General features: G+C 64.8%; 48 protein-coding genes and 7 pseudogenes (2 of these 55 only partly in view). 41 read left to right on the forward strand and 14 right to left on the reverse strand.

The window, feature by feature from the left end:
* Positions 1-1,151, forward strand: partial view of an ABC transporter substrate-binding protein gene (locus AB8Z38_RS30850; RefSeq protein ID WP_369721388.1) — the 3' portion only. The gene continues 433 nt to the left of window position 1, outside the view; only the last 1,151 of its 1,584 coding nucleotides appear in the window; its start codon lies beyond the left edge, outside the window; it ends in the stop codon at positions 1,149-1,151.
* A complete protein-coding gene (locus tag AB8Z38_RS30855; protein WP_369721389.1) occupies positions 1,148-2,521 on the forward strand; it encodes an amidohydrolase family protein in 1,374 nt (457 codons plus the stop codon). Before AB8Z38_RS30850 ends, AB8Z38_RS30855 begins: the two co-directional genes overlap by 4 nt.
* Before the next feature lie 196 nt (positions 2,522-2,717).
* Here AB8Z38_RS30855 and AB8Z38_RS30860 read toward each other — a convergent pair whose 3' ends face one another.
* Positions 2,718-3,617 carry a LysR substrate-binding domain-containing protein gene (locus tag AB8Z38_RS30860; RefSeq protein ID WP_369721390.1) on the reverse strand — a complete coding sequence of 300 codons (900 nt, stop codon included), beginning with the start codon at positions 3,615-3,617 and terminating at the stop codon, positions 2,718-2,720.
* 135 nt (positions 3,618-3,752) lie between these two features.
* On the opposite strand from AB8Z38_RS30860, the gene AB8Z38_RS30865 reads away from it, so the two are divergent.
* The 9 genes and pseudogenes from AB8Z38_RS30865 (at position 3,753) to AB8Z38_RS30905 (ending at position 11,887) form a co-directional block, all read left to right on the forward strand.
* Complete coding sequence (locus AB8Z38_RS30865; RefSeq protein ID WP_369721391.1) at positions 3,753-4,787, forward strand: ABC transporter substrate-binding protein; 1,035 nt, start codon at positions 3,753-3,755, stop codon at positions 4,785-4,787.
* 23 nt (positions 4,788-4,810) lie between these two features.
* Positions 4,811-5,844, forward strand: a pseudogene (locus AB8Z38_RS30870) (ABC transporter ATP-binding protein).
* Complete coding sequence (locus tag AB8Z38_RS30875) at positions 5,841-6,716, forward strand: ABC transporter permease (RefSeq protein WP_369721392.1); 876 nt, start codon at positions 5,841-5,843, stop codon at positions 6,714-6,716. The pseudogene AB8Z38_RS30870 and the gene AB8Z38_RS30875 overlap by 4 nt, the downstream one beginning before the upstream one ends.
* The gene (locus AB8Z38_RS30880; protein ID WP_369721393.1) at positions 6,713-7,519 is read left to right on the forward strand and encodes an ABC transporter permease; all 807 of its coding nucleotides are present in this window, start codon (positions 6,713-6,715) and stop codon (positions 7,517-7,519) included. The genes AB8Z38_RS30875 and AB8Z38_RS30880 overlap by 4 nt, the downstream gene beginning before the upstream one ends.
* Positions 7,520-7,527: 8 nt before the next feature.
* Positions 7,528-8,664 carry an NAD(P)/FAD-dependent oxidoreductase gene (locus AB8Z38_RS30885; RefSeq protein WP_369721394.1) on the forward strand — a complete coding sequence of 379 codons (1,137 nt, stop codon included), beginning with the start codon at positions 7,528-7,530 and terminating at the stop codon, positions 8,662-8,664.
* A 30-nt stretch (positions 8,665-8,694) separates the two neighbouring features.
* Positions 8,695-8,991, forward strand: coding sequence for a (2Fe-2S)-binding protein (locus AB8Z38_RS30890; protein ID WP_369721395.1), 297 nt, complete (start codon positions 8,695-8,697; stop codon positions 8,989-8,991).
* A complete protein-coding gene (locus tag AB8Z38_RS30895) occupies positions 8,988-10,406 on the forward strand; it encodes an NAD(P)/FAD-dependent oxidoreductase (RefSeq protein WP_369721396.1) in 1,419 nt (472 codons plus the stop codon). Before AB8Z38_RS30890 ends, AB8Z38_RS30895 begins: the two co-directional genes overlap by 4 nt.
* Complete coding sequence (locus AB8Z38_RS30900) at positions 10,403-11,524, forward strand: NAD(P)/FAD-dependent oxidoreductase (RefSeq protein WP_369721397.1); 1,122 nt, start codon at positions 10,403-10,405, stop codon at positions 11,522-11,524. Before AB8Z38_RS30895 ends, AB8Z38_RS30900 begins: the two co-directional genes overlap by 4 nt.
* Before the next feature lie 15 nt (positions 11,525-11,539).
* Entirely contained in the window at positions 11,540-11,887 is a 348-nt protein-coding gene (locus AB8Z38_RS30905; RefSeq protein WP_369721398.1) for a RidA family protein, read from the forward strand.
* Positions 11,888-11,891: 4 nt separating this feature from the next.
* Here the strand turns inward: AB8Z38_RS30905 and AB8Z38_RS30910 are convergent.
* A pseudogene (locus tag AB8Z38_RS30910) lies at positions 11,892-12,817 on the reverse strand (LysR family transcriptional regulator).
* Between the two features lie 118 nt (positions 12,818-12,935).
* On the opposite strand from AB8Z38_RS30910, the gene AB8Z38_RS30915 reads away from it, so the two are divergent.
* Genes AB8Z38_RS30915 through AB8Z38_RS30925 form a run of 3 tightly spaced genes read left to right on the forward strand, consistent with a single transcriptional unit; the run spans position 12,936 to position 16,054 of the window.
* Entirely contained in the window at positions 12,936-14,294 is a 1,359-nt protein-coding gene (locus AB8Z38_RS30915; protein WP_369721399.1) for an MFS transporter, read from the forward strand.
* Positions 14,291-14,788: a GAF domain-containing protein gene (locus AB8Z38_RS30920; RefSeq protein ID WP_369721400.1), complete on the forward strand. Its 498-nt coding sequence runs from the start codon at positions 14,291-14,293 to the stop codon at positions 14,786-14,788. The genes AB8Z38_RS30915 and AB8Z38_RS30920 overlap by 4 nt, the downstream gene beginning before the upstream one ends.
* Before the next feature lie 18 nt (positions 14,789-14,806).
* Positions 14,807-16,054: an amidohydrolase family protein gene (locus AB8Z38_RS30925; protein ID WP_369721401.1), complete on the forward strand. Its 1,248-nt coding sequence runs from the start codon at positions 14,807-14,809 to the stop codon at positions 16,052-16,054.
* 239 nt (positions 16,055-16,293) lie between these two features.
* Here the strand turns inward: AB8Z38_RS30925 and AB8Z38_RS30930 are convergent, their stop codons facing one another.
* Positions 16,294-17,628, reverse strand: coding sequence for a dicarboxylate/amino acid:cation symporter (locus AB8Z38_RS30930; RefSeq protein WP_369721402.1), 1,335 nt, complete (start codon positions 17,626-17,628; stop codon positions 16,294-16,296).
* Between the two features lie 124 nt (positions 17,629-17,752).
* On the opposite strand from AB8Z38_RS30930, the gene AB8Z38_RS30935 reads away from it, so the two are divergent.
* The 3 genes and pseudogenes from AB8Z38_RS30935 to AB8Z38_RS30945 all read left to right on the forward strand — a co-directional run bounded on the left by AB8Z38_RS30935 (position 17,753) and on the right by AB8Z38_RS30945 (position 20,842).
* A complete protein-coding gene (locus AB8Z38_RS30935) occupies positions 17,753-19,072 on the forward strand; it encodes a solute carrier family 23 protein (protein ID WP_369721403.1) in 1,320 nt (439 codons plus the stop codon).
* 73 nt (positions 19,073-19,145) lie between these two features.
* A pseudogene (locus AB8Z38_RS30940) lies at positions 19,146-19,981 on the forward strand (SDR family oxidoreductase).
* 54 nt (positions 19,982-20,035) lie between these two features.
* Entirely contained in the window at positions 20,036-20,842 is an 807-nt protein-coding gene (locus AB8Z38_RS30945; RefSeq protein ID WP_369721404.1) for an NAD-dependent protein deacetylase, read from the forward strand.
* A gap of 48 nt (positions 20,843-20,890) precedes the next feature.
* On the opposite strand, the gene AB8Z38_RS30950 is transcribed toward AB8Z38_RS30945, so the two are convergent.
* A complete protein-coding gene (locus tag AB8Z38_RS30950) occupies positions 20,891-21,526 on the reverse strand; it encodes a TetR/AcrR family transcriptional regulator (RefSeq protein ID WP_369721405.1) in 636 nt (211 codons plus the stop codon).
* A 122-nt stretch (positions 21,527-21,648) separates the two neighbouring features.
* On the opposite strand from AB8Z38_RS30950, the gene AB8Z38_RS30955 reads away from it, so the two are divergent.
* Positions 21,649-22,566: an NAD(P)H-binding protein gene (locus AB8Z38_RS30955; protein ID WP_369721406.1), complete on the forward strand. Its 918-nt coding sequence runs from the start codon at positions 21,649-21,651 to the stop codon at positions 22,564-22,566.
* On the opposite strand, the gene AB8Z38_RS30960 is transcribed toward AB8Z38_RS30955, so the two are convergent.
* Positions 22,563-22,712, reverse strand: coding sequence for a hypothetical protein (locus AB8Z38_RS30960; protein ID WP_369721407.1), 150 nt, complete (start codon positions 22,710-22,712; stop codon positions 22,563-22,565). The genes AB8Z38_RS30955 and AB8Z38_RS30960 overlap by 4 nt on opposite strands.
* A 13-nt stretch (positions 22,713-22,725) precedes the next feature.
* Between AB8Z38_RS30960 and AB8Z38_RS30965 the strand changes: the two genes are divergently transcribed.
* Complete coding sequence (locus tag AB8Z38_RS30965; RefSeq protein WP_369721408.1) at positions 22,726-24,810, forward strand: hydantoinase/oxoprolinase family protein; 2,085 nt, start codon at positions 22,726-22,728, stop codon at positions 24,808-24,810.
* Between the two features lie 2 nt (positions 24,811-24,812).
* Positions 24,813-26,471: a hydantoinase B/oxoprolinase family protein gene (locus AB8Z38_RS30970; protein WP_369721409.1), complete on the forward strand. Its 1,659-nt coding sequence runs from the start codon at positions 24,813-24,815 to the stop codon at positions 26,469-26,471.
* A gap of 53 nt (positions 26,472-26,524) precedes the next feature.
* Here the strand turns inward: AB8Z38_RS30970 and AB8Z38_RS30975 are convergent, their stop codons facing one another.
* Positions 26,525-27,169 (reverse strand): glutathione binding-like protein, encoded by a 645-nt coding sequence (locus tag AB8Z38_RS30975; protein ID WP_369721410.1) that lies wholly within the window; start codon positions 27,167-27,169, stop codon positions 26,525-26,527.
* Between the two features lie 111 nt (positions 27,170-27,280).
* Here AB8Z38_RS30975 and AB8Z38_RS30980 point away from each other — a divergent pair, with 111 nt between their 5' ends.
* Entirely contained in the window at positions 27,281-27,979 is a 699-nt protein-coding gene (locus AB8Z38_RS30980) for a TetR/AcrR family transcriptional regulator (RefSeq protein WP_369721411.1), read from the forward strand.
* A 120-nt stretch (positions 27,980-28,099) separates the two neighbouring features.
* Here AB8Z38_RS30980 and AB8Z38_RS30985 read toward each other — a convergent pair whose 3' ends face one another.
* On the reverse strand, positions 28,100-30,067 hold the full coding sequence (locus tag AB8Z38_RS30985; protein WP_369721412.1) for a cache domain-containing protein: 1,968 nt from the start codon (positions 30,065-30,067) through the stop codon (positions 28,100-28,102).
* A gap of 271 nt (positions 30,068-30,338) precedes the next feature.
* Positions 30,339-31,305 (reverse strand): annotated as a pseudogene (locus tag AB8Z38_RS30990) (2-hydroxyacid dehydrogenase).
* 142 nt (positions 31,306-31,447) lie between these two features.
* Here AB8Z38_RS30990 and AB8Z38_RS30995 point away from each other — a divergent pair.
* The 4 genes from AB8Z38_RS30995 (at position 31,448) to AB8Z38_RS31010 (ending at position 34,200) form a co-directional block, all read left to right on the forward strand.
* Positions 31,448-31,816 (forward strand): YciI family protein, encoded by a 369-nt coding sequence (locus tag AB8Z38_RS30995; RefSeq protein ID WP_369721413.1) that lies wholly within the window; start codon positions 31,448-31,450, stop codon positions 31,814-31,816.
* A complete protein-coding gene (locus AB8Z38_RS31000) occupies positions 31,813-33,114 on the forward strand; it encodes an RNA polymerase sigma factor (protein ID WP_369721414.1) in 1,302 nt (433 codons plus the stop codon). Before AB8Z38_RS30995 ends, AB8Z38_RS31000 begins: the two co-directional genes overlap by 4 nt.
* 109 nt (positions 33,115-33,223) lie before the next feature.
* The gene (locus AB8Z38_RS31005) at positions 33,224-33,760 is read left to right on the forward strand and encodes an SRPBCC family protein (protein WP_369721415.1); all 537 of its coding nucleotides are present in this window, start codon (positions 33,224-33,226) and stop codon (positions 33,758-33,760) included.
* Between the two features lie 26 nt (positions 33,761-33,786).
* A complete protein-coding gene (locus AB8Z38_RS31010) occupies positions 33,787-34,200 on the forward strand; it encodes a VOC family protein (RefSeq protein WP_369721416.1) in 414 nt (137 codons plus the stop codon).
* A 397-nt stretch (positions 34,201-34,597) separates the two neighbouring features.
* Here AB8Z38_RS31010 and AB8Z38_RS31015 read toward each other — a convergent pair whose 3' ends face one another.
* Both AB8Z38_RS31015 and AB8Z38_RS31020 read right to left on the reverse strand, forming a co-directional pair.
* Positions 34,598-35,011 carry a hypothetical protein gene (locus AB8Z38_RS31015; protein WP_369726649.1) on the reverse strand — a complete coding sequence of 138 codons (414 nt, stop codon included), beginning with the start codon at positions 35,009-35,011 and terminating at the stop codon, positions 34,598-34,600.
* A gap of 33 nt (positions 35,012-35,044) precedes the next feature.
* Positions 35,045-35,833 (reverse strand): SDR family NAD(P)-dependent oxidoreductase, encoded by a 789-nt coding sequence (locus AB8Z38_RS31020; RefSeq protein WP_369721417.1) that lies wholly within the window; start codon positions 35,831-35,833, stop codon positions 35,045-35,047.
* Positions 35,834-36,067: 234 nt separating this feature from the next.
* Between AB8Z38_RS31020 and AB8Z38_RS31025 the strand changes: the two genes are divergently transcribed.
* From AB8Z38_RS31025 to AB8Z38_RS31040, 4 genes are all read left to right on the forward strand, one after another.
* On the forward strand, positions 36,068-36,475 hold the full coding sequence (locus tag AB8Z38_RS31025) for a YciI family protein (protein WP_369721418.1): 408 nt from the start codon (positions 36,068-36,070) through the stop codon (positions 36,473-36,475).
* A 57-nt stretch (positions 36,476-36,532) separates the two neighbouring features.
* Positions 36,533-36,895 carry a hypothetical protein gene (locus tag AB8Z38_RS31030; protein WP_369721419.1) on the forward strand — a complete coding sequence of 121 codons (363 nt, stop codon included), beginning with the start codon at positions 36,533-36,535 and terminating at the stop codon, positions 36,893-36,895.
* A gap of 98 nt (positions 36,896-36,993) precedes the next feature.
* Complete coding sequence (locus AB8Z38_RS31035) at positions 36,994-37,734, forward strand: TetR/AcrR family transcriptional regulator (RefSeq protein ID WP_369721420.1); 741 nt, start codon at positions 36,994-36,996, stop codon at positions 37,732-37,734.
* 120 nt (positions 37,735-37,854) lie between these two features.
* Complete coding sequence (locus AB8Z38_RS31040; RefSeq protein ID WP_369726650.1) at positions 37,855-38,340, forward strand: DUF2852 domain-containing protein; 486 nt, start codon at positions 37,855-37,857, stop codon at positions 38,338-38,340.
* 145 nt (positions 38,341-38,485) lie between these two features.
* Here the strand turns inward: AB8Z38_RS31040 and AB8Z38_RS31045 are convergent, their stop codons facing one another.
* Positions 38,486-39,649 carry an acyl-CoA desaturase gene (locus tag AB8Z38_RS31045; RefSeq protein ID WP_369721421.1) on the reverse strand — a complete coding sequence of 388 codons (1,164 nt, stop codon included), beginning with the start codon at positions 39,647-39,649 and terminating at the stop codon, positions 38,486-38,488.
* Between the two features lie 452 nt (positions 39,650-40,101).
* Between AB8Z38_RS31045 and AB8Z38_RS31050 the strand changes: the two are divergent.
* Positions 40,102-40,811: pseudogene (locus AB8Z38_RS31050) on the forward strand (SDR family NAD(P)-dependent oxidoreductase).
* 37 nt (positions 40,812-40,848) lie between these two features.
* Here AB8Z38_RS31050 and AB8Z38_RS31055 read toward each other — a convergent pair.
* Positions 40,849-41,367, reverse strand: coding sequence for a DUF2231 domain-containing protein (locus tag AB8Z38_RS31055; protein ID WP_369721422.1), 519 nt, complete (start codon positions 41,365-41,367; stop codon positions 40,849-40,851).
* 407 nt (positions 41,368-41,774) lie between these two features.
* Between AB8Z38_RS31055 and tolQ the strand changes: the two genes are divergently transcribed.
* The 11 genes and pseudogenes from tolQ (at position 41,775) to AB8Z38_RS31110 (ending at position 54,707) form a co-directional block, all read left to right on the forward strand.
* The gene (tolQ, locus tag AB8Z38_RS31060; RefSeq protein WP_369721423.1) at positions 41,775-42,491 is read left to right on the forward strand and encodes a protein TolQ; all 717 of its coding nucleotides are present in this window, start codon (positions 41,775-41,777) and stop codon (positions 42,489-42,491) included.
* 55 nt (positions 42,492-42,546) lie between these two features.
* A complete protein-coding gene (tolR, locus tag AB8Z38_RS31065; RefSeq protein WP_369721424.1) occupies positions 42,547-42,999 on the forward strand; it encodes a protein TolR in 453 nt (150 codons plus the stop codon).
* Positions 43,000-43,003: 4 nt separating this feature from the next.
* Positions 43,004-43,963, forward strand: coding sequence for a protein TolA (locus tag AB8Z38_RS31070; RefSeq protein ID WP_369721425.1), 960 nt, complete (start codon positions 43,004-43,006; stop codon positions 43,961-43,963).
* 41 nt (positions 43,964-44,004) lie between these two features.
* Complete coding sequence (gene tolB / locus AB8Z38_RS31075; protein WP_369726651.1) at positions 44,005-45,354, forward strand: Tol-Pal system beta propeller repeat protein TolB; 1,350 nt, start codon at positions 44,005-44,007, stop codon at positions 45,352-45,354.
* A gap of 241 nt (positions 45,355-45,595) precedes the next feature.
* Entirely contained in the window at positions 45,596-47,932 is a 2,337-nt protein-coding gene (locus AB8Z38_RS31080) for a putative bifunctional diguanylate cyclase/phosphodiesterase (protein WP_369721426.1), read from the forward strand.
* Between the two features lie 153 nt (positions 47,933-48,085).
* Complete coding sequence (locus AB8Z38_RS31085) at positions 48,086-48,847, forward strand: hypothetical protein (RefSeq protein WP_369721427.1); 762 nt, start codon at positions 48,086-48,088, stop codon at positions 48,845-48,847.
* Between the two features lie 239 nt (positions 48,848-49,086).
* On the forward strand, positions 49,087-49,575 hold the full coding sequence (gene pal / locus AB8Z38_RS31090) for a peptidoglycan-associated lipoprotein Pal (RefSeq protein ID WP_369721428.1): 489 nt from the start codon (positions 49,087-49,089) through the stop codon (positions 49,573-49,575).
* 178 nt (positions 49,576-49,753) lie between these two features.
* Positions 49,754-50,773 carry a tol-pal system protein YbgF gene (gene ybgF / locus AB8Z38_RS31095; RefSeq protein WP_369721429.1) on the forward strand — a complete coding sequence of 340 codons (1,020 nt, stop codon included), beginning with the start codon at positions 49,754-49,756 and terminating at the stop codon, positions 50,771-50,773.
* Positions 50,774-50,858: 85 nt separating this feature from the next.
* A pseudogene (gene tilS, locus AB8Z38_RS31100) lies at positions 50,859-51,919 on the forward strand (tRNA lysidine(34) synthetase TilS).
* A 255-nt stretch (positions 51,920-52,174) separates the two neighbouring features.
* Positions 52,175-54,097: an ATP-dependent zinc metalloprotease FtsH gene (gene ftsH, locus AB8Z38_RS31105; protein ID WP_369721430.1), complete on the forward strand. Its 1,923-nt coding sequence runs from the start codon at positions 52,175-52,177 to the stop codon at positions 54,095-54,097.
* 409 nt (positions 54,098-54,506) lie between these two features.
* On the forward strand, positions 54,507-54,707 hold the full coding sequence (locus tag AB8Z38_RS31110) for a hypothetical protein (protein ID WP_369721431.1): 201 nt from the start codon (positions 54,507-54,509) through the stop codon (positions 54,705-54,707).
* 43 nt (positions 54,708-54,750) lie between these two features.
* On the opposite strand, the gene AB8Z38_RS31115 is transcribed toward AB8Z38_RS31110, so the two are convergent.
* Together AB8Z38_RS31115 and AB8Z38_RS31120 are read right to left on the reverse strand one after the other, a co-directional pair.
* Positions 54,751-56,232, reverse strand: a complete 1,482-nt coding sequence (locus AB8Z38_RS31115; RefSeq protein ID WP_369721432.1) for a hypothetical protein — start codon at positions 56,230-56,232, stop codon at positions 54,751-54,753.
* Positions 56,229-56,900, reverse strand: a pseudogene (locus AB8Z38_RS31120) (hypothetical protein) (it continues 817 nt past the right edge of the window). Before AB8Z38_RS31120 ends, AB8Z38_RS31115 begins: the two are co-directional and overlap by 4 nt.

Consider the following 56,900-nt stretch of genomic DNA (forward strand, 5'->3'; position numbering starts at 1 on the left):
TCCGTCTCAAGCGTCAGTTTCCACTGCTGCCGCAAGCGCTCGGCAAGGCCGCGATCAATGCCTGCTTCATGATGCCGGAGCGGCTGGCGAGCCAGGATCCGTTCAAGCCGCTGACCGAAGTGATCGGCAGCGGCCCCTTCCGCTATCTCGCCGACGAGCGCGTGCAGGGCGCGCGCAACGCCTATGCCCGCTTCGAGCGCTATCAGCCGCGCAGCAATGGCAAGCCGGATTGGACGGCGGGACCGAAGATCGTGCACTACGATCGCGTGGTCTGGACCACCACGCCCGATGCGGGCACCGGCGTCGCCGCGCTTCAGACCGGCGAGCAGGATTGGCAGGAGACCACGCCGCATGATCTGTTGCCCGTGATCAAGGCCGCCGGCGATATCGACACGCGCGTGCTCGATCCCAGAGGTTACGCCTGCATGCTGCGCCTCAACCACCTCCAGCCGCCATTCGACAATCCCGCGATTCGCCGCGCGCTGTTGGGCGCGATCGACCAGTCCCTGTTCATGATGGCAGTCGCCGGCACCGATCCGGCCTACCAAGTGTCGCCGATCGGCTACTTCGCGCCGGGAACGCCAATGGCGAGCGAGGTCGGCCTCGACGTGTTCCGCGGCCCGCGCGACTACGCCAGGGTGAAAGCCGATCTGAAAGCCGCCGGCTACAATGGCGAGAAGATCGTGCTGCTCGTGCCCACCAACTCGCTCGCGCAAAAGCCACTCGGCGAGATCGCCGTCGACTCACTGCGCAAGGCCGGCATGAACGTCGAATATGCCGGGCTCGATTTTGCCGTGGTACTGCAGCGTCAGCTCAAGAAAGATCCGCTTCCGCAGGGCGGCTGGAGTGCAGCGGTCGGCAACTGGCAGGGCATCGACTGGCTCAATCCGGCTGGCAACACCAATCTGCGTGGCGAGGCCAAGGTTGCCGGCTGGTACGCGAGCGAGAGGATGGGGCCGTTGCGCCGCCAATGGCTGGCGGCGTCCGAGCTTGCTGAGCAGCAGCGCATCTGCCGCGAGATTCAGGCGGTCGCGTTTGAGGAAATCCCCTATATCCCGATCGGCCTGTACAAGCAGCCGACCGCCTATCGCAAGGCCATCACCGGCATTCTCGACGGCACCGCCGTCTTCTGGAACGTACGCCCCGCATGAGCGCAATCGCAATTTTTGGCAGCTATGTGCTGTCCCGCAAGGACGGCGCGCAGGACGTATTGCGCGACCATTGGGTCCTCGTTGAAGGCAAGAAGATCGCCGCGGTCACACGCGATAAGCCGCACGCGGAGCAGGTCTATGATCGTCCCGGCCGCTTCGTGCTGCCGGGCCTGTTGAACCTGCACAATCACTGCTTTAGCGAGGCGGTGGCGCGCAGCCATACCGAGGACGGCAACGGCCGCAAGCATAACCAGAGCATCATCTACACTGTGCTGCTGCCGCTGACCAAACGCGGCGCCGACATCCTGGCGCCGGAAGAGCGCCTCGCGGTGGCGCGGCTCGGCATCCTTCAGCTCCTCAAGGGCGGTGCCACCACGGTGATGGAGCCGTTCCGCAATTCGATCCCGGAGATGTTCGATGCGGCCCAGGAGATGGGCATCCGCTTCTACGGCGCGCCGTATCTGTTCTCGACCTCCGACGCTAAGGCCGGCGCCGATGGCGTGGTCCACTATGCCGGCGACGACGGCACCGCCGATATGGCGACCTGGGACGCGCTCTATCAGCGCTGGAACAATCGCGGCGACGGACGTATCAGCCTCGCGATGAGCCCGCATGCCACCGACACCTGCGGTCCCGATCTGCTGAAGGCCTGCGCCGCGCGGGCGCGCGAGCTTGGTGTTCCCATCACCACGCATATGGCGCAGAGCCGCGCCGAGGTCGAGACCATCGGCAAGCGCTATGGCGGCCGCACGCCGGCGCAATATCTCGATTGGCTCGGCCTGCTCGCGCCGGACCTGATGGCGGCGCACTGCATGTTCAGCAGCGACGACGATCTGAAATTGATGGCCGCGCGCGGCATGACCGTGCTGAACTGCCCGCGCGTGTTCGCGCGCGCCGGCGTCACCGCGGCGTTCAGCCGGTTTGTGGAGCACGGCGTTCGCACCGTGGTCGGCACCGACGGCTACAACATGGACCTGCTCGGCGAACTCAACGCCGCCTCGCTGATCTCGAAGATCACCTCAGCGCGCCCCGATGTCGCGAACTCGCCCGAGCTGATCGAGGCGAACACGGCGATTGCCGCCGACGTCATCAAGCGGCCGGATCTCGGCCGGATCGAGCCGGGCGCGACCGCCGATCTCACCGTGGTCGATCTCACCCATCCGCATCTTCAGCCGCTGTTCGACCCACGCCGCGCACTAATCGCACTCGCCAACCGCGCCAATATCGATCAGGTCATGGTCGACGGCCACGTGCTGGTCGATGAGGGCCGCTATCTCGGCGCCGATGAAGCGGCGATCATTGCTGCCGGCACTGCTGCGATCGGCAAGATCTGGGATTTGCCGGAAGCGCAGGCGGCGTTCAAGGGGTGAGTGTTCTCCTGGGAGTCACGAAGGTGGTGCGCTCCCTCTCCCGCTTGCGGGAGAGGGCTGGGGAGAGGGCTCTCTCCACAAAGAGACACTCCCCGCGTAGAGAGAGCCCTCACCCGGCGCTGCGCGCCGACCTCTCCCGCAGGCGGGAGAGGTTGCAGCGAGCCTGTGGCCAAATCGATTCAGTCCAAAGGCAAATCTAATCCTCGAACTCCACCAGCGACTTGCGCATGGCCTCGACCAGATCCAGCGCCACCGGCGAGGGGCTGCGCTGGGCCGGAAAGACTGCGGAGAATTCGAAGTCGATGCGCGGCAGGAAGCGGCGCACGACGACGCCGCGGGTGGAAAATTCCTGCGCGGTGAAGGGATCGCAGATCGCGACGCCAAGCCCGGACGATACCATGCCGCACATGATCTCGGACAGCGCAGTCTCAACCCGCAGCACGCGGCGGACATCGTGACGGTGAAAGACCTGGTCGACCAGATGGCGGCTCGACGATCCCGCCGACAGCGAGATGAAGGTCTCGCCCTCGAAATCGTGCGGCTCCAAGACCTCCTTTTCCGCGAGGCGATGGCCTGTCGGAAGCACCGCGACGCGCGCCGGTGCCGGCAGCCTCAAGCTCGGCAGGCCGGAATGCGCGATCGGCACCTCGGCAAAGCCGACGTCGCATTGATTGTTCAGCACCCAGTCGACCACGATCGGCGAGATCACGCCGAAGAAGGCAAGGTTGAGGTTCGGCCGCTCCTTCAGGAAGTGACCGGTGAGCCGCGGCAGATAGCCGTTCGACAGCGCCGGAAGCGCTGCGATGCGCAGCGAGCCGGTGCGGCGGCCGCGGATTTCTTCCGCCGCCGCGGTGATGCGTTCGAGGCCGACAAAGGAGCGCTCCACTTCAGTATAGAGCGCCATCGCCGCCGCGGTCGGGACCAGGCCAGTGCCGCGCCGCTCGAACAGCTCCATCTTCAGCAGCGCCTGGAGGTCGCGCAGCAGGCGGCTGACCGCCGGCTGCGTCACCGCCATCAGCGCCGCCGCCTCGGTCACGCTGCCGGTGAGCATTGTCGCGCGGAAAGCCTCCACCTGCCGCGAATTGATCCGCGCCATATGCCAAATTCCATTCATAACATTTCGGCATGTAGAGGGTGCCATTATTCATTGGACGATGGAAGCCCGGGTTTGCGATCTTTTTCATCAGAGCTGGAGACAGCCCGCTTTTTCGGCAGATGGAGATCGGTCCACATGAAGACTCTCAGCCTTCTGACCGCGGTCAGCATCGCGGCACTCCTTGCGATCCCGTCGGTCGCTTCCGCCCAGCAGAAAACGCTTTATGTCGCCGGCTATGGCGGCTCGTTCGAGAAGACCATCCGCGACGAGGTGATCCCCAATTTTGAGAAGGAGAACGGCGTCAAGGTCGAATACGTCGCCGGCAACTCCACTGACACGCTGGCCAAGCTCCAGGCCCAGAAGGGCAACCAGCAGATCGACGTCGCCATCGTCGATGACGGCCCGATGTACCAGGCCATCCAGCTCGGCTTTTGCGGCAAGCTCGAGGGACTGCCCGCCGACCTTTACGACACCGCCCGCTTCAAGGATGATCGCGCGGTCGCGATCGGCATCGTCGCGACCGGGTTGATGTACAACACCAAGGTGTTTGCCGAGAAAGGCTGGGCGCCGCCGACGTCGTGGAACGACCTGAAGGACACGAAATACGCCAAGCAGCTCGTGATCCCGCCGATCAACAACACCTACGGTCTGGAAGCGCTGGTGATGCTGTCGAAGATGAATGGCGGCGGCGAGTCCAACGTCGATTCCGGCTTCAAGATCTTCAAGGAAGAGATCAATCCGAACGTGCTCGCCTATGAGCCGTCGCCGGGCAAGATGACCGAGCTGTTCCAGTCCGGCCAGGCCGTGATCGCGGTGTGGGGCACCGGCCGCGTGCAGAGCTTTGCCAATACCGGTTTTCCCGTCGACTTCGTCTATCCGAAGGAGGGCGCGGCGACGCTGCTGACGACGGCCTGTCCGATCGCCAAGCCGAACGCCTCGCCACTGGCGTCCAGCTTCGTCAAGATGCTGCTCGATCCAAAAATCCAGCTCGTGATGCTGAAGGATTACGGCTACGGCCCGGTGCTGAAATCGCTGGTGGTGCCGCCCGAGCTCGGCAAGATGGCGCCGATCGGCGAGCGTGCGGCGAAGCTCTATAATCCGGACTGGACCGTCATCAACGAGAAGCGCGAGGAATGGACCAAGCGCTGGAACCGCGAGGTCGAACGCTGATCGTTCGCAGCGGAGTCGGAGCCATGTCCTATCTCGAGCTCGATCGGGTCGCCAAACAGTTCGGCGCGCAGACTGTGGTCGACGACTTCAGTCTTGCGGTGAGGAAGGGGAGTTCATCTCCTTTCTTGGCCCGTCCGGCTGCGGCAAGACCACGACGTTGCAGATGATCGCGGGCTTCCTCGATCCCACGCGCGGCGCGATCCGCCTGGAGGGCAAGGACCTCGCGGCAATCCATCCGGCTCAGCGTGGACTCGGCATCGTGTTTCAGAGCTACGCGCTGTTTCCGCATATGACCGCGGCGGAGAATGTCGCCTTCGGTCTGGAGATGCGCAAGGTGCCGCGCGGCGAGCGTGCTGAGCGCGTCCGTGCCGCGCTCGCGATGGTCGGGCTCGCCGGCTATGAGGACCGTCATCCACGTCGCATGTCCGGCGGCCAGCAGCAGCGCGTGGCGCTGGCGCGCGCGCTGGTGATCAAGCCGAGCGTGCTGCTGCTCGACGAGCCATTGTCGAATCTCGACGCCAAGCTGCGTGAGGAGATGCAGATCGAGCTGCGCCAGATCCAGCGCACCATCGGCACCACCACGATCCTGGTCACGCACGACCAGAACGAGGCGATGTCTCTATCTGATCGCATCGTGGTGATGAGCCAGGGCAGGATCGAGCAGATCGGCACGCCGCAGGACACCTATGAGCGTCCGGCCTCGTCCTTCGTCTCGCAATTCCTCGGCAAGACCAACGATTTTGCCGCAACAATCGATCGGACCGTGACGCCGGCGCGGCTTGTTGCGGGATCCTGGAGCGCGCCGGCGCCGGCCGGCCTCAACGGTGCTGTGACCGTCAGCATTCGCCCCGAGCGGATCGAGTTTTGCGACGCGGGCCTCAATGCGAAAATCGTCACCCGCATCTTCCAGGGCAATCACTGGCTGTTCCAATGCGACAGCGAATGCGGCCCGGCGATCGTGATCCGCCAGAACGACGGCGCGAGGCAGCCGGCCGAAGGCGAGGCGGTTCGTCTCACCTGGCGGCTTGAAGACATGAGCGTGAGGGGCGTCGCATGAGCGCGGTCGCCGAGCAGCGAAGCGCACGCGCGCCATGGCTGCTGACCGCGCCAGCTTTGATGCTGTTCGTCGGCGTGCTGCTGATTCCGCTGGCGATGACCGTGATGCTGTCGTTCCACGACTGGGGCCAGTACAAGGGCATCGAGGCGGTCTTCATCCTGAAAAACTGGCGCGAGATCGCGACTGATCCCTATTACGCAGAAATGTTCTGGCGAACGTTTCGCATCGCGATCCTGACCACACTGCTCACCGCCGTGCTTGGCGCGCCCGAGGCGTACATCCTCAATCGCATGACCGGCCGCTGGAAGAGCCTCTTCTTGCTGGTCATCCTCGGGCCACTGCTGATCTCCGTGGTGGCGCGCACGCTGGGCTGGGCGCTCTTGTTTGGCGGCAACAACGGTCTCGTCAACAAGCTCTTGATGTCGGCTGGGGTGATCCATTTCCCGATTCCCTTCATGTTCACCGAAACCGGCATGGTGGTTGCCCTCGCGCATGTGATGATGCCGTTCATGGTGCTCTCGGTGTGGGCGGCGCTGCAGCGGCTCGATCCGCAGATCGAGAATGCCGCACTCTCGCTTGGCGCGGGCCCGACCACCATCATCCGCCGCATCATCCTGCCGCAGATCATGCCGGGCGTGCTGTCGGGCGCGATCATCGTGTTCTCGCTCTCGGCCAGCGCCTTTGCGACGCCCGCGATCATCGGCGGCCGCCGCCTCAAGGTCGCGGCGACGCTGGCCTATGACGAGTTCCTCAACACGCTGAACTGGCCGCTTGGCGCCGCGGTCGCGACGCTGTTGCTGGTGGCGCTGGTCCTGATCGTCGTCGGCAGCAACGCGCTGATCGAACGCCGCTATGCCGAGGTGTTCCGATGAGACGGAACGGCCCGCTGGCGCTGATCTTCCACACCATCTTCGTCATTGTGATGGTGGCGCCGATCCTGGTGGTCTGCCTCGTCGCCTTCACGCCTGAGGGCTTTCTCTCGCTGCCGACCAACGGTTTCTCACTGCGCTGGTTCAGGGCGATCGCCAGCTATCCGGAATTCATTCACGCCTTCTGGATCAGTCTCGGTCTCGGCGCGCTGTCCTCCTTCGTGGCGCTGTTGTTCGCGGTCCCGGCGGCGCTGGCGATCGCGCGCCATCGTTTCCGCGGCCGCGACGCGCTGGCGGCGCTGTTCCTGTCGCCGCTGATGATCCCGCATGTCGTGCTCGGCATCGCCTTCCTGCGCTTCTTTACCTCGGCGGGCCTCGGCGGCAGTTTTGCGGCGCTGATCATCGCACATGTCATCATCGTGTTTCCGTTCGCGCTGCGGCTGACGCTCGCGGCTGCGACCGGCATGGACCTATCGGTCGAGATGGCGGCGGTTTCGCTTGGCGCCGGCGGCTGGACCTTGTTTCGCCGCGTGACGCTGCCGCTGATCCTGCCCGGCGTCATCAGCGGCTGGGCACTCGCTTTCATCCAGTCCTTCGACGATCTGACCATGACCGTCTTTCTTGCGGCGCCGGGCACCGAGACGCTGCCGGTGCGCATGTTTCTCTACATCCAGGACAACATCGACCCGCTGGTGACGTCGGTCTCGGCCTGCGTGATCGCGATCACCATGACCGCCCTGATTTTGCTCGACCGCTTCTACGGGCTCGACCGTGTGCTCGCCGGCAAGGGCGATATGGGGCGATAGGAGAAACCATGCGAACAGATTACGACGTCGCTGTCGTCGGCGGCGGATTGCTTGGCTCCGCCATCGCCTGGGGCCTCGGCCGGCTTGGCAGACGCGTCGCCGTGCTCGATGAGGGCGATATCACCAAGCGCGCCTCCCGCGCGAATTTTGCGCTGGTCTGGGTCCAGAGCAAAGGGCTCGGCATGCCCGCCTACACGGTCTGGACCGTGCAGGCCTCACAAGCGTGGGGCCGGCTCGCGTCGGAGCTGAAGCAACAGACCGGGCTCGACGTTTCGCTTCAGCAGAATGGCGGCTTTCATCTCACGCTGGGCGAAGACGAATTCGGCCAGCGCACTGAGCTGGTCAAGCGCATGCACAACCAGACCGGCGCCGCCGACTACAGGATGGAGATGCTGCCGGCGTCCGAGGTGAAGAAGTCGCTGCCGCTGATCGGGCCGGAAGTGTCGGGCGGCAGTTTTTGTCCGCTCGATGGCCATGTCAATTCGCTGCGCACGTTTCGTGCTTTCCACACGGGATTCAAGGCATTCGGCATCGACTATTTGCCGGAGCGTCCGGTTTCGGCGATCACAAAGAGCGGCGGCGAATTCCGCCTGGCGACGCCGCAGGGCGAACTCCGTGCCGCAAAAATCGTGCTCGCCGCCGGCAACGCCAACCAGACGCTGGCGCCGATGGTCGGCCTCTCTGCGCCGATGGGCCCGACCCGCGGCCAGATCGTGGTGACCGAGCGCACCATGCCGTTCCTGCCGCATCCGCTGACCACGATCCGCCAGACCGACGAAGGCACGGTGATGATCGGCGACAGCAAGGAGGACGAGCTCGATGATCGCGCGCTGAAGCATTCGGTCAGCGCCGTCATGGCCGATCGTGCGCAGAAGATGTTCCCGCATCTGTCGCGGCTCAACGTGGTCAGAAGCTGGGCCGGTATCCGCGTCATGCCGCAGGACGGCTTTCCGATCTACGACCAGTCGGAAACGCATCCCGGCGCCTTCGTCGCCTGCTGCCATTCCGGCGTGACGCTCGCCTCCAACCACGCCTTCGAGATCGCGCGCATGGTCGCCCAGGGCGCGCTGGAACCGGAGCTGGTCGGGGCGTTCTCCGCGAGCCGGTTTGGCGGCGCGGGTGCGGCGAACAGCAGCGGCTATTAGAGATTTAGGAAGGGGCCAAAAGGCATTCCCATGTTTAGACGATCCGAACAGGACAAACGTCCACAAGTGCAAATCTTAGTCGACGGCGTGGCCGTCACGGCGCGCCAGGGCGACACCGTCTCGGCCGCGCTGCTGGCCTCCAGCCGCGACGTGCGCCGCGCCACCGCGGTGAGCGGCGCCCCGCGTCTGCCCTACTGCATGATGGGCGTGTGCTTCGACTGCCTCGTCACCATCGACGGTGTTGGCAACCGCCAGGGCTGCCTCGTGCCGGTCGCGGAGGGCATGCAGATCGAAATCCAGAAGGGCAAGCGGGAGATCGGAAAATGACCATGGCTCCCAAGCGTGACGCCTACGATGTCGTGGTGGTCGGGGCCGGGCCCGCTGGCCTTGCCGCGGCTGCGACATCCGCCGAAGCCGGTTTGTCGACGCTGCTGCTCGACGAGAACGTTGGTCCCGGCGGCCAAGTCTATCGCGCGATCTCTTCGACGCCCGTGACGGAGCGCAATCAGCTCGGCGCCGATTATTGGGGCGGTGCCGATCTCGTGCAGGCGCTAGGCGCGAGCAGCGCGGAAGTTATTCACCGTGCGACGGTCTGGAGCCTCGACCGCAATCTCGAGATCGCCGTCTCCGTCGGCGGCGCCTCGGCTTTCGTCAAGGCGAAGCGCGTAATCCTTGCGACCGGTGCCCTGGAGCGGCCGTTCCCGATTCCCGGCTGGACGCTACCGGGCGTGATGACCGCGGGTGCCGCGCAGACGTTGCTGAAATCATCGGCCTTGGTGCCCGATGGACGGACGGTGATCGCCGGGCAGGGACCGCTGCTCTGGTTGCTCGCCGCGCAGATCCTGCGCCTCGGCGGCCGCATTGACCGCATCCTCGACACGACGGAGCGCGGCAATTATCTCGCCGCGCTGCCTCACGCCTTCGCGTTCCTGACCTCGCCCTATTTCGCAAAAGGCCTCTCGATGATGCGTGAGGTGAGGGCGAAGGTGCAGGTCGTCTCCGGTGTCGCTGAGCTCTCTGCGTCCGGTGACGGCCAGCTTGCGAATGTCGGCTATGTCGCTGGCGGCAAGCGCGAGACCATTCCCGCCGATCTTCTGCTGCTGCACCAGGGCGTCGTGCCCAACGTCAATCTGGCGATGGCGGCCGGAATCGAGCATCGTTGGGACGATCTGCAATTGTCCTGGTCGCCCGTGCTCGATGCGAATGGCAATTCGTCGGTTGCCGGCATCGCCATCGCCGGCGATGGCGCCGGCATCGGCGGTGCGAGCGCGGCCGTGGTGCGCGGCCGTATCGCGGGGTGCACGTCGGTGGAGGCACTGGCGCCTGCGGCGGCGGCGAAGCTACCCGCGATAGCCACACTGCGCTCCGATCTCGCCAAGGCCGAGCGGGGACGCATCTTCCTCGACACGCTGTTCCGGCCTGCGCCGCAGTTCCGCATTCCGGCTGGCGATACCATCGTCTGCCGCTGCGAAGAGGTCACGGCACAGGACATCCTCGATTCCGTCGCGATTGGCGCCACCGGGCCAAATCAACTCAAGGCCTATCGCCGCACCGGCATGGGTCCGTGCCAAGGCCGTCTCTGCGGCCTCACCGTCACCGAGCTGATGGCGCAGGCGCGCGGCAAGACCCCGCAGGACATCGGCTATTACCGGCTGCGCGCGCCGGTGAAGCCGATCACGCTTGCCGAGCTCGCTGCCGTCCCGAAGAGCGAGGACGACATCAAGGCGGTGGTGCGCGGATGATCATAAACGTGGATGCGATCGTCGTCGGTGGCGGCATCCACGGATGCTCCACTGCGCTGCATCTGTGCCTCGCCGGCCTGAAACCGGTGCTGATCGAAAAGGACTATGCCGGCCGCCACGCCTCCGGCGTCAATGCCGGCGGTGTGCGCCAGCTGGCGCGGCACATTCCCGAGATCCCGCTGTCGATCCGATCGATGGGAATCTGGGAAAAAATTTCAGAGCTCGTCGACGACGATTGCAGCTTTGAGAGCCACGGCCAGGTGCTCGCCGCGGAGAACGAGGAAGAGCTCGCGGTCTGCCGCGCCCGCGTCGCCGAGCTGAACGGGCTCGGCTTCACCCATGAGGAGCTGATCGACGCGACTGAACTCCGGCGTCTCGTGCCCGCGGTCGCCGACAGCTGTCCCGGCGGCGTGGTCTCGCGCCGCGACGGCGCGGCCAATCCGGCGCAGACGACGACGGCCTTGCGCCGCAAGGCGGAGCAACTCGGCGCCACCGTGCGCGAGGGCATGGCGGCCAGCAACATTCGCTACAGCGACGGGCTCTGGCACGTCGATGCCGGCACTGAGAGCTACGCCGCGCCGGTGCTGGTCAACGCCGCCGGCGCCTGGGCCGGCAAGATCGCGGCTGCACTCGGCGAGCCGGTCCCGGTCGAAACCGTGGCGCCGATGTTGATGATCACCTCGCGCGTGCCGCACTTCATTGATCCCGTCGTGATCCTGCGTGGCCGGAAACTCTCCTTCAAGCAGTTCAAGAACGGCACAGTGCTGATCGGCGGCGGCCATCTGGCAAAGCCGTATCAGGAGCGCAACGAGACGGTGCTGGACTGGAAGGGCCTCGCGACCAGCGCCCGCACTGTGTTTGAATTGTTTCCGGTCATGCGCGATGCGACCATCATGCGCGCCTGGGCCGGCATCGAAGCGAAGATGAAGGACGATCTCCCGGTGTTCGGGCCGAGCGCCCGCCACAAAGGCCTTTATCACCAGTTCGGCTTCTCGCTGCACGGCTTCCAGCTCGGCCCGGGCGCCGGCGCCGTGATGGCGGAGCTCATCGTCAGCGGCGGGACGCAAACCCGGATCGGCGGTCTCGGCATCGACCGCTTCCATTCCACCACGCCCTAGCAACACGAGGACATCATGAGCATCACCCGCAGCATCCGCACGCCCATCATGCACCGCGCTGTCGAGGCCAACGGCTTCCTCTTCCTCGGCGGCACCATCGCCGACGATACCTCGGTCTCGATGGGCGATCAGACCCGCAACATCCTCGGCAAGATCGCCGGCTATCTGAAGGAGGCCGGCACTGACAAGTCGCGAATCGTCAGCGCCTCGATCTTCGTCACGGATTTGTCCAAGAAAAAGGAGATGGACGCGGCCTGGACAGAATTCTTCGGCGACAATCTGCCGACCCGCGCCACCGTCGGCGTCGCCGACCTCGGCGGCAGCGCGCCGATCGAGGTGGTGGTCACCGCGCTCAAGGGCTGACCGGTCAGTCCGATCTGGCGAACATCCCGACCAGGGTCTCGCGCAGCCAGCGCTGCGCCGGGACTGTGTCGTTGCGCTGGTGCCAGAACAGGCTGACGATGCGCGGCGGCGCTTGAAGCGGAAGCGGCATCGTGTGCAGGAACGGCGCATGGCGGGACTGCGAGCGAAGATCGCGCGGCAGCACGGCGATGAGATCGGACTGCCGCACGATCTCGTAGGCGGCGCTGTAATGATTGACGGTCGCAACCAGGTTGCGCGACAGCCCGCGCGAGGCAAGGAAAAGGTCGTAGGACGGCAGGGTCTTTCCGGCCAGGCTCACATCGACATGCCCGGCGTTGAGGAACCGCGCGTGCCAAGCCGTTTCCCGGCGGCGAGCGGATGATCGCGTCGCATGAAGCAGGCATAATCGACGGTCCACAGCGAGCGTGAGCGAATCGCGGCCGGCTGCTGCGCCTCGTTGACATAGACGCTCAACACGCAATCGACCCTGTTGTCCTCAAGCTGATCTGCGATTTCGACCACGGTATTGGGAACGGTATGGACACGTGTCTTCGGCGCGATCTCGCCAAGATGGTTCACGAGCTTCGGCACGACCAGCGACGCCACGTAATCCGACATTGACAGGCTGAACTCGATCTGCGCACGGCCGGGATCGAACACCTGCTCGTCGAGTGCGCCGCGCATGCGTTCGAGCGCCTCGCCGATCGGCTCCCACAGCGCCACCGCGCGCTGGGTTGGACTGATCCCGGTGCCTGACCGCACGAACAGGGGATCGCCGAGCGCCTCGCGCAGCCGCGCGAGCGCGTTGCTGACGGCCGGCTGCGTCATCGTCAACGCGTTGGCGGCGCGGGTGACGCTGCCCTCGGTCATCAAGGCCTCGAACACTTTCAGGAGGTTGAGGTCGAGCGCGCGGAACGACACAGCAGGCATTCACCATGGTGATATGTTAGATCATGATTATAAATTATGACGATAATGCCGCTTTGTCTATTGTTCCCTCCCGACGACAGGCGGCGCGCCGGGGCCGTGACAATCGAGGGGGACTTCCATGTCGATGATATCGGCGCGCATCGAGCGCCTTCCATTCGCGCGCTTCCACACGCATCTCTTGCTGATGGGCGGGCTCGGCTACACGTTCGACGCGATGGATGCGGCGGTGCTCGCCTTCATCCTGCCGGTGCTGCGCACCGCCTGGAATCTGTCGAGTGTCCAGATCGGCGTGCTCGGCAGCAGCACCTATATCGGTTTCCTGTTCGGGGCCTTGCTGGCCGGAACGCTTGGCGATCTGATCGGCCGTCGCACGGTGATGATGTCGGCGCTGGCGCTCTATTGCGCCGCGTCGATCGTCAGCGCCACGGTGGACACCTGGCCGGCCTTCTTCGCCGCCCGTGTCGTCGCCGGCATGGGTACCGGCGCGGAGAGCGCGATCATCGCGCCCTATCTGGCTGAATTCGTCGCGCGGCGCTACCGCGGCAGCTTTACCGGCGCTCTCGCCGGGTTCTTCTCTTTCGGCTTCGTCGCCGCCGCGTTGCTCGGCTACTTCATCGTTCCCGCCTATGACAATGGCTGGCGGATCGTTCTGGTCATCACGGCTGTGCCGGTCGTCATGCTGTTGTGGTGGCGCCGGGCCTTGCCGGAATCGCCGCGCTGGCTCGAAAGCCGGGGACGGGCGAAGGAAGCCGAAGCCACCCTCGACGGCATCGAGGCGGGCTTTGCGCGCGCGGGTCATGTCCTGCCGCAGCCGATCCTCGAAGCCGCAGCACCCGTCGGGACTGCCGGAACGCTGCTCGCAAATTTCGCGGCGCTGCTGGCGGGCCGGCAGGCGCGCATCACCATCATGACCTGGATCATGTGGCTTGCGATCACGTTCAGCTATTATTCCTTCTTTGTCTGGATACCCGGCCTTCTGGTCCAGAACGGCATGAGCATCACCAAGAGCTTCGCCTACTCGATCGCGATCTATTGCGCGCAGATCCCCGGCTATTTCAGCGCCGCCTGGTTCAACGAACGCATCGGACGGCAGGCGACGATTGCGACTTACATGGTGCTCGGTGGCATCAGCGCGCTCGGGCTCGCCTTTGCGCAGACCGACCAGCACATCATGTTGGCGGGAATCTTGCTGTCGTTCTTCATGAACGGCACCTATGCCGGCGTCTATGCCTATACGGCGGAGGTGTTTCCGACGGCGGTCCGAACCACCGGCGCCGGGCTTGCCTCCGCGATCGGCCGCATCGGTGCGATCGTCTCGCCCATCCTTGTCGGCTATCTCTATCCCAATTTCGGCTTCGCCGGCGTGTTCGGCCTAACCACCAGCGTGCTGCTGTTGGGCGCGCTCACCGTGGTGCTGATGGGGGTGCCGACGCGCGGCCGTTCGCTGGAGGAAATTGCGGCTGGTGAAGCGGCATGATCCGGACGCAACACCGTGCCGATCCCGTTCTCTGCGCGGTCGCGGCCGCGCAGGGCAGGCCGGATCAGCCGGATGCGCTGTTCGCGGCGCTCGACGAAGCCCTGAAGTCGGCGATTGGGCACAAGCTGTTCACGATCCTGACCTACGACGACGACAGCGGCGAAGCGGCGCGGGTTTATTCCAATCTCCCCGGACCCTATCCCGCGGGCGGACGCAAGCGCCTCGCGCCGGGGCCGTGGACCGAGGCCGTTCTCGACCGCGGCGAAGCCTATATCGGCCGCACGCAACACGATTTGCGCAATGTCTTTTCCGACCACGAGCTGATCGCCTCGCTCGGCTGCGCCAGCGTGCTCAACATGCCGGTGCGCTGGCGCGGGCGCACCGTCGGCTCGCTCAACCTGCTCCATGAAGCGGATTGGTACGGCGAGGACGATGTCGCCGTGTGTCTCCCGTTCGCCCAGCTCGCCTTGCCCGCGCTGCTCGCACCGTCCTGATCAGACAGGAAAACCGCTATGTCCAGGATCCTCCTCAAGAACGCCGCTCTGCTCGATCCGCTCAAGCCGGATTTGCTGGAGGGATATCACGTCCTGGTCGAGGATCATCTGATCAAGGAGGTCTCGGACCGGCCGTTGCAAGCGTCCGCCGATCGCACCATCGATCTGAACGGCAAGACATTGATGCCCGGCCTGATCGATCTGCACGTGCATGCGATCGCGGTCGAGCTCAATCTGGCGCAGCAGGTCCACATGCCGAACGTGCTGGTGACGCTGCGCTCGACGCTGCTGTTGCGCGGCATGCTGCGGCGAGGTTTCACGACCGTGCGCGACGCCGGCGGCGCCGGCCATGCGTTGAAGCAGGCGATCGAAACCGGCCTGACCGATGGTCCACGGCTGTTCGTCTCCGGCCGCGCGCTCAGCCAGACCGGCGGTCACGGCGACATGCGGGCGCGCTCGGATTACCTTGCCAGCGACGCGCCCTGTCCCTGCTGCGTCCGCGTCGGCGCGCTGGCGCGGGTCGCCGACGGCGTCGATGGCGTGCGCAAGGCCGCGCGCGAGGAGCTCCAGATGGGCGCCGACCAGATCAAGATCATGGCGTCGGGCGGCGTCGCGTCCCCGACCGATCCGGTCGGTGCCTTCGGCTACTCCGAGGACGAGATCCGCGCCATTGTCGAGGAGGCGCGGGGCCGCCAGACCTATGTGCTCGCCCATGCCTACACGGCCGCCGCCATCACGCGCGCGGTCCGCTGTGGCGTGCGTACCATCGAGCACGGCAATCTCGTCGACGAACCGACCGCGCGCTTCATGGCCGAGCAGGGCGCCTATGTGGTGCCGACGCTCGTCACCTATGAGGCGCTGGCAAAAGAGGGCGCGCAGTATGGCCTGCCGCCCGAAAGCGTCGCCAAGATCGCCGACGTGCGCGACGCCGGCCTGCGCTCGCTCGAGATCTATTGCAAGGCCGGGGTGAAGATGGGTTTTGGCAGCGATCTGCTTGGACCGTCGCAGCGGCTCCAGAGCGACGAGTTCCGCATCCGCGCCGAGATTCTCGGCGCGCGCGACGTCATCGCCAGCGCGACGGTGATCGGTGCCGAGGTGCTCGGCATGGAAGGCAAGCTCGGCCGGATCGTGCCCGAAGCGGTGGCTGACATGCTGGTGGTCGACGGCAACCCGTTGCTCGACGTCGCGTGCCTGCTCGGCCAAGGCGAGCGCATTCCGCTGGTGATGAAGGCGGGCCAGATCCAGTTCGACAGGCTGGCCGCTTAGTTGTTTTGCGCGGTTATCTTTCGCCCAAAACGAGACAAATCCTCCGTGTCAGCCGCAGCCACTGGCCCGGAAGAAAGCAATATCCAAAAACCCGACGCTCTGCCCCCAGTGCGCCGGGTGGAATGAATGAGTATCAATCGGTGATCCCAACCCCGTTGTTGTGACGCGCATTGCACCGACTTTCCATTCCGGGAAACTACCGCAACGGAACCGGGCCGCAGCTGCCGTCGATTTGCGGCCTATGTCGACGCGCCGCCACCCGGCTCCAGCGCCTCGCCCATCTCCAGCGGATGCGCCATGGTCTCGTGCAGCGCGTCGCGGTCGAGCTCGCCCTCGGAGATGCTGATGACGACGCAGGCGACGCCGTTGCCGATCAGGTTGGTCAGCGCCCGACACTCGCTCATGAACTTGTCGATGCCGACCAGGATCGCGATCGACTGGATCGGAATGTCAGGAACGATCGAGAGCGTGGCGGCGAGCGTGATGAAGCCGGCGCCGGTCACGCCGGAGGCGCCCTTTGAGGTGATCATGGCGATGCCGAGAATACCGAGCTCCTGCCAGATCGTCAGATGGGTGTTGGTCGCCTGCGCCAGAAACAGCGTCGCCAACGTCATGTAGATGTTGGTGCCGTCGAGGTTGAAGCTGTAGCCGGTCGGAATCACGAGGCCGACCACCGAGCGTGAGGCGCCGAGATGTTCCATCTTCTGGATCATCTGCGGCAGCACCGTCTCCGACGAGGAGGTGCCGAGCACGATCAGCAGCTCGTCCTTGATGTAGGCGATGAAGCGCAGGATCGAGAAGCCGGCGAGCCGCGCGATCGAGCCGAGCACGAGCAGTACGAACAGGATGCTGGTCAGGTAGAACGTGCCGATCAGCGCCAGGAGGTTGAGCAGCGAGCCGAGGCCGTAGGCACCGACGGTGAACGCCATCGCGCCGAAGGCCCCGATCGGAGCCACGCGCACGATGATGCGGATGATGCCGAAGAACATCTTTGCGGCCTTGTCGACCGCATCCGCAATCGGTTCGCCGGCTTTGCCGAGTAAAGCAATGGCGAAGCCCGAGAGAATCGAGATCAAGAGCACCTGGAGCAGGTCGCCGCGCGCGATCGCGCCCAAATAGCTGTCGGGGATGATCCCCATCAGATGGGCGACGATGCCGTCCTCCTTGGCCTTGGTGACGTAGGTCGCGACCGACTTCGGATCGATCGTCGCGGGATCGATGTTGAAGCCGTTGCCGGGCCGGAGCACTTCGCCGACCAGCAGGCCCATCGCGAGCGCAGCGGTCGAGACCGTCTCGAAATAGATCAGCGACTTCAGCCCGACCCTTCCGACGCGCTTGAGGTCGCCCATCGACGAGATGCCGTGCACGACGGTGCAGAAGATCACCGGCGCGATCATCATCTTGATGAGCGCGATGAAGCCATCGCCGAGCGGCTTCAGTTCCTTGCCGAGATCGGGATAAAAATAGCCGATGAGCACACCGAGTGCGATCGCGATCAGGACCTGGATATAGAGGATCCTGTACCAGGGCTGATGCCGGCGGTGGATGGCTGGCTGGATCGCGACTTGTGTCATAGTGTGTGGCCCGAAACGCATTGATCTTGCGCGAGTTACATCATGTGATGGGCGCAGCAGAAGCGACAATCACATTTTGGTCTGTTCGCACGAAGATGCATCGCTGCACCGCAATGGGGGAAACATGTCGACAGCAACGGGGTCCGAAGGGCAAGAGCAAGGCTATTTTCCAAATTGGAGGCTGAAGACCTCCGGCGTGATCATGCCCGAGGAGCGGCTGCCATGGGGCCAGACGGTCGTCTCCGCTCTGCAGCATTGCGTCGCAATGTCAGGTTCGACGATCATCGCACCGCTGCTGATGGGCTTCGATCCCAATGTTGCGGTGCTGTTTTCCGGCATCGGCACGCTGATCTTCTTCGTGATCGTCGCAGGGCGCGTGCCGAGCTATCTCGGTTCGAGCTTCGCGTTCATCGCCGTGGTTATCGCTGCCACCGGTTATGCCGGGCACGGCCCGAATCCGAATCTGTCGGTTGCGCTCGGCGGCATCGTCGGGGCCGGCGTGCTCTACGGCGTAATTGCGCTGATCGTGATGTGGTCGGGGGTGGGCTGGGTCGAGAAACTGCTGCCGCCGGCCGTCACCGGCGCCGTGGTCGCCGCGATCGGCCTCAACCTCGCGCCTGTGGCAGTCAAGGCGGTGAGCGCCGGCGCGTTCGACAGCTGGATCGGGCTCGCGACCGTTCTGATCATCGGCGTGGTGGCCGTTGCCGCGCCTGGCCTGTGGCGACGCTTGCCGATCATCCTCGGCGCGATCGGCGGATATCTCCTGTACCTGCTGTTCGCCAACGGCCTGGGATTCGGCAAGCCGATCGAGTTCTCCCAGCTTGCGGCTGCGCCGTGGATCGGGCTGCCGAGCTTCACCACGCCGACCTTCCAAGCCGATGCGATTGTCCTGATCGCGCCGGTTGCGATCATTCTCGTCGCCGAGAATCTCGGTCACATCAAGGCTGTCGGCGCCATGACGGGCCGCAGCCTCGATGACTATCTCGGCCGCGCCCTGTTCGCCGACAGTCTGGCGACGATCGTGGCGGCCTGCGGCGGCGGCACCGGCGTCACCACCTATGCCGAGAATATCGGCGTGATGGCGGCAACGAAGGTCTATTCCACGCTGCTGTTCGCGTTCGCGGCCCTTGTGTCGATCCTGCTCGGCTTCTCGCCGAAATTCGGCGCGCTGATCCTGTCGATCCCGGGGCCTGTCATCGGCGGTCTCTCGATCGTATTGTTCGGATTGATCGCCGCCATGGCGGGCCGGATCTGGGTGGAGAACAAGGTCGACTTCGCCAATCCTGCCAACCTGATCACCGTCGCCGTGGCCTTGACGGCGGGCGCCGGCGATCTCACGCTCAAATTCGGCGCATTCACGATCGGCGGGATCGGCACCGCGACTTTCGGCGCCATCATCCTCTATCAGATCCTGACTTCGCCGCTCGCACGTCGTACGGAGTGAGTCCCAGGGATGCGCTGAGAGGATGGAACAAAACGCGCCTTCCGCCGATGATGAGGCACTCCGGAGAAAACCAATGCCGCAAACTGATCTTCCAACCCAGTTTCCCTCGCGCCTCCGCGGTCGATATGCGTTGGTGACCGGCGCGTCTCAGGGCATCGGGCGCGCCGTCGCCATTCGGCTCGCCCAGGAAGGCGCGACCGTCGCCATCAACTATCTTGATCATCCCCAAAGAGCGGAGGAGACGCTCGCGCTTGCGCGGACGGCCTCGAGCGATCGCGGCCATGGCAAGCTCGATCATGTCATTGTGAAGGCCGACGTCAGCAATGAGCAGGACGTCGTCGCGATGTTCGAGACTATCCTGGGGCGCTGGAAGCGTCTCGACTGCCTCGTCAACAACGCCGGCTTCCAAAGGAGTCGCCGAGCGAGGCGCTCGACATCGAAACCTATCGCCGCATCATCGACGTCAATCTCGACGGCGCGGTGCTTTGCGCGCAGAAGGCGCTGGCGCATTTCGTCGCGCGCGGCGGAGGCGGCAGCATCATCAACTGCTCCAGCGTTCACCAGATCATCCCGAAGCCCGGCTATCTCGCCTATTCGATCAGCAAGGGCGGCATGGCCAATCTGACGCGCACGCTGGCGCTCGAATTCGCCGGCCGCGGCATCCGGGTCAACGCGGTCGGACCGGGCGCGATCGATACGCCGATCAACGCGGCCTGGACCGGCGACGCCGAAAAGCGCGCCAACGTCGCAAGCCACATTCCGCTTGGGCGCGTCGGCACACCGGAAGAGATCGCCGCCGTGTTCGCCTTCCTCGCCTCGGATGACGCGAGCTACATCACCGGGCAGACGATCTATGCCTGCGGCGGCCTGACGCTGTTTCCCGAGTTTCGCGACAACTGGGCAAGTTAGCCCGCTGCACGGGCGCATCTGGTAAAGGCGGGCCAAGGCGACTACATCTGCGCCATGGCCAATCATCCGCTCCAGGATTTCGTCGAACGGCACGAAAATCTGTTCGTGCTGACCGGGGCCGGCTGCAGCACCAATTCGGGCATTCCCGATTATCGCGACAGCCAGGGCAACTGGAAGCGGACCCAGCCGGTCAATTTCCAGGCTTTCATGTCGGAAGAGCGTACGAGGCAACGCTATTGGGCGCGCAGCCTGATCGGATGGCGGCGGTTCGGCCAGGCCCGCCCGAACGACGCGCACCATGCGCTGGCTCGGCTCGAGGCCGGCGGGCGGTGCGGGATGCTGCTGACCCAGAACGTCGACCGCCTGCATCAATCCGCCGGCCACCGGCAGGTGATCGATCTGCACGGCCGGCTCGACCTCGTCCGCTGCATGGGATGCGGCAGCAAGACGCCGCGTCACGAATTCCAGGATGCACTCAGCCGCGCCAATGCGGAGTGGCTGGGGCTCGATGCCGCGGACGCGCCGGACGGCGATGCCGATCTGGAGCACGTGGATTTCTCGTACTTCACGGTGCCGGCCTGCGAATCCTGCGGCGGCATTCTCAAGCCCGACGTCGTCTTCTTCGGCGAGAACGTGCCGCGCGACGTGGTCGCGACCGCGCAGGATCATCTGGCGCAGGCGGATGCGATGCTGATCGTCGGCTCGTCGCTGATGGTCTATTCCAGCTTCCGCTTCGTGCGGGCCGCCGCGCAGCGGCAGATCCCGATCGCCGCAGTCAATCTCGGACGCACCCGCGCCGACGATCTGCTGACGCTCAAGCTCGAGGAGCGCTGCGAAGCAGCCCTTGCATTCCTGCTCTGAGGCCGCGCCGAACCGCCGGCTTGGCACGGGATGCGGCTCGCATCCCGGTCAGCTGGGCTCCGGATAAAGCCGCAGGAATGCCGACGACGTATCGCTCGCCCGCCGCGCGATCTCGCCGGCACTGGGGCGACTGGTCGCCTGAAGCAGCAGACCCGTCAACAGATCGCCCCACAGCAGCCCCCAGAATTGCTGAACCATTGCGTCGGCATCTCCAGCAACAAGTCCTGCTGACTTGGCGTTTTGCATGATCAGGCGCAGTGAATCACGAATGGGTTTGCGAGCCATCGAATCCAGCGCCTGCGCAACCTTTGGCGCCTGCACTGCTTCGGATATTGCCAGTCGGAACATGGCGACGACGACCGGATCGGTCGCCTCTGTCAGGAGAGTTGTTCCCACCGCGGTCAGCACCTTGGCGAGGCTTTCCCGGTCGCGCAGTGCCGGTAGATCGAGCGGTGCCTGGAGTCGCTGGGCGCGTTCGGTGATGCATGCGACCAGCATCGCTTCCTTGTTGCCGAAGAGCGCGTAGAGTTCTCTCTTCGAAACCCGTGCGCGCGTTGCAATCTCCAGCGTGCTGGTCTGCGCATAGCCGCCCTCCATGAACGCGGAAAAGGCCGCGCCCAGGATCCTGTTCCGGATCCCGGCGCCTTCAGCGTCGTTCTCGGGCGGCTTCTTTCTCGGACTCATCGGCGCATTCTTTTCGCTTGACTCGGTACTGGTTAGTACCATATCGCTGACAGCGTGGTACTTGATCGTACCAGGATCGACTCTGGCAGTAAAGGATCGTTGTGATGACGAAGACAGTCCTCGTGACCTCGGCGGCGGGTGGCATCCAGGGCAGCACCGGTCGGCATGTTTCCGAGATGCTGCTGGCACGCGGTGTGCGGGTCCGTGCGTTCGTGCGCCAAATCGACCAGCGGTCCGATCGCCTGAAATCACTTGGCGCTGAATTCTTCGTCGGCGATTTCCTCGATGCCCGGTCTGTCGAACAGGCCGCAAAGGATGTTTCGTCGATCTACTTTGCCTATCCGGTCCAGGACGGACTGGCAGACGCCGCCGCAGGCATGGCGTTCGCCGCGCGCAGGCATGGTGTGTCCCGGCTCGTCAATCTCGTGATGTATCGGTCGTCGATCGATGCGCCGACACCGCGCATGAGGCAGAACTACCTGGCGGAACAGGTGTTCGAGTGGGCAGGTGTCGGCCCGCTGCATCTCCGGGCGGCCGTCTTCTACGAGACCGTGGCGCGTCTGATTGGCGCGAGCTTGCCGGTCCGTGGCGCGATCCGACTGCCGCTCGGGAATGAAAGCACCATTCTGCCGATGATCTCGGCCGAAGACGTCGCGCGGATCGCTGTGGGCCTGCTCACCGGCCCCGAGAGGGCCGCAGGAACCGCATATCCCGTTCTTGGAAGCGTCAACTCCGTCGCGGACATCGTCGGCGCCTTCGCCCGGGTCTTCAACAGGGACATCCATTATGAGGAAGTCACCGACGAGGAGTGGCGGAGCGAGGTTCTCGCGCGAGGCTGGAATTCGCATGCGGTCGAGCATCTCTCCTCGTTATGGAAGGCGCTCCGGGCCGCGGCGCTTTCGCGCGGGACCACCCGGTTCGCCGTGACCGAGGCCATCGAAGAAATTGGCGGCGCCAAACCCAAGACCTTTGAGCAATTCGTTCGCGAACGTCAGTCAGAGCTGGCCGTGACGGCACTTGGCGCCAACGCGAAAGGCTAGCGCGCCGCCGCCAAGCGGCGCTTGCATTCCTGCTGTGAGTGCACCAACGGCACTCGCGCCGCCGCATAGGTGCCACGCGCTTCACCATCGGCGCCGTCGCTGGTATGAGAATTGCTGCGGTTTTCGCGCAATTTGACGATCAGCACGGAGAGCTTTGGAATGCTTGAGGGAGCCGAGGTGCGGCTTGCGGTCGATATCGGCGGCACATTCACGGATATCGTGCTGGATGTGGGTGAGGTGCGCAAGACCCGCAAGCTGCTGACGACGCCGACCCGGCCGGAGGAAGCGGTGCTGGACGGAATGCGTCTCATTCTGGGCGATGCACGTGCGCATTTCAGCGACATCGACGTCTTCATCCACGGCACCACGCTCGCCACCAACGCAATCATCGAGCGGCGCGGCGCGAAGACAGCGCTGATCGCGACGGACGGCTTCCGCGACGTGCTCGATATCGGCACCGAGAGCCGCTACGACCAGTACGATCTCAGCATCGACAAGCCGAAGCCGCTGGCGCCGCGCAATCTGCGCTTCACCGTGCCCGAGCGCATCGACGCGCACGGTGCGGTCCGTCTCCCGCTCGACGAGGCCGCTGTGCGTGCGCTGGCGCCGAAATTGCGTGCGCTGAACATCGAGAGCGTTGCGATCGCGTTCCTGCATTCCTACGCCAATCCCGAGCACGAGCGGCGTACGGCCGCAATCCTGGCCGAGGAGATGCCCGGCATCTCGCTGACCGTGTCCTCGGCCGTGTGTCCGGAAATCCGTGAATATGAGCGTACCTCGACCGCCGTGGCCAACGCCTATGTGCAGCCGCTGATCGACGGCTATCTCGCCCGCATGTCCGATGCCTTGCAGATCGAGCAGTACCGCGGCGCCATCTATCTCGTCACCTCCGGCGGCGGCGTCACCTCGCTCGAGACGGCGCGGCGGTTTCCGGTGCGGCTGGTCGAATCCGGCCCGGCCGGCGGCGCCATTTTCGCGGCGCAGATCGCGGCGCGGCTCGGTGAGCGCAAGGTGCTGTCGTTCGACATGGGCGGCACCACCGCAAAGATCTGCCTGATCGAAAAATACCAGCCCGAGACCTCGCGCGTGTTCGAGGTCGATCGTGCCGCGCGCTTCCTCAAAGGCTCCGGCCTGCCGGTCCGGATTCCCGTGATCGAGATGGTCGAGATCGGCGCCGGCGGCGGCTCGATCGCGCATGTCGACGCCATGAAGCGCGTCACCGTCGGTCCGGAGAGCGCCTCGTCCGAACCGGGCCCGGCCTGCTACGGCCGCGGCGGCCAGCGCCCGGCCGTGACGGATGCCGACGTAGCCCTCGGCATGATCGATCCCGACGATTTTGCGGGTGGCACGATGAAGCTCGACCCGGAGCTATCGAAACGGGCGCTGTTGAGCAGCGTCGGTGAGCCGCTGGGCCTGTCGGCGGAAACGGCAGCCTATGCCGTGCACGAGGTCGTCTGCGAGAACATGGCGAGCGCGGCGCGCGTGCATGCGGTCGAGCGCGGTGCCGTGGTCGGCGAGCACACGCTGATCGCGTTCGGTGGCGCCGCACCACTGCATGCGGCGCGCGTCGCCGAGAAGATCGGCGTCTCACGGGTGATCGTGCCCTCGAATGCCGGCGTCGGCTCGGCCGTCGGATTTCTTGCAGCTCCGATTGCCTATGAGCTGGTGCGCAGCCGTCACGTCCGGCTCGACGATTTCGACACCGATGCGGTGTCGGATCTGCTTCGGGAGATGGCGACCGAGGCGCGTGTGCTGGTCGAACCCGGTGCCGCCGGCGCGCCGGTGCGCGAACGCCGCGCAGCCTTCATGCGCTATGTGGGCCAGGGTCACGAGATCGCGATCGAGCTGCCGAACCGGCGGTTGACGCCGGCTGATCTCGCGGGCCTGCGCGAGACGTTCGAGGCCGACTATGCGGCGATGTTCGAACGATCGATCCCGGGCGCCGCGATCGAGGTGTTGAGCTGGTCGGTCCTCGCCACCACCGAGGCGCGCAATCCAGCGCGCGTCGCCGATGTGGCACGCATGCCCGCCGGCAACGCCTCCGGCAGCCGAAAATTCTTCGACGGCCGGGCAGGGGAGGTGATCGAGATCCCGCTCTATCGGCGCGAGGACATGGCGCCGGGCGCGACCATCGCCGGCCCTGCGGTGATCGCGGAGGACGAAACTTCGACTTTCGTCTCTACCAGTTTTGACGCCCATATCGACGGTGCCGGCAGCATCGTCATGGAACGGAAGGCGGCGTGACCATGAGTAAGCCAAGCGGCGCGAGCCTGATCGATCTCCAGATCATGTGGCACCGGCTGATCGCCGTGGTCGAAGAGCAGGCGCAAGTGCTGCTGCGCACCGCCTTCAGCCCGATCGTGCGCGAATGCGGCGATCTCTCCGCCGGCGTGTTCGACCTCAAGGGCCGGATGCTGGCGCAGGCGGTGACGGGCACGCCCGGTCACGTCAACTCGATGGCGGAATCGGTCAAGCACTTCATCGCCCACTTCCCGCTTCAGACGATGAGGGAAGGCGATGCCTACATCACCAACGATCCCTGGATGGGCACCGGTCATCTCAACGATTTCGTGGTCACCACGCCCTGCTTCAAGGACGGCAAGTTGGTGGCGCTGTTCTCGTGCACCAGCCATCTCATGGACATCGGCGGTATCGGCTTCGGGCCCGACGCCACCGACGTCTTCATGGAGGGGCTCTACATCCCCATGCTGAAGCTGATCGACCAGGGCATCGTCAACGAGACGCTGGTGGCGATGATCCGCACCAACACGCGGCTGCCGATCGATACCGAGGGCGACACCTATTCGCTCGCCGGCTGCAACGATGTCGGTTGCGAGCGGCTGGTCGAGATGATGACCGAGTTCGGCATCGACACGCTCGACGAACTCGGCGACTACATCTGCGACCGCTCGCGCGAGGCGGTGCTGGCCGAGATCGCAAAATTGCCGAAGGGCAGCTGGCGCAACAGCATGGTGGTTGACGGCTACGACGCCCCGGTCACGCTGGCGGCGACGCTGACGATCTCGGATGCCGGCATTCACGTCGATTTCGACGGCACTTCGGCCGCCTCGAGGTACGGCATCAACGTGCCGCTCTCCTACACCACGGCCTATACCGTGTTCGGTCTCGGCTGCGTCGTCGCCTCGCAGATCCCGAACAACGCCGGCTCGCTCTCGCCGTTGACGGTGTCCGCGCCTGCGGGTGCAATCCTGAATGCGCCGAAGCCGGCGCCGGTCGCCTCGCGCCACATCATCGGCCAGATGCTGCCCGACGTCGTGTTCGGCTGCCTGCGACAGATCATCCCCGAGCGCGTCCCGGCGGAAGGCACCTCCTGCCTGTGGAATCTCAACGTTCGCGGACAGACGCGAAGCGGCGCCGGCGGCAACTACGGATTCTCCATGGCGGTCACCAGCAACGGCGGCACCGGTGCGCGCTTTGCGAAGGACGGCCTGTCGGCGACCGCCTATCCCAGCGGCGTGCGCGGCACCCCGGTCGAGATCGCGGAGACGCAGACGCCGTTGATCTTCTGGCGCAAGGAGCTGCGTCCGGATTCCGGCGGGGCAGGGCGCAGCCGCGGCGGCCTCGGCCAGATCATCGAGGTCGGCAGCGGCGTCGATGCGCCGTTCGACATTCTCGCTGCATTCGACCGCATCGATCATCCGCCGCGCGGCCGCGACGGAGGCAAGAACGGCGAGGCCGGCTATATAGGCCTGAAGTCCGGAAAGAAGCTGCGCGGCAAGGGTTTTCAGCAGGTACCGGCAGACGACCGTCTGGTGGTGCTGACGCCCGGCGGTGCCGGCATCGGTGCACCGACCGAGCGCGATCGCGCGGCGGTCAAGGACGACGTCGAGAGTGGCCTCGTGTCGGTCGACAATGCGGCTGCGGTTTACGGATACGCGCGGTAACGCGCCAACGTCCCGCCCCTGGCGGCCGGGACGTTGCCATTGATGGGCTGGCCTTACGCCGCCGCCTTCTTCCGCGCCTGCTCCGCCTTATACAGTTCGAACTCTTCCGCGATGGCCTTTGCGATCGACGGCCGCTGGCGATGGTGCTCGTAGTAAGCCTTCACGTTCGGCCATTTTGCCAGCTCGATCGGCGGGGTCGCCATGGTCCAATTGATGACCGTGACGAGATAAGCATCCGCAACGCTGAAATGATCGAGCAGGAAGACGCGGCCCTTGAGGTAGTTGTCGACATAGTCGAGCCGTGACAGGTTCTTCTCCAGCACGTAGGCCTTGGCTTCCTGCGGCGCCTTGCGGTCGAGCACCGGCACGAACAGGCCCTTGTGCAGTTCGGTGCCGATGAAGCAGAGCCATTGATGCAACCGCGTGCGCTCGATCCCGGGTCGCGTGCCGATGCCGGACTGCGGGAACAGGTCCGCGACATATTGCAGGATCGCGGCGTTCTCGGTCAGCACCACGCCATCGTCGGTGCGCAGCGTCGGCACCAGGCCGATCGGGTTGACGGCGCGAAAATCGGAACCGTCGTTCAGCACTGTCTTGGTCGGCGGATCGACTTCGAGATAATTCGCTTCGGCGCCGGCTTCGTACAACGCGATGCGGGTCGCCATCGAACAGGCGAGCGGCGAAAAATAGACGTCCATCTGTGGCCTCCTTGGGCAAATCCCTGGGGTGTTTCTTCAGAGTTCAACCTGGCCAGATTGATTTTTGTACTATCTTGCATATTATATCGAGGGTCAAGGATTAATTGCGAGATGGTACAAAAATCAAAGGGACCGCCTGCAGCGGCATCCGAGCAGCCGAAGCGCCGCGGCCGCCCGCGTGCCTACGAACCCGACGTCGCGCTCCGCAAGGCGCTCGATCTGTTCCGCACCCAGGGTTTTGCCGCCACCTCGCTCGACGATCTCAGCGAAGCGACCGGCATGAACCGGCCGAGCCTCTACGGCGCCTTTGGCGATAAGCGCGAGCTCTACATCAAGAGCTACCAGCGCTACCGCGATGACGCGCGCGCCTCGATGCGCGAGATCTTTCGCGAGGAGATGCCGCTGCGCCAGCGCCTGGAACGCATTTTCGCGTCCGCGCTGAACATCTATCTTTCCGGCGAAACCGGACCGCGCGGCTGCTTCACGGTGGTCACCGCGGCCTCTGAAGCCGTGGGTGATCCCGATATCCGCGCCATGGTGCTGGACGGCCTGTCCGAACTCGACAAGGCTTTCGCCAGTTGCTTCCGCCGCGCCAAGGAAAAGGGCGAATTGCCGGATAGCGCCGACCCCGCCGTGCTGGCGCAACTCGCTTCGGCAACAGTGCACTCGATCGCCGTCCGTTCCCGCGTCCGAGTGCCGCGGAAGGAACTGGAGGCAATCGTGACCGGGGCGATTGATCTGATGGTGGGAGCTGGCGCTAACGGTCGAGTCGTCCCGGCGAAGGCCGGGACCCATAACCACAGGGAGTAGTTTGGCCAAGAGTCTCAGTTGAGGGTTCAAGCTCCTCGTACCGAAGACCATCGCGGCATCAGCGGTATGGGTCCCGGCCTTCGCCGGGACGACATACGTTAGCAGCGCGATCACGTACCGTTATGCCGCGCGGATATGTGCGAGGAAGCGGTCCACCTCGTCGCGCAGCCGTTGCGACTGCCTGGACAGCTCGACCGCGGAACCCAGCACTTCCTCGGCCGCCGTGCCCGTGGCGGCGATGCCGTCGGTGACACCGGCGATGTTCTGCGAGACTTCGCCGGTGCGGGCCGCGGCCTGCTGGACGTTCTGCGCGATCTCCTGGGTCGCCGTGCCTTGCTGGCCGACCGCGGCCGCGATCGCCGCCGAGATTTCGTCGACCTGCTGGATCGTCGCGCAGATCGACTGGATGCCTTCCACGGCGCCACTGGTCTCGCCCTGCACGGCCGTCACCTGCGCGCCGATCTCCTCGGTGGCCTTTGCGGTCTGGGTTGCCAGCGCCTTGACCTCGGAGGCGACGATCGCGAAGCCGCGGCCGGCCTCGCCCGCGCGCGCCGCTTCGATGGTGGCATTGAGCGCCAGCAAATTGGTTTGCCCCGCGATGCCGCTGATGAAGGAGACCACGTCGCCGATCTTCTGGGCTGCCTCGGCCAGGCTCTGCACGCGCGCATTCGACTGGCGTCCGTCGCTCGCGGCCTTGCCGACCACTTCGGTCGCATGGGCAAGCCGCCGGCTGATCTCGGTCATCGACGAGGACAGCTCTTCGGCAGCGGCCGCCACCGTCTGCACGTTCTCCGAGGCGAGTGCCGAGGCCGACGACACCGTGCGGGTCTGCTGCCGTGACTGCTCGACGATGGCCGACATCGAGCGCGCGGTGTGCTCCATCTCGACCGCGGCTGCCGACACGGTGGTGACGACGTCGCGGATGCTGGCCTCGAAATTGTCGGCGAGCGCGGCAAACGCACGGCGCTTCTCCGATCTGGACTGCGCCTTGGCGTCGGCCTGTTCGGCCTGAAGCTTGCTGAAGTTCAGCGCGTTGTCGCGGAACACCGCAACCGCCTTCGCCATCGCGCCGACCTCGTCATCCGCCTTGCTGGCGGGGATCACGACCTCGAGCCGTCCGTTCGCAAGCTCGCGCATGGCGGTCGTGATCGACAGGATCGGCCGCGAGATGCTGCGGGCGATGAGATAGCCGACGATCGCTGCGAGGATCAGGCCGAGAGCGGCAATTCCCATCGCCAAGATCCAGGCGCGATCGGCGGACGCTTCGTAATCGGCGTTGTCCATTACCAGTTCGACGGCGCCCAGCGGCTTGCCGGAGAAATCCCTGATCGGCCCGAGCAGCGCCGCAACCGGCGCGCCGTCGAGCTTCGCTTGCCGCACCGTGAAGCTGCCCCCGGTGGCGCGGCCGTAATCAGCCGCATCGAAGAAGCTCTTGCCCTTGAGCGTGCCGCCGAACAGCTTGAAGCCGCCGCCGTCGGCGAGATGGAAGGCGATGTCGACGTGGCGACTGGCCCTGAAGTCGTCGAGGAAGGACTGGCCGAAGGTCAGGCCGAACTCCACCGAACCGAGATGCTTGCCGGCTTGCGCGATGGGCACCACGCCGCGGATGCCAAGCCCTGCGAGGCCGCCCTCGAGGCCGACCACGACCCTGTGCTCCTGGTTGGCGTCGACAACAGTCTTGCGGAAACTGGAGAGGTCGTCGCCGAATTTGGCGGGCTGGTGCACGCGTAGGAAGGAGGTCGCGGGCGGCGTATGGAACTGGAACTGCTCGACGCCGTATTCCGACTTGGTCGCGGCAAACACCGGCCCGAACAGTCCGACCAGGGAGCTGCGATCCTGCTTGGCCATCGCCTCCTGCGTCGCCGGCATTGCGGCCACCACCGCGCTCATGGCGGCGGCGCGGTGGGACTCTTCCGAAATCCGCGACAGCAGCGCATCATAATGGCTGCGCAGCTCGCGCTGGTCGGCGCGGTCGATGATCCCCGCGATGATCCACATCGCCCCAAGCACGGCAAACAGGGCGGTCGCCGCCGCGGTGACCGCCAGCGCAACCGTGATCCGCATCCTGAGGCCAAGCGTCGTCCGCATGTCCGACTCGTTCTTTGAGCATTGGTTAAGAACGACTATCAACTTCTCGCTAAGAGAGGGTGAACGGGGAGTGGGAACGGGGTGTTCGAGCCGTCCTAGCTATTGGCCAAAACGTCGGTGTCGTCCCGGCGAAGGCCGGGACCCATACCGTGGCATCTATCGATAGTGGTCGGTCGCAGTACCGAACTGCGATTCTCCGCCAAACTACACCCCGTGGTTATGGGTCCCGGCCTTCGCCGGGACGACATCGAATGTGTAGTGCCGGCGAGCCCTAATACCCTCTTCCCCGGTCCACCACATTCTCCAGCGCGCCGTCCGCCTCGAACCGCGCGATCTGCTCGGCGACGTAGGCCGAGATCGCATCCGCGTCGGTGTCGGCAGCGTTGTGCGGCGTCAGCAGCACCTTCGGGGTGGCTCCAGAACCGGCTGTCCTTTGGCTGCGGTTCCTCTACGAAGACGTCGAGCGAGGCGGCGCCGAGCGTGCCGTCGTCGAGGCAGGCCAGAATATCGGCTTCGTTCTGGAGGCCGCCGCGGCCGGCATTGATCAGCACGGGCGCGCCGAGCGGGCTGTTGCGGTTGAGCTTGGTAAAAACGTCGCGATTGAGGATGCCGTGCGTGTCCGGCGTCAGCGGCAACAGGGCGACCAGGATGTCGGTCGCGCCCAGGAACGCGTCGATCTGCGCCGCGCCATGGAAGCATTCGACGCCCTCGATCGTGCGCGGGCTGCGGCTCCAGCCGGTGACACGGAAGCCGAGCCGCCGCAACACATCGGCCGCATCGGCGCCGAGCGTGCCCAACCCCATGACGCCGACCGTGACCGCGCTCGCCGGCCACTGATACCTTGGCGCCCAGAGCTTCTCGCGCTGCGACTGCCGCAGATAAAGCTCCTGACGGTGGTGCATCAAGACGTGCAGCACGACATATTCGGTCATGCGGTTGGTGAGATCGGGCACGGCGACGCGGACCAGCGGCACGTCGGGCAGGCTGTTATCCGCCATCAGCGCATCGACGCCGGCGCCGAGATTGAAGATCGCGCGCAAGTTCGGGAATGCCTTGAGATCGCCCGGCACCGGCTTCCACACCGCGGCATAGTGCACCTCCGCCGGATCGAGCCCGGCATCGGGCAGCAGCACCACGCCGCGGTCGCCGCAGACTGCCTCGAACCGGGCCTTCCAACGCTCCGGCAGCCAGTTCTGCTGCGTGCTGTTGATCAGGACGGCCAGTGTGCCTTTGCTCATTCGAAGCGCCTCGTCGGGTTCCGTTTCAGGGCTCTCCTTGGCACGATCCACCGGTTTTTTCTTGCAAATTTTTTCCGCAGCCCTGTCGGGCCGGGGCATATTGGATCGTCTTCAAAACAAGTGTTCGGAGAAGGTGCTGCCCATGCTTTATGCGATCCTTTGCTATCATGACGAGGACTTCGTCGGCTCCTGGAGCAAGGACCAGGACGACGCGGTGATGAAGAAGCTCGCCGTGGTGCAGGACAAGCTCACCAGGGAGGGTCGGCTCGGCCCGGTGGCGCGGCTGTTGCCGACCACGGCAGCCGCGACGCTGCGCAAGGAGGAGCCGCCGCTGGTCATAGACGGCCCCTATGCCGAGACCAAGGAGCAGTTGCTCGGCTTCTACATCGTCGATTGCAAGAACCTTGACGAGGCGCTCGATGTCGCGCGCGACCTCGGCGCGGCCAATCCCGGGGGCGCCTATGAGGTGCGCCCCGTGGGCGTGTTCAGGCCCGGAGGAAATCTGACGTGAGCGAAGCTGATACCGGCTGGATCGAGACCGCGCTGACGTCGGCGCGACCTCAGGCGGTCGGCGCGCTGCTCCGTTATTTCCGCGATCTCGATACCGCCGAGGAAGCCTTCCAGAACGCGTCCTTGCGCGCGCTGAAAACCTGGCCGCAGAACGGGCCGCCGCGCGATCCCGCGGCCTGGCTGATCATGGTCGGCCGCAACGTCGCGATCGACGAGGTGCGCCGCACCCGCAAGCAGCAGCCGTTGCCGGAGGACGATCAGGCGATCTCCGACCTCGACGACGCCGAGGGCGCGCTTGCCGAACGCCTCGACGGCTCGCATTATCGCGACGATATCTTGCGGCTGATGTTCATCTGCTGCCATCCGCAGCTGCCGGCGACGCAGCAGATCGCGCTCGCGCTCCGCATCGTCTCCGGCCTGACCGTGAAGCAGATCGCGCGGGCCTTCCTGGTCTCGGACGCGGCGATGGAGCAGCGCATTACCCGCGCCAAGGCGAGGGTCGCGGATGCCGGCGTGCCGTTCGAGACGCCCGGCGCGGTCGAGCGCTCGGAGCGGCTCGCCGGCGTCGCGGCGATGATCTATTTGATCTTCAACGAGGGCTATTCGGCCAGCGGCGACACCGCCGAAATCAGAAAGCCGCTGTGCGAGGAGGCGATCCGGCTGGCGCGGCTGTTGCTGCGGCTGTTCCAGAGCGAGCCGGAGATCATGGGACTGGCGGCGCTGCTGCTGTTGCAGCATGCACGCAGCGCAGCGCGGTTTGCCGAGGACGGCTCGCTCATTCTGCTGGATGACCAGGACCGCTCGCTATGGAACGGCACCATGATCGCGGAGGGGCTGGCGCTGATCGACAAGGCGATGCGTCACCACCGCAGCGGACCCTATCAGATCCAAGCCGCGATCGCCGCGCTGCATGCGCGCGCCGCAACGCCGGAGGAGACCGACTGGTCCCAGATCGACCTGCTCTACGGCGCGCTGGAGCTGATGCAGCCCTCGCCGGTGGTGACGCTTAACCGCGCGGTCGCGGTGTCCAAGGTGCGCGGGCCGCAGGCGGCGCTCGATCTGATCGAGCCTCTGGCGCCAAAACTCGCCAACTATTTCCATTTCTACGGCGTGCGCGGCGCCTTCCTGATGCAGCTCGGGCGCAATGACGAAGCGCGCGTCGCCTTCGATCGCGCCATCGCGCTGGCCAATACGTCGGCGGAGGCCGCCCACATCCGCATGCACATCGATCGCCTGATCCGGGATAGCCAGCCGAAGGATGGCAACGGCAACACCCGGAAAGGTGCGAAGGCGACATAGGGCGTCCCTGTTGCCACGGCGTCACCCCGGCCACGGCGAAAAAATTCGTGCAGACGTGTCGGACTTACGCAATCCGCTTCGTCCTAGGCCCGTGTCCAGGGAGCCATTGATGCTGAAAGCTGTTGCCATCGTCACCGTCGTGCTCACGGCCGGGATCGCCGCCGTCGTCGTCTTCGCGCTGACCAAGCCGGACAAATTTCGCGTCGAGCGCTCGCTCGCCGTGAAGGCGCCGGCCGACGCCATCTATCCGGTCGTGGCGGATTTCCACTTCTGGACCAGCTGGTCGCCCTACGAGGGTCGCGACCCCGCCATGAAGCGCAGCTTCGGCGGAACCACGCTGGGAAAGGGCGCGACCTATGCCTGGGACGGCAACAACAATGTCGGTGCCGGCCAGATGGAGATCCTCGAGGCGAGCACGCCGTCGAAACTGCGCATCAAGCTCGATTTCGAGCGTCCCTTCGAGGGCCACAACATCGCCGAGTTCACCTTTGTGCCGCAAGGCGATGCAACACTGGTCACGTGGGCGATGTACGGTCCGGCCCCGTTCCTGTCCAAGCTGATGCAGGTCTTTGTCAACATGGACAGAATGATCGGCAAGGATTTTGAGGCCGGTCTCACCAGCCTCAAGAAGCTCACGGAGAAGTAAAAAGCTCTACGACAAGGAGAGAAACGATGCTCAATCCCTATCTGTTCTATCAGGACACCTGCGAAGCTGCGTTCAACTTCTATGCCAAGGTTCTCGGTGGCAAGATCGAGATGATAATGCGTGCCTCCGAGGGGCCGCCGGACATGCGGCCCTCGCCCGGCCGCGAGAACATGATCATGCATGCGCGGATGTCGCTGCCGGACGGCAGCGTGCTGATGGCGTCCGATGCGCCGCCGGAACATGTTGAGAAGCCGCAGGGGTTTTCGATTTCGTTGACGATCACCGAGGTCGCCGATGCCGAGCGCAAGTTCAACGCGCTCGCCGATGGCGGCACCGTCACCATGCCCTTCAGCAAGACTTTCTGGGCCAAGGGATTTGGCATGTGCGTCGACAAGTTCGGCATCCCCTGGATGGTGAACTGCCCGGCGGAAGGGATGTGAGGACGGGCGTGATCGCCCGAGTAAAGCGTTGAGCCGCGACGCTCTCTTTCTAATTTACGGAGAGGGCGTCGCGTCGAATCGCGATGGTGCCGTCCCCGGCACCGATGCCGGGAACTTGGATTGCGACGCTCATCGCATCGCACAACAATTGGCGAAATATTAGGCTGTAAAATCCACCTCAGAATCGCTTATTCTATTACCACAAAAGATACAATCTTGGGTGGACGTGACTTGGAAGGGAGCGACCGATGGCGGCGGCGCTACAAATTAATCTTGCTCTCTGGGGAATGCTGATCTGCGCCAGCATCAAGCTGGCGCCAATCATGCAGGCTGTTTTCTTTTAGAAGAACAGCCGCGCGGCTAGCACGAAAGTTCCGAGGCCCCAGTCCTCGAATCGTCATCGACAGCGCGGATAGATGGCAGCGAGGTCGCGGCCTCTGAGCAAAAGCAAGCGCGATGTCAGGCCGCCGCGCCGGCTGATCCAGTCGCGCACCGGACCGGGATAGGCTTGCAGCACGGCGTCGGAGGCCTCGGGTTCGGCATAGAAGCGTCCGCGCCGGTCGAGCGAGCGCGCCGCATGGAAGCCAAGCACGGCGCGCCGGGTGACGCAGATGCGCTCGCCCGGCACGATGCTTAGCACCAGCGTGCAGGCGGACAGGCACGGCCCGTCGATCACGACGCGTTCGCCGCTATCGCGCACCTTCTCGAACAAATCAAGGAACGGTCCGACCTGTCCGCCCGGACTCTGGATGATGCGGACCTCGGCGGACGCGGGCGTGGAGCTGAACAGCGCAGTCGCCAGCGTGATCATCGTGACGAACGCGGGGCATTGCATGCAGCACTCCTAACCGTTGCGCCGCTGGCCCCGCAGCGTCGGCAGACCGATACCCGCAGCATCGAAGCCGCCATCAACGGCCAAAATTTGGCCGGTGATATAGCTCGCGCTTCCTGAGCATAGAAAGTAGATCGCCTCCGCGAGTTCCGCTTCCAGGCCGTAGCGGTTGAGCGGGATGGCGTCGTGATAGTCGGCGCGGATTTCCGGCGTGTGCACCTGCTTCGCCATGGCGGTGTCGACCGGCCCTGGTGCCACGGCATTGACGCGGATGTTGAGCGATGCGAGCTCCACCGCGAGCTGTTTCGTCAGGTGCGCGAGCCCGGCCTTGCTGGTCCCGTAGGCCGAGCGGAGCGTCGAGGCGCGCACCGCCGAGATCGAGGTGATGTTGACGATGGCGCCGCCATTGTTGTCGCGCATCAACGGCACCGCGGCCTTGGTGCAGAGGAACGGGCCGGTGAGGTTGACCTCGATCACGCGGCGCCAGTCGGCCTCGGCGGTCTCCATCAGGGGCGCGAACACGGCAATCCCGGCATTGTTGACCAGCGCATCGAGCCGGCCGAAACGCCGCTCGATCGCCGTCATCGCGGCACCGACCGCGGCCGCGTCGGAGACGTCGCAGGTCAGCGCCAGCGTCGCCTCGCTTTGACCGAGTTCGGCCGATGCGCGGCCGAGCAATTCGCCCTCGATATCGAGCAGCGCGACGCGCCAGCCTTCGGCCAGGAATTTCTTCGCGGTCGCAAGCCCGATACCGCGTGCGGCTCCGGTCACGAGGGCGACTTTGGCGGGAGAGGAGGTCATGGCGCGGTCCATTGCTCGGGCCTGCGGCATGACAGTTTAGCCAGTGACGCGCAAGGGATCACAAATGGGGGACCACGTATCTGAGGCGGCCTATGTCGGATTGCTCCTGCTCGGGGGAACCCAAGCCTCGGCGTGAGACTGCAAATAAATTTCGCGCGCCTGTCGGTTCCTTGGAATGCCATTCGTCTTACAAGCGAGGAACGATCCGAACGTTTTTAACAGCAAGAGACTTCCATGCGATTCATGATGCTGATGATCCCGCTCGGTTACGAGACCGCACCGGCGGACGTGCAACTCGATCCCGAGCGCGTCGCCGCGATGATGCGTTACAACGAGGCGCTCAGCGAGGCCGGCGTGCTGATCACGCTGGACGGCCTGCACCCGCCCTCGACGGGCGCGCGGGTCACGTTTGCGAACGGCGTGCCTGTTGTCACGGACGGCCCCTTCACCGAAGCCAAGGAAGTCCTGGGCGGATATTGGATGATCGACGTCGCCTCGCGCGCGGAGGCGATTGCCTGGGCGAAGAAGTGCCCGGCATCGGCCAACGAGGTCATCGAGATCCGGCAGGTGCAGGAGATGGCCGACTTTTCGCCGGAAGTGCAGGAGGTTGCCGCCGGCTTTGGGGACTTGAAGAGGAAATAACAAACACGGCCGCGGCCTCGCGGCTTTCGTCAATCCGTCAACCATGGGAGCGAACTGATGAGCACCGATACCTATCTCGCCGTTTTCCTCGGTAGCAAGACGAGCGCGAAAATGGCCGCGTGGAATGCCATGTCGGAAGCGGAGCGCAAGGCAAAGGAAATGGAGGGCATGGCCGCCTGGAAAGCCTGGGTCGAGAAGCACCAGGGCGCGATCCAGGCCATGGGCGGCCCGCTCGGCAAGACCAAGAGGGTTGATGGCCAGGGTGTCGCCGACATCGCCAACGAGATGGGCGCCTTCACCGTGGTCCGCGCCGCCTCACACGAGGCCGCGGCGAAGATGTTCGAGAACCATCCGCACTTCGCGATTTTCCCCGGCGAACGCGTCGAGATCATGCCGGTGCTGCCGATCCCGGGCAGCTAGGGCTTCAGGCACCGCCCCGGGGTTGCGGGACATACGGGTTCATCAAATCCCGCCCGCGCTAGTGACCTTCACCGCCGGCTCATGTTAAAGCCGTTCACATGAGCTGGCGCAAGGAAGAGCGCCGCGCCGAGCGCGGCTATCACCACGGCAATCTGAAGGAAGCCCTGTTGCAGGCCGCTCTCGGGCTGATCGCCGAGAAGGGCGCGGCCGGCTTCACCTTTGCCGACGCGGCGCGCATGGCCGGCGTCAGCGCGGCGGCGCCTTACCGGCATTTTCGCGATCGCGAAGAGCTGCTGTCCTCGATCGCGCAGCGCGGTTTCGAGCAGTTCGAGGCGCGGCTGACCGCGGCTTGGGACGACGGGCGCCCGGATACCGTCACGGCGTTCGAGCGCGTCGGCCGAGCCTATCTCGCCTTCGCCCGCGACGAGCCCGCTTTCTACAACGCGATGTTCAGATCGGGCCTGCCGGTCGATGCCAATCCGGCGCTCCAGGCCGCCAGCGAGCGTGCTTTCAATGTCATTCGCGCCGCGGCCGAGCGGCTCGCGGCGCTCGCACCGCCAGGCGCGCCGCGGCCGCCGGCGATGATGATGGCGCTGCACATCTGGTCGATGGCGCATGGCGTGGCCTCGCTGTTCTCGCGTGGCGACGCCGCGCGGCGCAAACTGCCGATGTCGCCGGATGAGCTGCTAGAGGCCGAGGTGCTGATCTATCTGCGCGGACTCGGCTTCCCGACCGACCGCCGTTCGGCGGCGAAAAGCGCCGAGCCGCCGCCGGTGCCTCCGGAGGCCTCCTCCGGTTCTGGCGGTCCTCCCGCCGGTCCTTGGGGCAAGCCGAAATAAAATTGCGCAAATAATTCGGCCGGCCTGTTGGGCGGCCAGCTTGACAAAATCCCGGGATGGTCTAGCTATGTAAATGTTATTTACATTCACAACGGCGCTGATGCCGTCATGGAGAGGGAAATGGCCTACACCGCTGATGTCAATCGATGGCGCGGCCCTTCGGACCAACACTATGAGCGCCCCCACATGCTCGATACGCCTTGGCATCCCGGCTGGATAGCCGTGACCGTCCTCGGCTTTGTCATCTGGTGGCCGATCGGACTTGCCCTTCTCTTTTTCACACTCGGGAGCAGAAAAATGGGTTGCTGGAGTCACCAAGATCGCTGGCAGAACAAGATGGAGCGGATGCAGTACAAGATGGACCGCATGCGCGGTCGCATGGAGCGCCGTGGCTTCGGCTTTGGCTTTGGTCCGCCCTCGAGCGGCAACCGCGCCTTCGACGAGTATCGCACCGAGACGCTGCAGCGGCTCGAGGAGGAGCAGGTCGAGTTCAAGAACTTCCTCGACCGTCTGCGCCACGCCAAGGACAAGGAAGAGTTCGACCAGTTCATGGCCCAGCATACGACGCGTCCGACCCCGCCGCCGAGCGATCAGCCGCAGGGTTGATCCGCAAAGGCTAAGCCTGAGCTAGGCATCTCTCAAGCCGTCAGGCGCACGCCCCCAAAAGTCCTGATGGCCAGAGCCGCCCGCTTGCGTACCCCGCAGGCGGGCGGTTTGGTTTTTGCGTGACCGCGGCTGGCAGCCGCGATCTTCAGATCGCGGTTGCGAGCCGCGTGCGAACCGACGTCAGGAAATGCTCATAGGCGTGGTCCACGATCTCGTTGAGCGATCGGGTCCGCGCGAACATCGCCTTGGCCTCGGCCAGAAACTCCTCGCGGGTCGGTATTGTCGGCAGATGCAGATGCGTCAGCGCGTCGACGCCTTCGTGGGCGCGATTGAGGATCTCCTGCAAGGTCGGCCATTGCAATTGGGCCAGATCGGCGCGTCGCCGTGCCGATGAGATCGCATCCGCCAGCATCTGTGCATCGAACCGTCCGGCCAGTTCGCGCGCGGCGCGGTTGATCACCCGCGAGGCGAGCGGCTGCTCGTTGCGCAGCACCTGTTCGGGCGGTATCTTCATGTTCCAGACCACGCCGGTCCAGGACAGGGCCTTCAGGACGTAATAGGTCACGTCGATTTCCCACCAGCGAAAGCCCTGTCGCACGCTGCTCTGATAGGCATGGTGATTGTTGTGCCAGCCCTCACCCAGGGTGAACAAGGCCAGCAGCCAGTTGTTGCGGGAATCGTCGCCGGTCACGTAGCGCTTGCGCCCGTGCACATGGGCGAGGGAGTTGATGCAGAAGGTCGCGTGATACAGCAGCACCGTGCTCCACAGGAAGCCGACCACCAGGCCGGACCAGCCCGCAACCACGAAACACAGCGCTCCGAGTGCAGCGGCCGGCAGGAGCTCCAGCCGATGCAGCCACATCAACTCCGGATAGCGCGCGAGATCGCCGACTTTCACCAGATCGGTCGCATCGTGCTGCCGGTGAAAGATCCAGCCGACATGGCTGTACAGAAAGCCGCGGTGACGCGGCGAATGCACGTCGATTTCGGTGTCGGAATGCAGGTGATGGTGTCGATGCTTGGCCGCCCACCACAAAACGCTCTTCTGCGCGCTGCTCTGGGCGAGGCAGGCCAGGATGAACTGGAAGACCCGCCCGGTCGCAAACGCCCGATGCGAGAAATAGCGATGGTATCCGGCGCCGATGGCAAACATCCGCACGACGTACAGTGACAGGCAGATCGCGACTGCCTGCCAGGTGATTCCCGTCCAGATCGCCGCGATGCAGCTGATATGGACCAGCAGGAACGGCAGGGCGGAGGGATACATGATGTCGTCGTGGTGGTCGTCGGCGGGGGCGTTGGGCGACATGCTCAGCGTGACCTTGGATCAGGCGGGTGTGGAATTTGCGCGGACGCGCCGAACGCGTCCCGCATGCGAAAATCCCGGCGGTGGCGGACCACCGCGGGTCTTGAACGAGATGTTTTGAGGGTACATCCCTGGTCAAGCAGTGTGGCGGAGTTGGTCGCCGCTCACAGGGCATGCAGATTGTCGGGGTCGACGTGCCCATCGTGGCAATCTGCAGCTAGCCCTCGTCGTCGGCTGAGATGTCGTTGGCCGACACACCCTTGGCCGAAACTCGACCAAGTATATGGTTGCACACGACTGGCATGCAAGCTCGTAGTCTCACGGGACCTGCGGTACGGCGTCACGGCAATGCCTGACGGCCGCATCGCGGTCGGCAATCCCGCGCGCTTGGTCAATTGCCCCCAAGCTCTCTCTGTGGCATGATATCCATCATATAATTATCTCCGGAGCGTGCGATGAAGACGGCAATCGTGATCGGCGTCGGGCCGGACCGCGGGCTCGGTGCGCAGCTCTGCAAGCGCTTTGCCGCCGAGGGGCTGAAGGTGATCGTCGCAGGCCGGACGCTCTCCGCGTTGCAGGCCGTTGCGGATGACATCGCGACCGCAGGTGGCGCGGCCGTTCCCTTCGTTGCGGACGCCACCAAAGAGGGCGACATCGCGGCGCTGTTCGACGCCGCCGGCGAGAGCCTCGATCTCGCCGTCTACAATGCCGGCAACAATACGCCGGGAAAATCATCGAGATGGAAGCCGACTATTTCGAGACGGCCTGGCGCGTGGTCTGCTTCGGAGGGTTCCTGTTCGGCCGCGAGGCGGTGCGCCGCATGGCGCCGAAGAAGGCTGGCACGCTGATTTTCACCGGCGCCAGCGCCTCGCTGCGCGGACGGCCGGGCTACGGCGCCTTCAACTCAGCGAAGGCGGGCCTGCGCACGCTGGCGCAAGCCATGGCGAAGGAATACGCGGCGGACGGCATCCATGTCGGCCACGTCGTGGTTGACGGCGCGATTGGCGGCGACAAGATCTTTTCGCGCTTTCCCGATGCGGCAGGCCGGGAGGACAGTTTGATCAGCATCGAGGGTATCGTCGACGCCTTCGCCTTCCTCTACCGCCAGCCCGAGCGCGCCTGGTCATTCGAGCTCGATGTACGGACCTCGAAGGAGAAGTGGTAGCGGGTAGCCGCGGTTCTGCCGCTGACGTCCCGCTCGCTCAAGCCGCGCGCCGACGGTTCTCGCCGCCATGATGCGGCGCGACCGGCTCCGAACTGGTCTGGCCCGGCGCGTCCACGACGGCAACGTGATGCCGGTAGACCATCTCCCAGCCCTTCCATCCCGTGAACAGGAGGATGCCGACGACGATCAGCGAGAGCACCACGCCCCACGGCTTGATCGCGGCTTCCGCACCTTGCGCATAGCGAAGATAGAAGTTGATGAGGGCCAGCACGACGGCCGCAAGATTGCCGATCATGTGGTACCAGGCATCATCGAGGTCGCGAATGCGGGGCTCGCTGAAGAAGTCGGTAAAGCCGGCCACGGCGGCCGCGAGCGCCATGACAATGCCGGCGCCGATCAGCCAGATCGCGGCTCTGGCCCAGAAACCGTCGCCGGTTCCAATGAAGGCCAGATCCGCAATGGGCGCGGCGACCAGGAAGGCGACGGGAAACGGGATCAGCATCGGGTGGAGCGGGTGCTCGCCGATGGCGGCGGTCGTCTTGGGGTTGATGGTCATGGCAAAACCTCGCCGAAAGTGATTTTCCGGACAATCGCCGGTGCACGGGCTGGTTCCTTTGGCCCGCAGTGAGCAACCGCGGTGCACGCAGGCCCCAACCGCCTACTCTGCCTGCCCTTCTCCCACCCGAATTCGATCCCGGTAACCGCGTATTAACCAACGCCGGGCTCTGGTAATTGCGGACAATCGCGCCCAAAGCCCGCGGTCAAGGCCCGGGGGTCGAGGCCCTTAGTTTTGACATCTTGGCAGGGAATGCAGGCGGCCGGCTTTGGACCAGCCTTGCACCCCAGAAAGACCAAGCTTTGAGCGGGCTTGCCGGCTGCGCCGGTTGGCGCGGCTGTTGGGGAACCGGCAGCGATTGGCTGCCGGGGACGTTGGATAACGATCGCCTTGAGAGGATACTGCTTATGAATCCGGCCGATGTGGCTCAGTCCGCCCTTCCGGTTGCCGCTTCCGCCGACGTGTCGCTGATCGCGCTGTTCTGGCAGGCTCACTGGATCGTGAAAGCGGTGATGCTGGGACTTCTGTCCTGCTCGGTCTGGGTCTGGGCGATCGCCATCGACAAGATCTTCCTGTTTGCCCGCACCCGCCGCTCGATGGACCGCTTCGAGCAGGCGTTCTGGTCCGGCGAGTCGATCGAGGACCTCTATCGCACGCTGTCGGCCAAGCCGACGCATTCCATGGCAGCCTGTTTTGTGGCCGCGATGCGCGAGTGGAAACGCTCGTTCGAGAGCCATGCGCGTTCGGTCGCGGGGTTGCAGATGCGCATCGACAAGGTGATGAACGTCTCGATTTCGCGCGAGGTCGAGCGGCTGGAACGCCGGCTGCTGGTGCTTGCGACCGTCGGTTCCGCCGGCCCGTTTGTCGGCCTGTTCGGTACGGTTTGGGGTATCATGTCGAGCTTCCAGTCGATCGCGGCGTCGAAAAATACCTCTCTGGCGGTGGTGGCGCCCGGCATCGCGGAAGCGCTGTTTGCGACCGCGGTCGGCCTTATCGCCGCCATTCCTGCCACTATTTTCTACAACAAGTTCACCTCCGAGGTGAACCGGCAGGCCCAGCGGCTCGAGGGCTTCGCCGACGAATTTTCAGCCATCCTGTCCCGTCAGATCGACGAGCGGGGCTGACGGACGGCATGTATGACGGCATGTATAATGTGACGGGCAATTTGGGCAGCAGACCATGGGCATGAACGTCGCGAGTTCGTCCGGAGGCGGCGGCCGCCGCAGCCGGCGCAAGCCGGTCATGGCCGAGATCAATGTCACGCCGATGGTCGACGTGATGCTGGTGCTGCTCATCATCTTCATGGTGTCGGCGCCGCTGCTCACGGTCGGCGTGCCGCTCGACCTGCCGCAGACCCAGGCCAAGAGCCTCGAGCAGAACGACCAGAAGCCGATCCAGATGTCCGTCGACATCAAGGGCAAGGTGTTCATCAACGATGCCGAGATCGCGGTCAACGAACTGATCCCGAAGCTGAAGGCGATCACGGACGCGCGCGGCGGGCTCGAGGAGCGCATCTATCTGCGCGCCGACAAGAAGGCGGATTACGGCACGGTGGCCAAGGTGATGGGCCTCCTGTCCGGCGCGGGCTTCAAGAAGCTGGCGCTCGTCACGGAAGCGGATCAGGGGTCCTAGACCGGTGAAGGTGAACGTCGACAAGACACTCGTTGCGTCGATCGCCCTCCACATCCTCGTGCTGGGGTGGGGCTTGTTCACCTTTAGCAGCAGGGCTTTCGTGCCGGCGGAAGAGTCGCTTCCGATCGACATCATCTCCTCCGATCAGCTCGCGAAGATGATGGCGGGACAGAAGACCGGCAAAAAGGAAGAGCTGAAGCCCAAGGTCGAAAGGGTCGCCGAGGCCAAGCCCGAGGAAGACGCCGTCGGCAAGGTCACCGAGAAGAAAGAGCTGATCAAGACGACGTCGACGCCCGAGCCGCCGCCAAAACCGGTCGAGAAGCCGGTCGAGAAGAAGCCGGAGCCGCCGAAGCCCGTCGCCGAGGCCAAGCCCAAAGAAGAGCCGAAGCCGCAGGAAAAGAAGCCTGACCCGGCCAAGGAAGATCCGATCGCCGAGCTTCAGAAGAAACTCGAGACCAAGAAGCCGCCGCCCAAGCCGCGTGAGCCCAAGGTTGCGGAGGTGCAGCCGCAGCAGCAGCCGAAGCCCAAGGAGCGCACCTTCGATCCCGCGCAGATCGCCCGCGAGCTCGACAAGCGCGATCCGACGCGGCACGAGCTCACGGGGGGAGCGCTGAATGCGTCTGCTTCGCTGGGATCGGCGACCGGCACTGCCGCCAATAACGTCGCGACCTGGCGCGGCGCATTCCAGGGCGCGGTGAAGCGCTGCTTCACGCCCACCTATAACGGGCAGGACGCCGATCAATACGAGGCGGATATCGACATTCCCATGAAGATCGACGGATCGCTGGCGTCCGAGCCCATCGTCGTCGCGGTCAGAGGACCGTCGCGTTCGATCGCGCAGGCGGTGGCGGAGAGCGCCAAGCGCGCCATCGTGCAGTGCCAGGTCTATTCGTTCATGCCCAAGCAGCAATACGAGAGCTGGAAGACCATTCCGATGACTTTCGGCCTGAAAGACATGTTGTGACATCCGAACAAAAGAATTTTGCGATGAATGACGTCCGATCGATGAACCGCCGCCGCTTCATGACCCTGACCGGGTCGACGCTTGCGATCCTCGGGGGCGGACGTGCTCTCGCCCAGCAGCCTCAGCCGCGCCTCCGCATCGATCCCACCGAGTTTCAGCCGGTCCCGATCGCGATCACCAACTTCGTGCCGGGCTCGCCATCCGACGCCGACGTCGGCAACGGGGTCACTCAGGTGATCACCAACAATCTGAAGCGTTCGGGGCTGTTTGCACCGATCGACCAGGCCGCCTTCATCGAGCGCATCAGCAATTTCGACGCCGCGCCGCAGTTCCAGAACTGGAAGACCATCAACGCACAGGCGCTGGTCACCGGCCGGATGACGCGGCAGCCGGACGGCCGGCTCAAGGCCGAATTCCGCCTGTGGGACGTGGTGTCGGGCCAGCAGCTCACCGGCCAGCAATATTTCACGTCGCCGGAATATTGGCGCCGCATCGCGCACATCATCTCCGACCAGATCTATGAGCGGATGACCGGCGAGAAGGGCTATTTCGACAGCCGCGTGGTGTTCGTCGACGAGTCCGGCCCGAAGGAGCGCCGCGTCAAGCGGCTCGCGATGATGGACCAGGACGGCGCCAATGTGCGCTATCTGACCCGCGGCGCCGACCTCGTGCTGACGCCGCGCTTCTCGCCGAACTCGCAAGAGATCACCTACATGGAGTTCGGCCAGGGCGATCCGAAGGTCTATCTCTTCAACATCGAGACCGGGCAGCGCGAGATCGTCGGCAACTTCCCCGGCATGACGTTTGCGCCGCGCTTCTCGCCCGATGGCCAGCGCGTCATCATGAGCTTGCAGCAGGGCGGCAATTCAAACCTGTTCGTGATGGATCTGCGCTCGCGCTCGACCACGCGCCTCACCGACACGCCGGCGATCGACACGTCTCCGTCTTATTCGCCGGACGGCGCCCGCATCTGCTTCGAGTCCGATCGCGGCGGCAGGTCGCAGATCTATGTGATGGCGGCCAGCGGCGGACAGGCGCAGCGCATCTCCTTCTCCAAGGACGACAACAACGCCACCTATTCGACGCCGGTGTGGTCGCCGCGCGGCGATTACATCGCCTTCACCAGGCAGGGTGGCGGGCAGTTCTCGATCGGAGTCATGAAGCCGGACGGCTCGGGCGAGCGGCTGCTCACCTCGGGCTTTCACAACGAAGGCCCGACCTTCTCGCCGAACGGGCGCGTGCTGATGTTCTTCCGCGATCCTGGCGGCAACAGTGGACCGTCGCTGTTCTCCGTCGACATCTCGGGCCGCAACGAGCTGAAGGTGCCGACGCCGGGTTTTGCTTCCGACCCGGCATGGTCGCCGCTCCTGTCCTCGACCGCGGGCCAATAACGTTTGGCTCCTGACGCACGATGGTTCGAACGCGCGTTTTTCGACAAAGTTTGCGAGATGTTTTGCCGCGGCAACCATTCGTTCAGGTTGTGCCCGGCAAACTTTTCCCAGTCCTTTGTTTCTGTTGATGTATTTGGATCGTTGGTGGTTCAGAACAACTCGACTTTAACGATGTTCCCTCAGAAAGACTTCACCTGAGCTGGGTAAAAGTACGCCTCGGACAGGATGCGCGTACACCCAGATGCAGTTCGAAAGCCAGAGCGTAGAGCCGGAGAAGGAGCAGGTTTCGCCGACGACCTCGGCGGCGCTGACCGATTCCTTGTTCGAGGCGCCCGGCACGGTGCTGACCGGCATCGTCTTCTCGGCGTTGTCGGCATCCTTGACCGCGTTGAAGACGGGACAGACGCTGATCTGGGGATTTGTTCCGCTTCTCATTCTTGCGGGGGCTATACGCGCCTTCGATTTGCACCGGTACCAGATTCGAAGATCAGTCCTGACTGTCGAACAGGCTGCGCGCTGGCAGAACCGCTACCAGATGGGAGCGCTCATTCAGGCCACCGTGATCGGCCTATGGTGTTCCACAACGCTGTTGAGCAATGACGACGCCACCGCCCACATGATCGCTCTCTCGGTCACCACCGGGATCGTCGCGGGAGGAGCGGGGAGGGCCTACGGAAGGCAATCGATATTCCGTTTGCAAGCCACCCTGATATTCGGCCCGGCGGTGATCGCGCTGGCTTTGCGTGGCACGCCCTACTACGTGGCCATGTCCGTCGTGTGTGCCGCGTTTCTTTTGTCCGTCATGAAGCTCTCCGCCAATCTGCACAGGATATTCTTGCGAGCCGTTATCGCGCGAGAGCGCGAGGCGGCGCTCGCCGGTCAGTTCGACACTGCCCTCAACAACATGCCGCATGGGCTGTGCATGTTTCGCGTCGACGGTCAGCTCGCGGTGATGAACCACCGCTTTGCCGCGATGATGAGCCTGCCTGACAATCTCGCACGGGGCAGCACCAGCGCGCGCGACATCGTCGCCGCGTGCGTCGAAGCGGGATCGATTTCAGCCGCTAGCGGTGAGGCGATTATTGCGGACATCGAAACCTCGCAGGCAAACGAGATCATTACATCCGATCCCGATACGGAGAGGAACCGTTCGCTGTCATGGACCGTGCAGCCCATGGCCGACGGCGGTGCGGTTGTGCTGCTTGAGGATGTCACCGAAAGGCGCAATGCCGAGGCCAGGATCAGCCACCTTGCGCGCTATGACGATCTCACTGCACTGCCTAACCGCGTCAGTTTTCGCGACGAAATCGAGCGGTTGCTCGCGGTTGCGCGGCATTCGGAACGTCTGTCGGCCCTGCTCTTCGTCGACCTCGACCAGTTCAAGCAGGTCAACGACACGTTGGGACATCCCTGCGGCGACCAGCTCCTGTGCGCCGTCGCCAATCGTCTGCGCGAGATGCTGCGGCCGGAGGATTACGTCGCCCGCTTCGGCGGCGACGAGTTCGTCGTGTTCCAGCAGAACATCGCTTCGCCGGAGGACGCCGCGAGTCTTGCCCGCCGCATCGTCGAACGCCTGAGCGAGCGCTACCGCATCGATAATCATCTGGTCGAGATCGGGGCCAGCATCGGTATCGCGCTGACCTCGCCGGAAGGCGACGTCAGGGCCGATACGCTGCTCAAGAATGCCGACATGGCGCTGTATCGCGCCAAGGCCGACGGCCGCGGTACCTTCTGCTTCTTCCGCGACGAGATGGCGGCGACCGTCGAGGCACGCCGCACCCTGGAGCTCGACCTGCGCAAGGCGCTCGCCAACGAGGAATTCGAGCTGTTCTATCAACCGCTGGTCAATTTGAAGTCCGGCAAGATCACCACCTGCGAGGCGCTGTTGCGCTGGAACCATCCAGTGCGCGGCACGGTCTCGCCGATCGACATCATCCCGGTCGCCGAGGACATGGGCCTGATCGTCGATCTCGGCCGCTGGATCCTCCGCCGGGCCTGCATGGAATGCATGAAGTGGCCGGAGGGCGTCAGCGTCGCCGTCAATTTTTCGCCGCACCAGTTCCACCAGCGCGACGTGCTGAGCGAAATCCGCTATGCGCTCGAAGTCTCGGGCCTGCCGGCGCACCGCCTCGAGATCGAGATCACCGAGTCCTCGCTGTTGCGCAACACCCAGCTCACCCATGACATCCTGTCGCAATTGCGTGCGCTCGGCGTTCACATCTCGCTGGATGATTTCGGCACCGGCTATTCCAGCCTCAGCTATCTGCACAATTTCCCGATGCAGAAGGTCAAGATTGACCGCTCCTTCCTTGAAGGGATCGACACGGACCGTCCGTTGACTCTGCTGCGCGGCGTGGCGCGGCTGTCCGCCGACCTCGGGATGTCGGTTGTGGTCGAGGGCATCGAGACCAACGAGCAACTCGAACTGATCAGTGCCGACGGGACGGTTACCGAGGGCCAGGGTTATCTGTTCAGTCGGCCTGTTCCGGCCGTACGGATTCGTCAGTTGCTCAATGCCTCGCACGGCCATCGCACGGGCAAGGATCAGATGGTCGCCGCATCGCGATCGATCGCTTGACGCTTTTCTCCGTCCATCTCTGAAGGCCTCTGCTGTCCCCGCACTTCTACGGGTGCAAAGGTTAACCCTAACGTTTCTAAGCCTTTGCAATTGCGTTAAGGAACCATTAATCTCGCGCTACCCGCAGAAGTTGCTTGCAGCGTAGGATTACAGATGAAGTCCGGGGCCGAACCGCAGACCGCGCTTCTCCCACGTGGAGCCGCGTTGTTCGATCGTATCGACTATCGGCTCATTGAAACGCCGGAGGACAAGGATCGCCTCCACCTGATGCGTTATCGGGCCTACCTGCAGGCGGGACTGATCCCGGCGTCGGAGTCACAGCGGGTGACCGACCGTTTCGATGACGCGCCCAACGTCTGGAATTTCGGTGTCTACGTCGAGGACGAACTCTGCAGTGCCGTCCGCATCCACATTCTGACCTCCGAATGTCGCTCGTCCTACACCACCGAGGTGTTCGGCGACATCCTGCATCCTCGCCTGGACCGGGGCGAGGTTTTTGTCGATCCGTGTCGATTTGTTGCGGATCCCGAAATGCAGCAGCGGTTCCCGGAATTGCCATATTTGACTGTGCGGCTCCCCTTCATTGCCTGCGAGCATTTCAATGCCGATGTCGGGCTTTCGATGGTGCGTACCGATCATCAGCTGTTCTACCGCCGGGTATTCTTGTGCGAGACCCTGAGCGAACCGCGCTCGTTTCCGGGCTGGCCGACGAAGAAGGCGGTGCTGATGGCGTCGGAGTATCCTCAGGTTCGGGAGAGGATACTGAGCCGCTTTCCGATCATGCGCTCCAGTGCATTTGAGCGGCGCATGTTGTTTGAGCGCAGCAGCCCGCGCCAGGCGGCCTCGCGGCCGGTGTTGCTGGCCACCCCGCGGAATTCGGATGCGGCGGCGCCGGCAATCGGTTCCGCCCGCTAGGCACGATCCCGGCACGTGACTGCCGAAAATCCCGCAAAGCCCGCACTTTCGGCCGTTGGACGGCTTGCCTTCACCCTTGCGCCACATTTACAACCCATTAACCATGGCGGTTGCTTTTCGCCGGTGGGGGGCATTTGACCGGCTTTGGCAACATCCCATCAAGGTTGACGGAACGTTCGCTTAACCAACCCCCTGTAGACCGGACGGCAGTGGACTAACGTGAGCGTGGAGGCTCCGGAATGAAATATCCTATGCGCATCCTCCAGGGATTAAAGCTGGCTGCGGTGCTTGCGATCGCGCTGTCGATGGGCGCCTGCGCCAACAAGAATCTGGGTGCCGATGCGATGGCCAGCGCCGCGACGCCTGGCAGCCAGCAGGACTTCGTGGTCAACGTCGGCGACCGCGTGTTCTTCGAGAGCGACCAGACCGATCTCACCCCGCAGGCGATCGTGACGCTGGAGAAGCAGGCGCAGTGGCTCCAGACCTATCCGCGCTACTCCTTCACCATTGAAGGTCACGCCGACGAGCGCGGCACCCGCGAATACAACATTGCGCTCGGCGCCCGCCGCGCCCAATCGGTGCGTTCGTTCCTCGCCTCGCGCGGCATCGATGCCAACCGCATGCGCACGATCTCCTACGGCAAGGAGCGGCCGGTCGCCGTTTGTAACGACATCTCCTGCTGGTCGCAGAACCGCCGCGCCGTCACCGTGCTGAACGCGAGCTCTTAAGGCACCGCCGTTCCACGACCACCGAGCTTTGCCGGCGCCCTTTCGGGCGCCGGTTTCGTTTCAGCGATCTGTGACAGAAACACCGTGGTGCCAGTCACATTTTTGGCGTAGTCCACTTCAATGTGTGGCGCGTCGACGGTTCCGTCGCAGGCCATTTCGCTTTCGTCGTCAGGGCAAGATGTCATCCAGATTTAAGGCCATTACCGGCACCGTGGCGATCGCCGCGCTGATCGCTCTCGGCTCGCCCGTCCTCGCGCAATCGGACGATGCCGACCCGGAGATCCGGATCGAGCGGCTGGAAAACCAGCTGCGCCAGCTCACCGGCCAGAACGAAGAGCTGCAATTCCGCAACCGCCAGCTCGAGGACCGCCTCCGGCAGCTTGAGGGCGGTGCGCCCGGCCAGGCGCCGGCGCAGCCCAACGTCGCAGCCGTGCCGCCTGCGCAGATCGCGCCGGCCTATCGCCAGCAGCAGGCCGCCCAGCCGAATTACGAGCAGCCGCAAATCGGCTCTCCCGCGCCGATCGTTCAGGAGCAGCCGGCGCCCGGTGCGCCCGGCATGCGCCGCCGCGGCGATGCGTTCGACCCGAGCCAGACCCCGAACGCTCCCGGTGCGCCGCGTGCGCTGGGCGGAGGCCAGCAGCCGCTGTCGGCGGGCGCGCCCGGCGGCAGGGGCGCGGGCGAGCCGCTCGATCTGAACAACACTGGCGGCCGCTATCCGCAGGCAGCGGCGCCGGCACAGCCGGCCTATCCGCTGGCCCAGCCCGGCTATCCGCAGCCTGCCGCTGGCGGCGAACTGGCGACCCTGCCGCCCTCGGCAACGCCGCGCGACGAGTTCGACCTTGGCATCGGCTACATGCAGCGCAAGGACTATGCGCTCGCCGAACAGACCATGAAGAATTTCGCGCAGAAATATCCGAGCGACCCGCTGCTCGGCGACGCGCAATACTGGCTCGGCGAGAGCTATTTCCAGCGCCAGCAATATCGCGACTCGGCGGAAGCCTTCCTCGCCGTCACCACCAAATACGACAAATCGGCCAAGGCGCCGGATGCGCTGTTGCGGCTCGGCCAGTCGCTTGCGGCGCTGAAGGAGAAGGAGGCCGCCTGCGCCGCCTTCGGCGAGGTCGGGCGCAAATATCCGCGCGCCTCCGGCGGCGTCAAAGCCGCCGTCGACCGCGAGCAGAAGCGGGTCAAGTGCTGAGACGGAGCGTTCGATCCTGACAAGGCGGATCGTGCTGCGCTAAGCTAAACAGTCTGCTTTCCGCTGACGATGGCCGGGCAGCATCATGTCAGACGACGACCATGCGCCGATCTCGGCGCGCGAGGCCAAGCGGCTCTTTGCCGATTTCAAAAGCGCGCCCGCGCTGGTGCTCGCAGTTTCGGGCGGACCGGATTCGGTCGCGCTGATGTGGCTCGCGGCGCGCTGGCAGCGCAGCCTCGCCCGCGGCCCGCAGCTCGTCGTCGTCACCGTCGATCACGGCCTGCGGGTGGAGGCGGCGCGCGAGGCGCGCGAGGTCAAGCGGCTGGCCGCGGCCCTCGGATTGGCGCACCGAACCCTGCGCTGGCGCGGCGCAAAGCCGAACACGGGACTGCCCGCCGCTGCGCGCGAGGCCCGCTACCGCCTGCTTGCGCAGGCCGCGCGCGCAACGGGTGCGACCCATGTGCTGACCGCGCATACCCGCGACGACCAGGCCGAGACCCTGTTGATGCGGCTGTTGCGCGGCAGCGGCATTGCCGGACTGTCGGCGATGGCGCGCGTCACGACGCGCGACGGAATCGCGCTGGCGCGGCCGCTGCTCGATGTCCCGAAGTCGCAGCTGATCGCGACCTTGAAGCGGGCCAGGATCGGCTTCGCCGATGATCCCACCAACCGCGACACCGCCTACACGCGGCCGCGGCTGCGCGCGCTGTTGCCGCAGCTGGCGAGCGAGGGCGGCGATGTCCGCAATCTGGTGCGGCTGGCGGCACGGCTCGCCCGCGCCAATGCGGCGGTCGAGGTGCTGACCGATGGCGCCGAGCGCTTCCTCCGTTTGCGTGATCGCGGCCATGCGCCGCATGGCCCGGCTGCGCGAAGTTTCGAGGCAAAGCCTTCGCCGCCGTGCCGGAAGAGGTCCGGCTGCGGCTGCTGCTGCGGGCCATCAATACTCTTGGCCATGAGGGACCGGCGGAACTCGGCAAGGTCGAAACCCTGTTGGCCGCGCTCGATCAGGCCATTGCCGAGGGGCCCCGCTCATCCGCAAATGGCCGGCCGGCCTTGAAGCAGACCCTTGCGGGGGCCTTGATCAGCCTGGCCGGCGGGCGTATCCACGTCGCCCCGGCGCCGGCCCGTCGGCGCAAGGGCAGCTGAGCCGCGGACCATGGCACCGGCCGATTTGGCCGCGCACCATCAGGCCACCTTAACCAGGCGGGAAAAACCCGGCTTCCGGCGCCATTATTTCAGCGGGAATCGCGCTAAGATGGGATAAATAGTCCCATCTCGTTCCCTTGGCAGCGACCGGGGCGGCACCTAAATTGTATGCGTCTAACGATGAGGATTCCTTGGGGATTTCCTCGTACTGCCCAAGGACCAGGCCGCGATCCGCGCGACCACGAAGGAAGATCGATGAACGCCAATCTGCGCAATTTCGCCCTCTGGGTCATCATTGTCTTGCTGCTGCTGGCGTTGTTCACGCTCTTCCAGAATCCGGGCCAGCGCGCCTCCTCGCAGGACATCGCCTTCTCCCAGCTGTTGAGCGAGGTTGACCGCGGCAACGTGCGCGACGTCGTGATCCAGGGGCCGGATATCCACGGCACCTTCACCAACGGCTCGAGCTTCCAGACCTATGCGCCGAACGATCCGACGCTGGTGAAGCGCCTCTATGACAGCAAGGTCCAGATCACCGCGAAGCCGCCCGGCGACAACGTGCCGTGGTTCGTCTCGCTGCTGGTCTCCTGGCTGCCCTTTATCGCGCTGATCGGCGTCTGGATCTTCCTGTCGCGGCAGATGCAGGGCGGCGCCGGCAAGGCGATGGGCTTTGGCAAGTCGCGCGCGAAGATGCTGACGGAAGCGCATGGCCGCGTCACCTTCGAGGACGTCGCCGGCGTGGACGAGGCCAAGCAGGACCTTCAGGAGATCGTCGAATTCCTGCGCGACCCCGGTAAATTCCAGCGCCTCGGCGGCCGCATTCCGCGCGGCGTGCTGCTGGTGGGCCCTCCCGGCACCGGCAAGACGCTGATCGCGCGTGCGGTCGCCGGCGAAGCCAACGTGCCGTTCTTCACCATTTCCGGTTCTGACTTCGTCGAGATGTTCGTCGGCGTCGGTGCGTCCCGCGTGCGCGACATGTTCGAGCAGGCCAAGAAGAATGCGCCCTGCATCATCTTCATCGACGAAATCGACGCGGTCGGCCGTCACCGTGGCGCCGGTCTCGGCGGCGGCAATGACGAGCGCGAGCAGACGCTGAACCAGTTGCTGGTCGAGATGGACGGCTTCGAGGCGAACGAGGGCGTGATCCTGATCGCCGCGACCAACCGTCCCGACGTGCTCGATCCCGCGCTGCTGCGTCCCGGCCGCTTCGACCGCCAGGTCGTGGTGCCCAATCCCGACGTCGTCGGCCGCGAGCAGATCCTCAAGGTTCACGTCCGCAAGGTGCCGCTGGCCCCCGATATCAACCTCAAGACCATCGCGCGCGGCACGCCGGGCTTCTCCGGCGCCGACCTGATGAACCTGGTCAACGAAGCCGCCCTGACCGCCGCCCGCCGCAACAAGCGGATGGTGACGCAGGCCGAGTTCGAGGAGGCCAAGGACAAGGTGATGATGGGCGCCGAGCGCAAGTCGCTCGTCATGACCGAGGAAGAGAAGCTGCTGACGGCCTATCACGAGGGCGGCCACGCCATCGTCGGCCTTAACGTCGTCGCGACCGACCCGATCCACAAGGCGACCATCATTCCGCGCGGCCGTGCGCTCGGCATGGTCATGCAGCTGCCCGAGCGCGACAAGCTCTCGATGTCGCTCGAGCAGATGACCTCGCGGCTCGCCATCATGATGGGCGGCCGTGTCGCCGAAGAGCTGATCTTCGGCCGCGAGAAGGTGACGTCCGGTGCGTCGTCCGATATCGAGCAGGCCACGCGCCTCGCGCGCATGATGGTGACGCGCTGGGGCCTGTCCGAGGCACTCGGCACCGTGTCCTATGGCGAAAACCAGGACGAGGTTTTCCTCGGCATGTCGGTGTCGCGCACCCAGAACGCCTCGGAGGCCACGGTCCAGAAGATCGACACCGAGATCCGGCGTTTCGTCGAAGAGGGCTACAACGAAGCGACACGCATTCTCACCGAGAAGCGCGCCGATCTCGAAGCGCTCGCCAAGGGCCTGCTCGAATTCGAGACGCTCTCGGGCGACGAGATCATCGACCTGCTCAAGGGCAAGAAGCCGAACCGCGAGTCCGTGCTCGAGCCGACCACGCCGCGCGCCTCCGCAGTGCCGCCGGCCGGCAAGCCGCGCCCGCGGCCCGATCCGGATCCCGGCCTGGAGCCGCAGCCGCAGGCGTAATCGAGCAGCGGCAGATCGAATCAAAAAAACGCGGCGGCAACGCCGCGTTTTTTCTTGCGGATGGTGAGTTGCTGGCGCTGACCACCGAGCCACCATCATTGCGAGCGCAGCGAAGCAATCCAGAGTGTCTCCGCGGATGCAGTTCTGGATTGCTTCGCTCCGCTCGCAATGACGAGTCTGTTGAGGCGTTTGCGTGCAATCGCTCGCGACGCTCGTGCCCGCGAAGGTCGCAACGATCAACAACAGCTCTCGTGGAGGCGGTGCTGAAAGCCTGTAGCGAGCAGCATCGGCCCGCTGAAATAGTTAACCGCACTCGGCCCTCATCCCGGGGAGCCCGCCAAAGCGGGCGTCTCGAAGGATCGGCCGCAGGGATCACGAACAGGGCACCGCGGCGGGGCTAAACTGCCTCTTGCTGGCCATAATCTCGCGCGTACATTCGCCCGATCTGGGCGATGGCAGGGCAGTTGCAATGACGGCTCAGTCCCACAAGACCGCAGAACAGGAATACGAGGAGCAAGTCCGCATCCTCGTCCGCATCGTTTCAGCCTCCACTTTGGGGCTTCTCGCTTTCGCGGCGGGCCTGCTGATTGGGACGTTTCTGTTTTTGTGATCGAAGATGAATGACCAGCCTTCCGCGCGGCGGAGCTGCGTCCTCATTTCGACGTCGCGGCGGTCGCGCCGCCCGCATTGTCGCGCACATGGATCACCGCGACGTTGTCGGCATAGATCCGCTTCCATCCCTTGATGTTGTCCAGGATCTGTGCGGCAGGTGAGTCCGTGGTGAGCAGCGTGGCGTCGATCCTGTTGTCGTCGAGCATACGCAGCAGACCGGATACATCGCGCCCGTCTTCGGCGGCAAAATAACCCATCAGGAATTTTTCGCCGTAGAGCTCCGATCGTCCGTCGACGAACGGCCTGAAGTCGCGCACGATGAGATAGCCACCGAAGCCGTAGGAATTGAAGATGCGCGCGGCCTTGCGCTCAGCCAGCACGTCCACCGCCGCAACCGGCGTCTGCACTATGGAGAATTGGAAGGTGTGACGGCCTGCAAAGGTCACGGTCGCGCTTGCGGTCGCGAGCACGATCGCCACCGCGGCCAGCGCCGACGGGACGCCAGGAGCCATTCGCATGCCGCGCGGCGTATCCGAGGCTGATCTGATCCACTGGCTCAGCGGCTGCGCCAGCCCCAGAGGGACGAGCACGCCAAACGTTTCGATACTGCGGACATGCGCCAGCGCCATCCAGGTGGCGCCGAGGATCAGCAGCACGCGCGGCGGCGACAGCGAGAGGCCGCGCCACAGCCCGAGGCCGAGCAGCCCGAGCAGCGCGCCCGCGAACGGGCTGAACGAACTGAAATCGGCCGGACGCCATTCGGCGATGATCGAGAACGATTTGCCGAGGCTGAGGATGCGGACGGCCCCCAGCAAGGTATCCACGCCGTAGGGTGTGCAACAGCTCGCCACCAGCGCGGCGAGCCCGAATGCAGTCCAGCGCCATGCGAGCGCAAGCCGGCGCGACGGTGCCGCGCGCCAGAGCGATTCAAGCCCGATCGCGCCGGTCAAGGCGAGCCCGAGCACGAAGCCGCCGTGAAGGTTGGCCCACAGCGCCATCAGCGGCAGCAGCAGGAAGGAGGGCGCGCGGCCGCGATCGGCCGCGGCCATCAAGGCACCGCTCCAGCCGACCATCACCGGCAGCGCCAGCACGTGCGGACGGGCCAGCAGATGCGGCGCGGCCAGCGTCATCGCCAGCAGGCAGAACAGCAGCGCATAGGGCAGCTCGAGATGCCGTTGCAGGAAGGCCAGCAATAGCCCCATCGCCAGCGCGATCGCGGCCGCGGTCAGCACGACCGGCCCGGCCCAGCCCCACGACCAATAGATGGTCGCGAACAGCACCTGCGACAGCCAGGACGTCGAGAGCCAGACCTCGCCCTGGTGCGTCAAGGAATAGAAGTCGGTCCAGGGCACGGCCCGGTGATCGAGGATCCACTGGCCGACCTTGATCTGCCAGAGCGTGTCCGGATCGTGCAGCAGGCTGTCGCCGTTGACCAGCAGCAGCAGATAGGCCGCGGCCGCGACGCAAAGCGGCGCCAGATTGCGCTGGCGCCGCGCGACGGGAACGCTGGCTGCGATCGTCATGGCTTCGTCGGCGCAGACGCGTCGGGCTCGCTGTCCCGCACGTGAATCACGGCGATGTCGTCGGCATAAAGCCGCTTCCAGCCCTTGATGTGATCCAGCACCTGCGCGGCCGGGGCGTCGGCGACCATCAGCGTGGCGTCGATCTTGTACTCTTCGAGCAGCCGCGTCAGGTTGTCGAGCTTCTTGACCTCGACCGCCTTGAAGAAGTCCATCACGAACTTTTCGCCATAGAGCTCGGCGCGGCCGTCGGCGAACACCGGGATGTCGCGCGAGATCAGATAGCCGCCGAACTGGTAGGCGTTGAAGATGCGCTGCGCCCTGCGTTGCTGGAGCAGGTCGACGGCGGCAACCGGCGTCTGGTCCATCGTGAAGGTGAAGCGATGATGCGACATGTAGATCGAGGTCGAGGTCCAGGCTGCGGCCGCGATCATCAATGCGCCGGTGAGGGTGACATAGCGGGCCGCCCAGCTTTCGGTGCCTTGCGCGTCAGGCTGCGGCAGCGGAGATCTCGCCCAGCGGCTTGGCCAGCACCAGCGGTACCAGAAACGCAAAGGCCTCGATGCTCCTCACATGCGTAAGCCCCATCCAGGTGAAAAGCAAAATCAGAAGAATGCGCGGCGGCGACAGCGTCAGGCCGCGAAACAGGCCAATCGCGATCAGGCCGAGAA

Source organism: Bradyrhizobium sp. LLZ17 (genome assembly GCF_041200145.1).
GTDB lineage: Bacteria > Pseudomonadota > Alphaproteobacteria > Rhizobiales > Xanthobacteraceae > Bradyrhizobium.

Coding starts and splice junctions, on each gene's coding strand:
- AB8Z38_RS31010 (WP_369721416.1), top strand. CDS start 33,787: ATGCTCAATCCCTATCTGTTCTATCAGGACACCTGCGAAGCTGCGTTC.
- AB8Z38_RS30890 (WP_369721395.1), top strand. CDS start 8,695: ATGTTTAGACGATCCGAACAGGACAAACGTCCACAAGTGCAAATCTTA.
- AB8Z38_RS31040 (WP_369726650.1), top strand. CDS start 37,855: ATGGCCTACACCGCTGATGTCAATCGATGGCGCGGCCCTTCGGACCAA.
- tolR (WP_369721424.1), top strand. CDS start 42,547: ATGGGCATGAACGTCGCGAGTTCGTCCGGAGGCGGCGGCCGCCGCAGC.
- AB8Z38_RS31005 (WP_369721415.1), top strand. CDS start 33,224: ATGCTGAAAGCTGTTGCCATCGTCACCGTCGTGCTCACGGCCGGGATC.
- AB8Z38_RS30930 (WP_369721402.1), bottom strand. CDS start 17,628: ATGACACAAGTCGCGATCCAGCCAGCCATCCACCGCCGGCATCAGCCC.
- AB8Z38_RS31115 (WP_369721432.1), bottom strand. CDS start 56,232: ATGACGATCGCAGCCAGCGTTCCCGTCGCGCGGCGCCAGCGCAATCTG.
- AB8Z38_RS30975 (WP_369721410.1), bottom strand. CDS start 27,169: ATGGACGTCTATTTTTCGCCGCTCGCCTGTTCGATGGCGACCCGCATC.
- AB8Z38_RS30925 (WP_369721401.1), top strand. CDS start 14,807: ATGTCCAGGATCCTCCTCAAGAACGCCGCTCTGCTCGATCCGCTCAAG.
- AB8Z38_RS30895 (WP_369721396.1), top strand. CDS start 8,988: ATGACCATGGCTCCCAAGCGTGACGCCTACGATGTCGTGGTGGTCGGG.
- AB8Z38_RS31085 (WP_369721427.1), top strand. CDS start 48,086: ATGAAGTCCGGGGCCGAACCGCAGACCGCGCTTCTCCCACGTGGAGCC.
- AB8Z38_RS31055 (WP_369721422.1), bottom strand. CDS start 41,367: ATGACCATCAACCCCAAGACGACCGCCGCCATCGGCGAGCACCCGCTC.
- tolQ (WP_369721423.1), top strand. CDS start 41,775: ATGAATCCGGCCGATGTGGCTCAGTCCGCCCTTCCGGTTGCCGCTTCC.
- pal (WP_369721428.1), top strand. CDS start 49,087: ATGAAATATCCTATGCGCATCCTCCAGGGATTAAAGCTGGCTGCGGTG.
- AB8Z38_RS30855 (WP_369721389.1), top strand. CDS start 1,148: ATGAGCGCAATCGCAATTTTTGGCAGCTATGTGCTGTCCCGCAAGGAC.
- AB8Z38_RS30965 (WP_369721408.1), top strand. CDS start 22,726: ATGCTTGAGGGAGCCGAGGTGCGGCTTGCGGTCGATATCGGCGGCACA.
- AB8Z38_RS31020 (WP_369721417.1), bottom strand. CDS start 35,833: ATGACCTCCTCTCCCGCCAAAGTCGCCCTCGTGACCGGAGCCGCACGC.
- AB8Z38_RS30905 (WP_369721398.1), top strand. CDS start 11,540: ATGAGCATCACCCGCAGCATCCGCACGCCCATCATGCACCGCGCTGTC.
- AB8Z38_RS30980 (WP_369721411.1), top strand. CDS start 27,281: ATGGTACAAAAATCAAAGGGACCGCCTGCAGCGGCATCCGAGCAGCCG.
- AB8Z38_RS30970 (WP_369721409.1), top strand. CDS start 24,813: ATGAGTAAGCCAAGCGGCGCGAGCCTGATCGATCTCCAGATCATGTGG.
- AB8Z38_RS31015 (WP_369726649.1), bottom strand. CDS start 35,011: ATGATCACGCTGGCGACTGCGCTGTTCAGCTCCACGCCCGCGTCCGCC.
- AB8Z38_RS30950 (WP_369721405.1), bottom strand. CDS start 21,526: ATGAGTCCGAGAAAGAAGCCGCCCGAGAACGACGCTGAAGGCGCCGGG.
- AB8Z38_RS31045 (WP_369721421.1), bottom strand. CDS start 39,649: ATGTCGCCCAACGCCCCCGCCGACGACCACCACGACGACATCATGTAT.
- AB8Z38_RS30900 (WP_369721397.1), top strand. CDS start 10,403: ATGATCATAAACGTGGATGCGATCGTCGTCGGTGGCGGCATCCACGGA.
- AB8Z38_RS30995 (WP_369721413.1), top strand. CDS start 31,448: ATGCTTTATGCGATCCTTTGCTATCATGACGAGGACTTCGTCGGCTCC.
- AB8Z38_RS30865 (WP_369721391.1), top strand. CDS start 3,753: ATGAAGACTCTCAGCCTTCTGACCGCGGTCAGCATCGCGGCACTCCTT.
- AB8Z38_RS30920 (WP_369721400.1), top strand. CDS start 14,291: ATGATCCGGACGCAACACCGTGCCGATCCCGTTCTCTGCGCGGTCGCG.
- AB8Z38_RS30915 (WP_369721399.1), top strand. CDS start 12,936: ATGTCGATGATATCGGCGCGCATCGAGCGCCTTCCATTCGCGCGCTTC.
- AB8Z38_RS31025 (WP_369721418.1), top strand. CDS start 36,068: ATGCGATTCATGATGCTGATGATCCCGCTCGGTTACGAGACCGCACCG.
- AB8Z38_RS30860 (WP_369721390.1), bottom strand. CDS start 3,617: ATGGCGCGGATCAATTCGCGGCAGGTGGAGGCTTTCCGCGCGACAATG.
- AB8Z38_RS30885 (WP_369721394.1), top strand. CDS start 7,528: ATGCGAACAGATTACGACGTCGCTGTCGTCGGCGGCGGATTGCTTGGC.
- AB8Z38_RS31035 (WP_369721420.1), top strand. CDS start 36,994: ATGAGCTGGCGCAAGGAAGAGCGCCGCGCCGAGCGCGGCTATCACCAC.
- ybgF (WP_369721429.1), top strand. CDS start 49,754: ATGTCATCCAGATTTAAGGCCATTACCGGCACCGTGGCGATCGCCGCG.
- AB8Z38_RS31030 (WP_369721419.1), top strand. CDS start 36,533: ATGAGCACCGATACCTATCTCGCCGTTTTCCTCGGTAGCAAGACGAGC.
- AB8Z38_RS30875 (WP_369721392.1), top strand. CDS start 5,841: ATGAGCGCGGTCGCCGAGCAGCGAAGCGCACGCGCGCCATGGCTGCTG.
- AB8Z38_RS30935 (WP_369721403.1), top strand. CDS start 17,753: ATGTCGACAGCAACGGGGTCCGAAGGGCAAGAGCAAGGCTATTTTCCA.
- AB8Z38_RS30945 (WP_369721404.1), top strand. CDS start 20,036: ATGGCCAATCATCCGCTCCAGGATTTCGTCGAACGGCACGAAAATCTG.
- tolB (WP_369726651.1), top strand. CDS start 44,005: ATGAACCGCCGCCGCTTCATGACCCTGACCGGGTCGACGCTTGCGATC.
- ftsH (WP_369721430.1), top strand. CDS start 52,175: ATGAACGCCAATCTGCGCAATTTCGCCCTCTGGGTCATCATTGTCTTG.
- AB8Z38_RS30880 (WP_369721393.1), top strand. CDS start 6,713: ATGAGACGGAACGGCCCGCTGGCGCTGATCTTCCACACCATCTTCGTC.
- AB8Z38_RS30985 (WP_369721412.1), bottom strand. CDS start 30,067: ATGCGGACGACGCTTGGCCTCAGGATGCGGATCACGGTTGCGCTGGCG.
- AB8Z38_RS31080 (WP_369721426.1), top strand. CDS start 45,596: ATGCAGTTCGAAAGCCAGAGCGTAGAGCCGGAGAAGGAGCAGGTTTCG.